This window comes from Nocardia sp. MH4, from assembly GCF_019266065.1.
Taxonomy (GTDB): domain Bacteria; phylum Actinomycetota; class Actinomycetes; order Mycobacteriales; family Mycobacteriaceae; genus Nocardia; species Nocardia canadensis.
This window is the reverse complement of sequence record NZ_LPNR01000077.1, coordinates 1-44,251: the sequence shown is the minus strand read 5'-3', so window position 1 is coordinate 44,251 and position 44,251 is coordinate 1. Positions and strand designations below refer to the sequence as shown.

The window sequence follows — 44,251 nt, the reverse complement described above, 5'->3', positions numbered from 1 at the left end:
GGATCCGCAGTACCCCGGCGCCGGTCGCGGCGCTCGCGCCACGCGGGCGGGGCAGGCGCACACTCGGGCCGGGCAAGCCCATCCCGTTCGGTGTCGCGCTCGGTCCCGCGCTGCTCGTCGGCGCGTGGGTGCTCGGGTCGGCCAGCGGCGCGCTGGACCCGGACACGCTGCCCGCGCCGTGGACGGTCGCGCAGACCGCCGGTGACCTGATCGCCGACGGGCGCCTGCAATCGAACCTGCTGACCTCGCTGCGACGCGCCGCGATCGGGCTCGGGCTCGGTGTGGTGATCGGCGTCGTCCTGGCGCTGGTGGCGGGTCTGAGCCGGATCGGCGAGGCGATCGTCGACGGGCCGGTCCAGATCAAACGCGCGATCCCGACGCTGGCGCTGATCCCGCTGTTCATCGTGTGGTTCGGCATCGGCGAGGAGATGAAGCTGATCGTCATCACGACCAGCGTGCTGATCCCGGTCTACATCAACACCCACGCGTATCTGCGCAGCGTGGACGCCCGGTACGTGGAGCTCGCCGAGACCGTCGGGCTGTCGCGGTGGGGTTTCCTGCGGCGGATCGCGCTACCGGGGTCGCTGCCGGGCTTCTTCCTCGGACTGCGGCTGGCGGTGACCATCTCCTGGCTGGCGCTGGTCGTGGTCGAACAGGTCAACGCGACCAGCGGCATCGGCTATCTGATGACGCAGGCACGCACCTACGGACAGATCGACGTCATCGTCGTCGGTCTGGTGATCTACGGACTCCTCGGGCTCTTCGGCGACCTCGCCGTGCGGGCGGCGGAACGGAAGGCGCTGGCATGGCGACAGACACTGGGCGACTGATCGACGAGGGCCGGAGCGTGGTGCGCACCCGCGCGCTCACCCGTGGCTTCGGCGAGCGGATCGTGCTGGACGGCATCGACGTCGAGATCCGGCGCGGTGAGTTCGTGGCGCTGCTCGGCCGCAGCGGCTCGGGCAAGAGCACGCTGCTGCGGGCGCTGGCCGAACTCGATGCCGACGTCCCCGGCTCCGGTGAGCTCACGGTGCCGACCCAGCGCGCCGTGGTGTTCCAGGACTCGCGGCTGCTGCCGTGGGCGCGGGTGCTCGACAACGTGGTGCTCGGGCTCACCGGGCGCGACGCCGCCGCGCGTGGCCGCGCCGCGCTGGCCGAGGTCGGCCTGGCCGGGCGCGAGAAGGCGTGGCCACGGGAGCTTTCCGGTGGCGAGCAGCAGCGGGTGGCGCTGGCCAGGTCGCTGGTGCGCGAGCCCGAACTGCTGCTGGCCGACGAACCGTTCGGCGCATTGGACGCGCTCACCCGGATCCGGATGCACGCGCTGCTGCAAGCACTGTGCGAGCGGCACCGGCCCGCCGTGCTGCTGGTGACCCACGACGTGGACGAGGCCGTGCTGCTCGCCGACCGTGTGCTGGTCCTGGACGAGGGCCGGATCGCGATCGACCAGCGCATCGATACGCCGCGCCCGCGCAGGCACGCGCACCCGGAGTTCATCCGGCTGCGTGAGGTCCTGCTGGCCGGGCTCGGCGTCGACACCGCCGAATTCGAGGAAGTGAAGCAAGCGTCATGAGTGCACCACGGCAACTGAGTCTCAACGCGTTCATCTACCCGTCGGGCCACCACGAGGCGGCCTGGCGGCATCCCGACAGCAGGCCCGACCGGATCTACGACGTCACCTACTACCAGGAGATCGGGCGTACCGCCGAGGCGGCGAAGCTGGACGCGGTGTTCTTCGCCGACGGGCCCGCGCTGCGCACCGACGTGCGCCACAATGCCGCGCCGGGCCTGGAGCCGATCACCCTGCTCACCGCGATCGCCGCGGCGACAACACATCTGGGCCTGATCGCGACCGCGTCGACCACCTACTACGAGCCCTACAACCTGGCACGGCTGTTCTCCTCGCTCGACCACATCTCCGGTGGCCGGGCGGGCTGGAACATCGTCACCACCGGCACCGATCTGGCCGCGGCGAACTTCGGCCTCGATCGGCATCCCGATCACGCCGAACGCTATGCCCGTGCCAGGGAATTCGTCGACGCGGTGGTCGCGCTGTGGGACAGCTGGGAGGACGACGCGATCCTGCTCGACCGTGCGGCCGGCCTCTACGCCGACCCGGACAAGATCCATCCGATCGACTTCGTCGGTGAACATCTTCGTGTGCGTGGGCCGTTCAACGCCGCGCGCACACCGCAGGGGCATCCGGTGCTGGTGCAGGCGGGCGCGTCGAACGAGGGCAGGGCCTTCGCGGGCAAGTACGCCGAGGCCATCTTCACCGCGCATCAACGGCTGTCGGACGCGCAGGCCTTCTACGCCGACATCAAGGCCAAGGCCGCGGAGTTCGGGCGCGACGCGAGCGAGGTGAAGATCCTGCCGGGGATCAGCCCGTTCATCGCCGATACCGAGGCCGCCGCGCTGCGGTTGGAGCGGGAGTTCAACGAGCTGACCGTGCCCGAATACGGGATCAAGCAGCTGGAGTCCATCACCGGGACCTCGCTGCGCTCCCTCGCGCTCGACGAGCCGGTGCCGGTCGAGACCTTCGCCGGGGCCGGTGATGTCACCGACAACGCGCGCAGCCGGTTGCAGGTGGTGGCGGGCATCGTCGAGCGGGAACGGCCGACCCTGCGCGGGCTGCTGCACCGGCTGGCGGGCGCCCGGGGACACCGGGTGTTCGCGGGGACGCCGGAGCAGGTCGCGGACACGATCGAGGAGTGGTTCACCCAGGGCGCGGCCGACGGTTTCAACGTGATGCCGCCCTACTACCCGGGTGGGCTGGAGGTGTTCACCGAGACGGTGGTGCCGATCCTGCAGGAGCGCGGGCTGTTCCGCACCGAATACACGGGCACCACGCTGCGCGATCACTTCGGGCTCGCCCGTCCGCGCGGCCGGGTCGCGGTGGAACCCGTCAGCGTCGGATGAACCAGCTGGACGACGAAAGCTGTTGTACCGCAGGTCTATCGCAGGGGCCACGGGCCAATGCCGGCGACCGCCGACCCGGCGGTGGTGGGAACGTGGTGCCCGTCCCGTCCGATCCGTCGGGCGCGACCGGGGTTCGGGTGGGTGCGCGCTGTCGCCCGCTGGATCGGTTCGGCAGCCGCGATGCCGGACGTGCGCAGGTGGCCTCGGGTCGTGATCGTCGGCCTCGGCCGGCCGGGTTCCGGTGAGCGCCGGGGTCGTCGGCGGCGTCGACTCGGTGCGGCTGCGGTCGCTGGTGTGGCCGGTGTTCGCGCCGATGGCGCTGTACGGCGTCGGAGCCGGGGCCGCCGCGCCGATGTACGCGTTGCGGGCGTTGGACCTCGGGGCGTCGGCGGGTGCGGCGGGACTGATCGTCGCGCTGAGCGGGCTCGGGATGGTACTGACGGATCTGCCCGCGGGGCGGATCGTCGCGCGGATCGGGGAGCGGGCGGCGATCGGCGTGGGCAGTGTGCTCGGCACGGTCGGGGTGCTGGCGGCGATCCTCGCGCCGAATCTCGGGGTGCTGGCGGTGGGTCTGCTGCTCAACGGGGCGGCGGGTGCGGTCTGGGGGCTGGCGCGGCAGACCTATCTGGTCACGGTGGTGTCGCCCGATCAGCGCGGGCGGGCCATGTCGACGCTGGCGGGCGCGCATCGGCTCGGGTTCTTCTGCGGGCCGTTCCTCGGCGCGGCGCTGGTGCACGGGTTCGGTCCGGTGGGCGCGCTGTGGCTGCAGCTGGTCACCACGCTACTGGCCAGTGCGGCGATGGTGACCATCCGCTCCGCCGATCTCGACGACGTGGCCGCGCTGCGGCCGCTGCACACGGTGGTCTCCGAAAACCGCAGGGCGCTGAGCACTCTCGGGCTCGCCTCGGTGGCGGTCGGCGCGGCTCGGGCGTCCCGCACGGCATTGCTGCCGCTGTGGGCCGCGCATCTCGGTATCGATGCCGCGACCACCAGTCTGCTGTTCGGGCTGGCGGGTGCGGTCGACGTGCTCATGTCCTATCCGGCCGGGGTCTGGCTGGATCGGGCGGGCAGCCGGGTCACCGGCATCGCCTGCGGCGTCTGTTTCGCGGCGGGCTACGCGGCACTGCCGTTCACCCACTCGGCGCTCACCATGGGCGCCGCGACCATGCTGCTCGGCCTGGCCAACGGCCTGAGCAACGGCCTGATCATGACCGTCGGCGCCTTCGCCGCGCCGGAGGACCGCCGCGCGGAATTCCTCGGTGCGTGGCGATTGACCCACGATGTGGGGATGTTCGCGGGTCCGGTCTCGGTCGGCCTGGTCGGCGCGGCCGCGGGTCTGGCGTCGGCCGGTGCGCTGCTCGCGATCGGCGTCGGGTTGGGCACCGTCGCGATCTACCGCTGGTTCCCTGGGCGCGTGCGGCCACGGCTGGTCAGCGACGAGTGATACTGCGGCTCAGGGTGGTTCGGGCCGTGGGTGCGGGTGATCGCGGAGGAGTGCGACGGCTCCCTGTTGTTTTCGGTCCACTGTGGATGCGGGGTCCGTGGGGAGCGGCCTACTGCCCGGCAGATGCGGCGAGGCACCTGCCGGGCGGAGGTGCCCGGGTGTAGCGGTCTACTTCCCGGCGGGATCGCGGCCGGTGAGGCCGAGGATGCGGTCGAGGAGGGGAGCGTCGGCGGCGACGGGGATCTCGGGGCCGTAGATGCCCATCGCGCGCCCCTGGTCGGCGGTCGCGGCGGTCTCGTCGAGGACGTAGTCGAGCAGGTCGTCGTCCCACTCGACGGTCGTACCGAGGGCGCGGGCGAGATCCCAGCCGTGGACGATCAGTTCGCCGACGACGATGCCGCCGACCAGCGACGCGGGCAGTTCCGTCGGCCCGCCCAGGCGGGTGGTGCCCTGCCACGCCGCAGGGTCGCGCCAGGCGGCGGCCAGCTCGCCGAGCTGGGTCTCGAGGGCGGTGGACCAGTCGTCGGCGGTCAGATCGACCTCGGTTTCGGCGGCCGCGGGCGGAGCGACCGCCGCCTTGCTCGCCGCGCCGACCAGGGACGGACCCCAGAACAGCAGATGGTTCAGCAGGGCGCGGACATCGAATTCGGCGCAGGGCGTGGGGGCGGTGAGCTGGTCCGGCGTGAGGGTGCGCAGGAGCTTCGACAGTGGTTCGGCGGCGCGGGCGACGCGTTCGGTTTCGGACATGCACCGAGGTAACCATCGTCGACAGCGCGCTGTCTTGAACAAACGCGACATACACTCGCCGCGTGGAGCGCGATCCGCGGGAACTCGGGGGCGCCTGGCGTGCGGCGCAACAGCACACGTTCGCCGACCCGTCGGGGGAGCCCGCGCGCTATGTCGCCCGGTATTGGTCGGTGACCTGGGAGTACGAGCGGCCGTATCGGCAGTTGGTGGTGCCGCTGCCGAACGTCCACCTGAGCTTGCGGGACGGGCGGGCCGAGGTGCACGGGCCGTCGTCGTCGCACGTGTACCGCGAGTTGTCGGGGGCCGGTTCGGTATTCGGTGTCGCGTTCCGGCCCGGCATGTTCCGCCCGTTCCTCGGCGGCCCGGTGGCCGAGCTACGAGATCGGACAGTCGATGCCGCAACGGTTTTCGGCCGTGAGTTGCCGGTCGCGGCCGATGTCGACTCGGTGGAACGCTTTCTCGTCGAGCGCCTGCCCGCCCCCGATCCGCAGGCCGAGCTCGCCGCGCGGGTGGTCGATGCGATCGCCGGGGACATCGAGGTGACCAGGGTGGAGGCGATCGCGGACCGGTTCGGGCTGAGCGTGCGCGGGCTCCAGCGGATGTTCGCCGAGTACGTCGGACTCGGCCCGAAATGGGTGGTGCGCCGCTATCGCTTGCACGAGATCACCGAGCGCCTCGCCGGCGGGGTCGTGATCGACTGGGCCGCGACCGCCGCGGACCTGGGCTACGCCGACCAGGCGCACCTCAGTAGGGACTTCCGCCGGATCTTCGGCGAACCGCCGACCCGCTACGCGCAACGGTACGAACCGCGCCGAGACGGTCCCTAGCGGACGCGCGTGCCCAGGATGGTGCGCACGCCCGCGATGAACAACTGCAGGCCGAAGTCGAAGCGCGCGGTCGGGTCGGGGGTGTCGTGCAGCGGTGAGGCGTCGTCGGCGAGCGCGCCGACGGAATCCATCTGCATCCGCGACTGCTCGTCCACGGTCTGGCCGAGCACGTAGTAGAGCAGGGTGTAGGCCGTGAGTTCGGCTTCCTCCCTGGTCATTCCGCCCCGGATGACGATGCCGGCCAGACGTTCGCGGGCCTTGCTGGTGGTCAGGCGCGAGGCGTAGGTGGCCGAGACCAGTTCGGCGCCGTCGCGGTAGGCGAGCAGACAGTCGCGCAGACGGTGGGCGAGTTCGGTGAGTTGCTCGGGCCATTCGACGGCGGTGATCGGCTCGTCCATCGGCGCCAGGATCCGGTCGGCGACCGCGCCGAGCAGCGACTGCTTGTCCTTCACGTGCCAGTACAGCGCGCCCGGCTGGACCTGCAGCGATCCGGCCAGCCGGCGCATCGTCAGGTCGCCGAGACCGTACTGGTCCAGAATCGCGACGGCGGCATCGACCACATCCGTCTTCCGCAGTTGCACGCGTGTCCTTCCCCAGAGATTCACCGACCCGAGTGTCGTGTCTCACTCGCACCCGCTACCCTAGCCTGAACACCGTTCAAGTTGCACGGCCACGCCGGGTGGATCACACCCGCGCTCGTGCACGCACCCGTCGAAGGGACATCACGTCGTGACACAGGCACCCGTCCAGACCGACATTCTGGCCATCGCCCGTGAGCAGGTGCTCGAGCGCGGCGAAGGCCTCACCGAGGCGCAGACCGTCGAGGTGCTGCGCCTGGGCGACGACCGCCTGGAAGCGCTGCTCGAGCTCGCCCACGAGGTGCGGATGAAGTGGTGCGGGCCCGAGGTCGAGGTCGAGGGCATCATCAGCCTCAAGACCGGCGGCTGCCCGGAGGACTGCCATTTCTGCTCGCAGTCGGGCCTGTTCCAGTCGCCGGTGCGCGCGGCCTGGCTCGACATCCCCAGCCTGGTCGAGGCGGCCAAGCAGACCGCCAAGACCGGCGCTACCGAGTTCTGCATCGTCGCCGCCGTCCGCGGCCCGGACGAGCGCCTGATGGCCCAGGTCGCCGCGGGCGTCGAGGCCATCCGCAACGAGGTCGACATCCAGGTCGCCTGCTCGCTGGGCATGCTGAACCAGGAGCAGGTCGACCAGCTCGCCGCGATGGGCGTGCACCGCTACAACCACAACCTCGAGACCGCCAAGTCGCACTTCCCGAAGGTGGTCACCACGCACACCTACGAGGAGCGCTGGGACACCCTGCGCATGGTGCGCGAGGCAGGCATGGAGGTCTGCTGCGGTGGCATCCTCGGCATGGGTGAGACCATCGAGCAGCGCGCCGAGTTCGCCGCGCAGCTGGCCTCGCTCGAGCCCGACGAGGTGCCGCTGAACTTCCTCAACCCGCGCCCCGGCACCCCCTTCGGTGACCTGGAGGTGCTGCCCGCGGCCGACGCGCTGCGCGCCATCGCCGCGTTCCGCCTGGCGCTGCCGCGCACGATCCTGCGTTTCGCCGGTGGCCGCGAGATCACCCTCGGTGACCTGGGCGCCAAGCAGGGCATGCTCGGCGGCATCAACGCCGTCATCGTCGGCAACTACCTCACCACCCTCGGCCGTCCCGCCGAGTCGGATCTCGATCTGCTGGGTGAGCTCAAGATGCCGATCAAGGCGCTCAACGAAACCCTCTGAGACGCGGGCGCAGTAGGGTGACAGACATGGACGAGCGCTACAACCCGTTCACCGGCAAGCGGATCGTGCCGGGGCTCGACGACGCGATGCCCGCGGCCGCCGCGCTCGGGCTCGAGCCGCCGCGGTTCTGCGAGCACTGCGGTCGGCGGATGATCGTGCAGGTGAGCCCGGACGGCTGGTGGGCCAAGTGCTCCCGGCACGGGGTCATCGAATCGGCGCAGCTGGAACGCCGGTAGTGGTCGCCGAGGTCGGCGCCGCGCCGCGTCCGGAGGTCCTGCGCCGTGAGGTGATCGGCGTCGGTGTCGTCGCGGTCGTCGTGCTCGTGGCGAGCGCGGCGGCCGGGGTGGCGTGGGGTCTGCTCGCGCCGACCGAACGGCTGCGGGTGACCCAGCCCGGCCGCGCCGCCGTCCTCACCGGCGAGAGCCTGCACCTGTTCGACGCGGTCGGGATGTTCCTGTGCCTGGGCGCGGTGGTCGCGATGCTGACCACGATCGCCGCGTGGCGGGTGCGCAGCGTGCGCGGTCCCGCGCTGGTCGTCGGGATTCTGCTCGCCTCGGGACTCGGTGCGGCGGTGATGATGTGGCTCGGCGAGGCGGTCGCCGAAGGCAGGCATCCGCGTCCGCACGATCCCGCGGTCGGGCAGATCGTCGCGTTGCCCGCGGAAGTCGGCACCGACCTCGCGCTGCTGGTGCAGCCCTTCCTGGCCGCGCTCGTGCTGCTGTTCCTCGCCGCGCTGCACCCGCGCACCGATCTCGGTTCGGGCTCGGCGGGCCTGCTCGGTGACCTGCGACCGGTCGAATTCGACGACTATCCGGTGGCAGGCCAGGCCGAGGAATATCGCCCCAGCGGCGATTTCGATTCGAGTCCGCAACCGCGCGTCTGAGCGCTTCCCCCGACCCCGCGCGGCGCTACCATCGCCGATATCGGCAGGTGGACGGCTCGGGAGGAGTGGGTCGTGGGTTTCATCGGAGGCGGCCCGGTCGTCGAAGAGCTGGACGCGAAATTCTGGCGGCTCATCGAACCGCTCACATATCAGGGTGCGACGCAGACCTTCACGGTCCCGGCCGGATTCCGCACCGACTTCGCCTCCGTGCCACGGTCGCTGGTCTGGCTGATCCCGCGCTACGGCGCCTACACCCGGGCCGCGATCCTGCACGACTATCTGTGCCGCACCGAGACGGTCAGCCGCGCCGACGCCGACGGCATCTTCCGGCGCTGCCTGCACGAGTTCGCGGTCTCGACGCCGCGGCGCTGGATGATGTGGGCCGCAGTGCGTCTGGGCAGCCGCCTGCGCGGCGCGACACCCGGTGACTTCGCGCGCTGGCTCGTGGTCGCGCTGCCGTCGGTGGTGTTCCTGACGGTGCCGGTACTCGTGGTGACGCTGGCGCTGTGGCTGTTCTGGGTGGTCGAGCTGGCCTTCTGGGCGGTCGGCCGACTCGGCAGGCGGACATCCGCGCCGCCGCCGACCCCGCAGATGAAGACGGCCTGACCGAACTTCACCCAGAACGGGCGATGTGCGCGGCCCGCGACCTCCCTAGCGTCGGTCCCTGGAGGACTGGGCGACACCGCGCGAAGTCTTCTCCGGCTGTGTTCACCAGACCGAGGGAGTGTCGATGTCCGAGCCGAGTACGAGCGCCGCGGCGCCGCCGTCCTGGATGATCCCCCGCGGGCTGATCGTGCTGTTGTCGCTGGCCGCGGGCGTGGTCGTGGTCGGGGGCCTGAAAGTCTTCTCCGGCATCGTCGGCCCGGTCTTCCTGGCACTCATGCTCACCATCGCGGTGCAGCCGTTGCAGGGGTGGGCGCAGCGCCGTGGCTGGTCCACCTGGGTGGGGATGGTTCTCGCCCTGGTCGCGGTGGTGGGAATTCTGCTCGGGATCGGTCTGGCGCTGGCGGTCTCGGCCTGGCAGCTGGCCTCGCTGCTCCCGGAATACGGCGACAAGCTGAACTCGCTGCTCGACAACGTCCGCGGGCTGCTCACGGACCTGGGCATCAGCTCCGACCAGATCCACAAGGTGCTCGACGGCGTCGATGTCGGCAAGGTCGCCGAGCTGGTCGAGTCGCTGCTCGGCGGTGTGCTCGGCGTGTTCTCGAATCTGTTCTTCGTCCTGGCCCTGCTGCTGTTCATGGCCGTCGACGGGATGACCATGGACAAGCGGATGCTCGTGGTGCGCGAGCAGCGGCCCGCGATCGCGAGCGCCCTGCTGTCCTTCGCCGAGGGCACCCGCAAGTATCTCGTCGTATCCACCGTGTTCGGCGCGATCGTGGCGGTGATCGACGGTGGCGCACTGTGGTTGATGGGCGTGCCGCTGCCGATCCTGTGGGCGCTGCTGTCGTTCATCACCAACTACATCCCGAACATCGGCTTCGTCATCGGTGTCATCCCGCCCGCGCTGCTGGCGCTGCTCGACAGTGGGCCGGTGCTGATGATCTGGGTGATCGTGGTCTACTCGGTGATCAACTTCGTCATCCAGTCGATCATCCAGCCCAAGTTCGTCGGCGACGCCGTCGGTTTGGGCGTGACCATCACCTTCCTGTCGCTGGTGTTCTGGGCGTGGGTGATCGGCGCGCTCGGTGCGCTGCTCGCCATTCCACTGACGCTGCTGGTCAAGGCGCTGCTGCTCGATATCGATCCGTCGACCCGGTGGGCCGATGTCCTGATCGGCGCGCCGTTGCCGAAACCGGTCCCGGAAGAAGCCGAGTCGGAGCAGGAACAGGAGCCGGAAGCGAAGCGGCCGTGACGACGACGATGGTGGCGGCTCCGCCGCGTCCGGTGACACAGGGCGTCGCCGCCGGGATCACCATGCTGGCCGTCGCGCTGCTGCTCGTCGCGAGCATCCTGGAGATCCTGCGCGGCATCGCGTGTCTGGCCGGCGGCGAGATTTTCGACACCACAAGGCCGTACACGTTCGAACTGGACCTCAGCACCTGGGGGTGGCTGCATCTGCTGGTCGGGGTGTGCGGGGTCGCGATCGCCCTCGGCATGATCCTGGGCGCGCGGTGGGCGCTGGTGGTGGCGGCCGTGCTGGCCGGGGTGTCGATCATCGCGAATTTCGCGTCGCTGCTGTACTACCCGTGGTGGTCGGTGGTGGTGATCCTGCTCGATCTGGCCGTCGTCTGGGCGGTGTCCACCTGGGAACCCGAGCGCTACTGAGCCGATCGGGATTCCGCAGCCTCGACAGACCGGAGCCGCCATGTCCGCGCCAGCCAGCACGACCGCCGGTCCGGCGATCGGGACGGCGGGTAGGCGGCGCGCGGGGGTGGGCTCGGCGTCCGTCGTCGTCGGTCGGCTGGCGGGGTGGGCGGTGGTCGTCTTCGCGACCGCGCTTGCCTTCCGGCGGAGCTGGCGCGAGCTCGGTGTGCCCGTCGACAGCGGTTACGTGGGGTTCAGCGCGGCGCTGCTCGGTGTGATCGGCCTGGCCGCGCTCGGTCTCGCGCTGCGGCCCGCACCGCAGGCGCCCCGGGATCGAGTCTCCGACCTGGTGCTCGGGTCGGCGGGTCTGATCACCGCCGCGGGCCTGCTGGGTCTGTTCACGGTGCGGCTGGACGAGCAGTACGGTCCGCTGCGCCTGGATCTGCTGGCAGCCTGGGTGTTCGGGATCAGCGCGATCGTGGTGGTGCTCGGGGTGCGGCTCGTCGTCCGGTTCTGGCCGGTGTGGGCGATGTCGCTGGCGTTGCTGCCACCGGTGTACGGGACCGGGTCGGCGCTGCTCGGTGGAGACCGAATCGCCGTGGGCGGGGTGCTGGTGATGCTCGCCTCGTGCGCGGTGGGGATCGTGGTCCGCGATGTCGTCGCGGTGGCCGCCACCGTGCTGATCGGCGTGGTGGCGGTGGTCGCGGTCGATCGGTGGCTTCCACTGTTCAGCTGCCAGGTCGTGCCGCTCGTCGTGGGCGTGACGGTTGTGCTCGCGGCCCGCGGGTCGTCGTTCGGGCGGTCGAGCTCGTTCGCCACGGCCATCTCGGGGGCGGGTGCGTGGCCAGGTCGATCGGCGTCGGCGGTCGTCCGTGGCGGCGGAGCGTGCGTCGCACGATCCGCCGACGGCCTGGAAGGTGATGCGCGGTGCTGTGGTGCGCGGTCGGTACCGGGTGTCGATCTCGGACGCCACCTCCGTGGCGAGCGTCGGCTCGGGCGGCACGGTCACCGGCAGCCGGTGCGACTCGGGATGTGCGGCGCCGGTGTGGTGGTGGCCGTCGCCGTGGCTCTGGCGTGGATCCCGCTACCCGGTGCCAAGACCGCCGAGTTCACCACGGTCGCGGGTGTCGTCGCGGGCGAGCGGGTCACCGCGCCCGGCTGGAACGTGGTCGATCATCACGAATACCCGTGGATACCGGACTATTTCGGTCCGGCAAGCTCCGGCACCCGGCAATTGCTCGAGGCCGACGAGGTCGATCTCGGCTGGGACTCCGCCGGAGACAAGCGCCGGGTGGCGGTCGACGTGATCAGCGCCGCGAGCGGCGAGAGCATCGGCAGATACCCGGAATTCGCGCTCTATCGGCTGGCCGAGCCCCGGTTCGGTCCGGCGTCCTACTTCGATCTCGGCAACGGCATCGTCGGACGCATGCGCACCGTCGTCGACGATCGCCCGGCCCTGCGCTGGACCTGGTTGAGCTGGGACTGGCAGGGCGCGGGTGGCGCGGAACGGGTGACCTTGATCGCCTCGACCGACCACCTGCCCACCGCGGTGTTCCCGGAACCGGACGGCTCGCTCGGCACCTCCGCGAGCACGATCCTGCGGCAGATGGCGCGCGGACGGCCGGTCGACGGCGGACCCGCCGTGCTCACGGACACCGACCTGCTGCTCACGCTGGCGCACCTCGTCGTCGCGGTCCGCACGGGCGCACTGTGACCGTGCGGAAAACCGGTGGCGTCCACGGTGCCGCGTCACCTACCGTCGACCGGTCGATATCTGCTCCGGGGGAGGACCTGGCCGTGCGCGCCACCGAGAACACCAGCACCGAACAACCCGCCGAGCGGCCCGATCTGGCCGCCTGGCGACGTCGGCACGCGCTGCGCAGCTCGTCGGCCGCCACCGCCGTGCCCAGCGGCCGCACCTACCGGCGCTCCGCGAAGCACCGAGATCGCCGGTATGACAGCTGAACGGGCGCGGCCGACGACTGGGTCCGGCTCAACCGGGCGCACTGGGACGAGCGCGCCCCGCTCCACACCCGCTCGGACCTCTACGACGTCGAGGGCTTCGTCGCGGGCCGGGAACACCTGCGCGACTTCTCGGTACCCGCGGTCGAGGCCGCACGGGCGCTGGCCGGGCGAATCGGCGTCGCCGACGCCGAATTCGTGGTGGCGGAATCCCACCCGTTCGGGGACCTGCTCAGCCCCGACGACGGCCGCACCGTGATCGACGACTACTGCGACCCGGAGCCGGTCGTGGAACTCGTCCCGGGCAACTATGCCGCGCCGGACGCGGTGACCACCGCCGATGTCACCGTCGGCTGGCGGCACGGGCTCGGCGAGGTCGTCTCGGCCGTGGCCGCGGCCGGACTGCGCGTGGAGTTGCTGCGCGAGCACGAGGTCACCGTCTCCCGGCGTTTCGCAGTCCTCGAACCAGAGCGTCGCGGGTTCCGGTTTCCGGCGGGAACGCCGCGCGTGCCGCTGCTGTATTCGCTGCGCGCGGCCGAAGTCTGACCCGGACCGGACCCGCGGTCCGGGGTTCGTGCCCCGGCCCGCGGGTCGCGGTGCTCAGCTGTCGGCCGAGTACCGGCGGATCGCGATCGGCACCGCGAGGGCGAACAAGACCGCGATCCACAGGGCCGCCGCGGCGACCGGGTGCTGCATCGGCCAGGCGCTTCCGGCGGCGACGGGCAGGTCGGCGCCGAGCAGGTCCCGCAGCGCGGCCACGATGGCGCTCACCGGATTCCACTCCGCGATCGTGGCGATCACCGACGGCATGGTCGAGGTCGGCACGAACACGTTCGAGAACATGATCGTGCCGAAGATCAGCGGTGCCGTCTGCTGGAGCATCTGTTCGTCGCGGACCGCCGAGCCGAGCGCGATCCCCAGCCACGACAGCGCGCAGCGGAACGCGAGCAGCAGCGCGATCGCCACCGCGATCTCGCCGGGCGTGGCCGCCACCCGCCAGCCGAGCAGCGCGCCCGCACCGGACATCAGCGTCAGCGCCAGCACCCCGACCACCGTTTCGGCCAGCGCGAAGCCGGCCGGCGCGGCCGCCGAGGACACCGGCAGCGCGCGCAGCCGATCGGTGAACCCGCTGTGCAGATCGGCGTTCGCGGTGGACGCCGTCGAGGTCAGCCCCATCGCCGCCACCAGGACCAGCACGCCCGGCACCAGGTAGGCGCGGTAGGCGGTGGCGTCACCGCCACCGGACAGCGCTCCGCCGAAGACGAAGCCGAACAGCACCATCATGCCCAGCGGGGCGGCCAGGGTGATCGCGAACAGGCCGGGGGAGTTGCGGTAGTTCGTCAGGACGCGTTCGAACAGCACCGCCGCCGCGGTGACCGCGGAGACCGAACGAGTCTCGGTGGCGCTCATGCCCGCACCTGCGCCGAGCCGGCGGTCGCGACCCGATCGCGGCCGGTGAGCGCGAGGAACGCGTCGTCGAGCGTCGTCGCGCGGGCGCCGATATCGCGCACGGCGATGTCGGCGGCGTCGAGCGCGCGCAGAACCGGGAGCAGGCCGGGGGCCTCGCCGGGGAAGGTGAACGAGACCTCCAGCGGCGAATTACGTTGTGTAGGTGGCGGATCCGAGGGTGTGCCGCCGAATCTCGACAGCACCGCGGCGACCTCGTCGTAGCGGTCCGGATCGTCGACGATCAGGTCCACTCCGGCGGGTACGGCGGTGAGGATCTCCGCCGGCGTGCCCGCCGCGACGACCCGGCCCGCCTTCAGGATGGTGATCGCGTCGGCCAGGCGTTGTGCCTCGTCGAGATACTGGGTGGTCAGCAGGACAGTGGTGCCCTCGGCGACGAAATCGCGCACATACCGGTAGATCTCGTTGCGGCTGTGTGGGTCCAGCGCGGTGGTCGGCTCGTCCAGGAACAGCACGGCGGGACGCACGATCATGCCCGCGACGATGTCGAGCCTGCGTCGCATCCCGCCGGAGTAGGTGCGGACCACCCGGTCGGCCGCCACGGCAAGGTCGAAGCGGTCCAGCAGCTCCTTCGCGTGCCTGCGGGCAGCCGCCGCGCGAAAGCCGTTGAGCCGGGCCAGCATCACCAGATTCTGCCGCCCGGTCAGCCGCGGGTCGACGGCGTGGAACTGGCCGACCAGACCCAGTTGCCGCCTGGCGTCGTCGGCCTGGCGCACGGTGTCGAACCCGCCGATCGCGGCCCGGCCCGAGGTGGGGCGCAGCAGCGTCGCCAGCATGCGCACGGTGGTGGTCTTACCCGAGCCGTTCGGGCCGAGCAGGGCGTGCACCTGGCCGGCCCGCACCCGCAGGTCCACCCCGTCCACCACGGTGTTGTCGCCATAGGTCCTGGTCAGTGCAGTGGCTTCGATGGCATGCACGGCAATCTCCCTTCATTGGGAACAGTGTTCGCAATTGCAGGATACGCATCTGCTAACGCTGTTCGCAACTGGCGATCTGCGGCATGCTGGCAGGTATGACGCACACCGGAACCTCGTTGTGGTCGCGCGGCGCGGCGCCCCGGCCGGGACCGCGCCCGGCGTACACCCTCGATCAGCTCGCCGGCGCCTGCGTGCGGCGGGCCGACGCGGGTGGTCTGCGCGCGGTCTCGATGCGCGGCGTGGCCGACGAACTCGGTACGGCGGCCGCCTCGCTGTACCGGTATGTCGACGGCAAGGACGACCTGATCGCGTTGATGGTCGACCGGGTGGCGGGGGAGTATCGGTACCCGGACCCGACCGGCGATGTGCGCGCCGACGTCCTCGCGCTGGCCGAGCAGTCGCGCGCCCTGCACCGACGGCATCCGTGGCTGGTGGAGGCGAATCCGTCGAGCATGGGCCCGAATTCGGTGCGCTATCTGGACCGCATGGCGGGCACGCTGGCCCAGGCCGGACTCGACGCGGGCGCGGTCATGATGGGTGTCGCGATGCTGTCGGGCTGGGGCGCGAACTTCGCCGCGCGGGAGCGCGCGGGCCTGTCGACCGGCGATCCGGCCGGCGCGCTGACGGCCTCGACCGGCGACCCGGCGCGCGACTACCCCCATCTGACGGCGCTGTTCGGTGGCGCACCCGCCGGGGCGAGCGCGCCGGTCGACAACGACGCGCTGTTCGCCGCGGGCATCGACGCCCTGTTGTTCGGCATCCTGCCGCGCGGCTGAGCCGTCGCGCGACGAGCGAAGTCGTGCCCGAGCGCGGCCGCGCTCGGGCGTCAGCCGGCGGGTATCACTGCGCGCGGCGCAGGATCACCAGTGGCAATGGCTTGTCGACCTTGGCCTGGTACTCGGCCAGCAGTGGATTCTCGGCCAGGGCCCAGGCCGCGAACTCGTCGTAGCGCTCGCCGGTGAGCACGTCGGCCGTCGCCGCGAAGCGTTCGCCGCCGAGCTCGATCGTTACCCGCGCATCGGCTTTGGCGTTGTGATACCACGCCGGGTACCGGTCTTCGATGAACGAACTGACGTACAGCACGTCTCCCCGGTAGAGGGCTCCGAGCGGGACGACGTGCGGCTTGCCGCTCTTGGCGCCGGTCGTCGTCAACAGCAGCAGGGTCGCGCCCTGGTAGTCGCCGCCGACCCGCCCGTCGTTCTCCCGGAACTCGCGGATGACGTCGTCGTTCCAGCCGGCCATCTCATCCGGGTCGAATTCCCGGTTCCACGGCGCGTCCGGATCGTCGTAGGAGGTGATCTGTGGCTTCGCGGTGTCTTCGCCCATGCTCGGTAGTGTGACAGCGGCCACCGACAGGTTCGGCGGGGTGAGCGCTCAGCTCGGGGGACGCAGGGCGGCGAATTCGTCGGTGACGCGCAGGCCGGAGTCGGTGAAGCGGTAGAGCGCGGCGGGGCGACCGCCCGCGCGGCCGGAGGGCGCGGTGTCGCCGGTGGGGGTGATCACTCTGCGGCGGGAGAGGACGCGCTGGAGGTTGGTCGTGTCGACATCGTAACCCAGTGCCGCGCAATAGATTTCGCGCAGGGTCGACATGGTGAAGGTGTCGGGGGCGAGCGCGTAGGCGATATTGGTGTAGGAGAGCTTGGCGGCCAGGCGGGTGCGCGCGTGGTCGACGACGGTGCGGTGGTCGAACGACATATCCGGCAGCGCCGAGACCGGGTGCCAGGTGGTGTCGGCCGGGAGGGCGGGCTCGGTGGTCAGCGGCACCAGGCCGAGGTAGGCCGAGGCGATGCGGCGCGGGGCCGGGACGCGATCGGGCGCGCTGAACACCGAGAGCTGCTCCAGATGGGCCAGCTCGCGTACGTCGACCTTCTCGGCCAGCTGGCGCCGGGCCGAGGCGTCGAGGTCCTCGTCGTCGCGCAGTCGGCCGCCGGGCAGCGACCAGGTGCCCTTCTGTGGGTCGAGCGCTCGCTCCCACAGCAGAACCGCCAATTCCGGGTGCCTCGATCGACCACCGGCACTCCTACCTGCGGAAACGTCGGCGGGGAAGCGGCGAACCTGGAACACCGCGGTGAGCGATTCGTGGATGGTGTTACTATGGGGCACGTTTTCGATTCTAAGTCGAAAACCTGGTTAGGTGCGAATCGAGGCGATGGCGCCGTTCGCACGAGGAAGGGAGCCACCATGGCGACGACGACCGCACAGCCGACGCTGATGGGTTCGGTCTTCGACGGACCCACGGGGTACACGGGTGTCGAAGCGACGCCGGAGTGGGCGCGGGAGGTGCGGCGGCTGGCGCGTGAGCGCAACGCCACGATCCTCGCGCACAACTACCAGCTGCCCGAGATCCAGGACGTGGCCGACCACGTCGGCGACTCGCTGGCCCTGTCGCGGATCGCGGCCGAGGCCGAAGAGGACACCATCGTTTTCTGCGGCGTGCATTTCATGGCCGAGACCGCGAAGATCCTCAGCCCCGCCAAGACGGTCCTGATCCCGGACCAGCGCGCGGGCTGCTCGCTGGCCGACTCCATCTCCGCCGAGGAGCTGCGGGCCTGGAAGGCCGAGCACCCGGACGCGAAGGTGGTGTCCTACGTCAACACCACCGCCGAGGTGAAGGCGCTCACCGACATCTGCTGCACCTCGTCCAACGCCGTCGACGTGGTCGCCTCGATCGACCCCGATGTCGAGGTGCTGTTCCTGCCCGACCAGTTCCTGGGCGCACACGTCAAGCGCGAGACCGGCCGCGCCAACATGCACATCTGGGCGGGCGAGTGCCACGTGCACGCCGGCATCAACGGTGACGAGCTCACCGAGCAGGCGCGCACCCACCCCGACGCCGAGCTGTTCGTGCACCCGGAGTGCGGCTGCGCCACCTCGGCGCTGTACCTGGCGGGCGAGGGCGCGTTCCCGGCCGAGCGGGTGCACATCCTGTCCACCGGCGGCATGATCGACGCGGCCAAGGCCTCGACGTCGAACCAGGTGCTGGTGGCGACCGAGGTCGGCATGCTGCACCAGCTGCGCAAGGCGGCGCCCGGGATCGACTTCCAGGCCGTCAACGATCGCGCTTCCTGCAAGTACATGAAGATGATCACCCCGGCCGCGCTGCTGCGCTGCCTGGTCGAGGGCGCCGACGAGGTGCACGTCGACCTGGCGATGGCCGAGGCCGGTCGCGCCTCGGTGCAGCGGATGATCGCGATCGGCAACCCCGGCGGTGGGGAGTGACCGCGCCGTTCGCCGCGCGGTCGAACCGGTAGCGACCATGACGGCGACGGTTCCGGTCTCCTGGGAGGCCGAGGTCGACCTGGTGGTCATCGGTGGTGGCGTCGCGGGACTCACCGCGGCCCGCACGGCATCGCTGCGCGGGCTGCGGGTGCTCATCCTCAGCAAGGGCGGTCCCACCGACACCTCGACGCAGTACGCGCAGGGCGGCATCGCGGTCGTCGCGCCGCAGGGCGATTCGGTCGACTCGCACGTGCGCGACACGGTCGAGGCCGGTGCCGGGCTGTGCGAGGTCGAGGCCGTGCGCTCGATCGTCGCGGGCGGGCAGGCGGCCGTGGCCGCGCTGACCGACCTCGGCGCGGTGTTCGATCTCGGCCGCGACGGCCAGATCTCGCGCACCCGCGAGGGCGGGCACAGCACCCGAAGGATCATCCACGCCGGTGGTGACGCCACCGGCGCCGAGGTACAGCGCGCGCTCAACGCGGCCGGACTGCCGGTGCTCTTCGGCGCCGCCGCGCTGCGGGTGCTGACCGGTCCCGAGGGTGTGCGCGGCGTTGTCGCGATGTCGGACAACGGTTTCGGTGTCGTCCGTACTCCCGCGGTGCTGCTGGCGACCGGCGGGCTCGGCCAGCTCTACGCCTCGAGCACCAACCCGCCCGGCGCGACCGGCGACGGTGTGGCGCTGGCTCTGTGGGCCGGGGCCGCGGTGGCCGATCTCGAGTTCGTGCAGTTCCATCCGACGGTGCTCTACACCCCGGGCGGGGTGGGCCGTCGGCCGTTGATCAGCGAGGCCGTGCGCGGGGAAGGCGCGATTCTCGTCGACGCGGAGGGCGAATCGGTGACGGCGGGGGTACATCCGCGCGGTGATCTGGCCCCACGCGATGTGGTGTCGCGGGCCATCGCGGAGCGGATGCGGGCGACGGGTACCGATCACGTGTTCCTCGACGCGCGCCACATCGCCGGCTTCGCCGCGCGGTTCCCGACGATCACCGCGTCCTGCCTGGCCGCCGGGATCGATCCCGCGGCGCAACTGATCCCGGTCGCGCCCGGCGCGCACTACCAGTGCGGCGGGGTGCTGACCGATACCGAGGGGCGCACCGAGGTGCCCGGACTCTACGCCGCGGGCGAGGTCGCCAGGACCGGGCTGCACGGGGCGAATCGGCTGGCCTCCAACAGCCTGCTCGAAGGGCTGGTCGTGGGCGAGCGCGCCGGTGCGGCGGCGGTCGAACGGCGCGGTGCGCGCACCGATGTCGAGGAGATCCCGGCGTGGACGGTGGACTTCGCGGAGCGGGCGGTCGTGCAGCAGGCGATGACCGAGCACGCGTCCGTCGTGCGGGACGGTGCCGGGCTCGGCATCGCGCTCGCGCGGATCGACGCCGCCCGGTCGGTGGTGTCCCCGCTCGATGCCGCCGCGCCGCGGGCGGTCCAGCCGCTGGATGGGACCGGCTCCGGCGAGGGAGTTTTCGACGCCGCGCGCACGTTGCGCCGCATCGAGGACGCCGCGCTGACGCTGACCGCCCGTGCGCTGCTGATCGCGGCCGCCGACCGGGCCGAGAGCCGGGGCTGCCACACCCGCTCGGAGTATCCGGGTCCGGTCGAGGATCAGCGGCACAGCACCGCGGTTCGCCTCGGCGCGGACGGGGCGCTCGGACTGTCCACCGTCGCGGTCGATGCCGTCGCGGTGTCGATCGGTGCGCGGTGAACGACCACCCGCAGGCGTGCGCATCGGTGCGCGGCGAACGCCGGGCCCCGTCACCGACCGGTGCACGCCGCGCGGCGGTGATCATCGACGGCGTGGTCTCGATCGAGACGGCCCGGTGCTCGGCGGACCGGTCCGCACCGCGCCGAGGTGCGCCCGGCTGACAGTACGCGGCATCAGGTGCCGCACAAGCAATTCCGGCGGGCCGGTGAGGATCTCCGCTGGATCGAACGGGCGCATGCCGCGCCCGAGAACAGGAGTGCAGTGATGGCTCTGGATGCCGCCCTGGATCGTGCGGAACTGCTGACGCTGATCCGTACCGCCCTCGACGAGGACCTGCGCTACGGACCCGACGTCACCACCGTCGCGACCGTGCCCGCCGACGCGGTGAGCAAGGCGTCGGTGGTCTCGCGCCAGCACGGCACCGTCGCGGGCCTCGACGTCGGGCTGCTGGTGCTCGACGAGGTGATCGGCGCGGGCGACTACACCGTCACCGACCGCGTCGCCGACGGCACCAGGGTGGAGCCGGGTACCTCGGTGCTGAGCATCGAGGCGCCGACGCGGGGCTTGCTCACCGCCGAGCGGACCATGCTGAACCTGGTGTGTCACCTGTCCGGCATCGCGACCGCCACCGCGGCGTGGGTCGACGAGGTCGAGGGCACCGACTGCAAGATCCGCGACAGCCGCAAGACGCTGCCCGGGCTGCGGGCGCTGCAGAAGTACGCGGTGCGCGTCGGCGGCGGCGTCAACCACCGGATGGGGCTGGGCGACGCGGCGCTGATCAAGGACAACCACGTCGTCGCCGCGGGCTCGGTCGTCAACGCTTTGCGTGCCGTGCGCGAGCTGGCCCCCGAGATCGCCTGCGAGGTGGAGGTCGACAGCCTCGAGCAGCTCGACGCGGTGCTGGCCGAGAACGTCGAGCTGGTCCTGCTCGACAACTTCCCGCTCTGGCAGACCCAGGCCGCCGTGCAGCGTCGCAACACCGCCGCGCCGAACACCAAGCTCGAGTCCTCGGGTGGTCTGTCGCTCGAGCAGGCCGCCGACTACGCCCGCACCGGGGTCGACTACCTGGCCATCGGCGCCCTGACCCACTCGGTTCGCGTCCTGGACCTCGGGCTGGACATGTGAGGCGATCGCGGGCCTGACGTCCGCAGCGCGGGACCAACGGCAGGCAGTTCTGTTCCCGGTGGGGGCGTACGGTCGTCGACGGCGATCAAGGGGCGCGATAGCCCAGCGGTGCTCTAGCGTGGGGGCGTGGAGTTCTCGCAGGGGTGGGACAGCCTCGCCGTCCTGGTCGACGGCCGCTGGGTCGAACGCCGCCCGCGCCGACCGGAGGTCGCCGACCAGCTCCGGCGCGAGACCCGGTTGCTGCCGTGGCTGGCACCGCGACTGCCGTTACCGGTGCCGGTCCCCGCTGTCGTGACGGAGTCGCCGCTGGTCGTGCGTCATGCGCTCGTCCCCGGCCGGGCGGTCGAATCGCTTACTGCCGAACACGGTCTCGCGATCGGCGCATTTCTTCGCGCCCTGCACGACAGCCCCGGCCCCGAGGCGGTGCGGCACGGGTTGCCCTCGGCGACCGAGACCGGCGACGACCGGGAGGCGACGCTACGGCGGTTCCGGGCCGAGGTCGTGCCGATGCTGCCTGCCGCTCGCCGGGCTCGGGCACAGACGATTCTCGATGCCGCGCGGGATCTTCCCGCGGACACGATCGTCCACGGTGATCTGGGACCCGAACACATCCTCGTCGAGGGTGACCACGTCAGCGGTGTGATCGACTTCGGCGACACCCACCTCGGCGACGCCGCGAACGACCTGGCATGGCCCCTGTACGGCGCACCGGCCGCCTTCGCCGCCGCCGTCGCCACGGCCTACGGCCGCACCGACTCCCTGCGCCGCCGCGCTCTGCTCTGGCACCAGCTCGGACCGTGGCACGAAGTGACCTACGGCGCCGATATCGACGACGCCGAGACGGTCCGCAGCGGCCTGGCCGGAGTCCTCGACCGCCTGGATCTCACCGCCGACTGACTTCGGCGCAGGCTGCCGGTCTTCAGCTGATCCTCGTGCTGCGCTCGGTGGCCGCGTGCCACCACCGGGGCGGATGTGTGCGCGTCCCCCAACGTGGTGTGGTCCCCGGATCGGGCAGCCGCGAGCCGCGCCGGTGGCTAAGCCGTCAGTTCGCGCTGGAGCGGGGTGCGGAAGCGGGGGATGGCGCGGATGTCGCCGAACCAGGCGGTGGTGCGGTCGGTTTCGGCGTCGATGAGTTTCCTGGTGTCGCTGCCGACGTCCTCGAGCAGGTGGGTGACCACCTCGCCGTCGGGGCGCTGGGCCCAGCCGCCGACGATGCGGCCGTCGGCCCAGATGGTGGGGCCGATATTGCCGTTGCGGTCGAAGAGGGCGGGGGCGTGGGGGCCGAGGAACCAGTCGCGGGACTGCCAGCCCATGGGGGTGGGGTCCAGGGCGGGGAGCAGGGCGGCCCATGGTTCGGGGGTCGGGACCGGAGCCAGGTCGTCGGCCAGGACGATGCCGGTGGTGCCGTCGTCGAGGTCGACGTGGGCGATGTCGAGCTCGGCGAGGGTTGTGCGGACCTCGCCGAGGGTCCAGCCGGTCCACCACTTCAGGTCGGTCACCGGGGCGGGGCCGAACACGCGCAACCACCGGCGCACCAGCTCGACCCGCGCCTCGGCGGCGGGGATCGGGGAAAGGTCTGGGGGGAGCCAGGTTTCGGCGGGAGCCCAGGTGTACTGACTGCTGGTCCAGCTGCCGTTGGGGCGGCCGCGCACGATCCGGCCCTCGGCGCCGAGCACCACCAGCACCCAGGTGGTGATGCTGGTCGGCTTCGAATACGACTTGCCCGGCGCGGTATCGATCTGGGTGCGCAGCCGGGGGACGTCCTTGCTCAGCTGGGCGCCGGTGGCCGCGCCGCGGGCGAGCAGGGCGGCGTGCGTCTCGGCCTCGACATCGGAGAGCCATTCCTGCACATCGCCGTCCACGACACCCGCCTGCTCGAGGTAGCGGCCGTAGGCCTTGCGCTGCTTGATCGCCAGCGCGTCGCAACACGAGGACTGCAGCACCGGGACCAACTCGGTCGGGGCGACGAACATGGTGCGGCGCATGGCGAGCAGGCGCACCAGGGTGCGCTCGTCGTAGAGCGCGCGCTCCACGTGGGCCGGGGTGAGGTCGACGCCGCGCGCGCCGACCGACAGATAGACCGTAGCCGGATCGGTGGCGTGCAGGACCACCATCGAACGCGCGATCTCGGTCGGCTCGGTCGAGCGGGTCGACGGCGCGAGCCGATGCCTGGTCGCCAGGCGGGCCCGGCGTTGCGCGGTATCGATCGAAGGCATGCGCGGATCCTAGGCGGACCCACCGACATCCCCGCGTCACCGCCTGCCGAGTGTGCCGTCCCGGTCGCTGCTCGTCGGTGGATCGTGCTGTGACACAACGCCGAAGGCAACGGGGTTCTGTCACTTTTGTACAGAATTCCCGGTCGCCGTTTTCGCCGCCGGGCGCCTGCCGGTGTTGTTATCGTCGCGCTCATGAGCGCAGCGCCACCGGTCGTGACCTCGGCCGAACTCGGCGTCGACGACCAGGAACGACCGGCCCGCACCCTCACCGGTTTCCCGGCCCGGCTGGTCGGCGTGGTGGCGTTCGCGCTGGCGGCGCTGGCGTTGTGGCAGGTGTTCCGGCCGCTGCCGCAGGGCAGCCAGTACTACCTGGTCGTGTTCCTGGCGATCGCGCTGCCGCTGGTCTTCCTGAGCTACCGCTCCGGCTGGGGCAGGCTCGACAGGGCCGACGCGCCCGCGCCGCTGGACTGGGTGCTGGCCGCGGTCACCCTGGTCGTGTGCCTGTATCCGGTGCTGCCGTTCACCCTCGGCGCGGGCGGCGGCGGATACGACGCCTTCCTGGACCGGCAGGGCATGCTGGCCCCGGTCGACGTCGTGTTCGGCGCGGTGCTGCTCGTGCTGATCCTGGAAGCCTGCCGCCGCACCACGGGGTGGATCCTGCCGCTGGTCTGCCTGGTGTTCCTCGCCTACGGCTACTACGGCGGCCTGCTGCCGCAGAGCTGGGCGATCGCGCACGCGGGGCTCGACGTCGACCAGATCGTCGACGCGCTGTACAACTCCGGCAGCGGCTTCTACGGCACCCCGCTGGACGTGGCCGCCAGCTACATCGTGTTGTTCACCCTCTACGGCGCCGTCCTCGAATTCTCCGGTGCCGCGAGGTTCTTCGTCGATCTGTCGGTCTCGCTGTTCCGGCGCTCGCACAGTGCGGCGGGGCGCACGGCGGTGGTGTCGGGGTTCCTGCTCGGCACCGTCTCCGGGTCGGGCACCGCGACCGCGGTGAGTACCGGCGCGGTCACCTGGCCGATCCTGCGCCGGGCCGGCTACCGGCCCGAACAGGCGGGCGGCATGTTGGCCGCGGCGGGCGTCGGCGCGATCCTGTCCCCGCCGACACTGGGCGTGGCGGCCTTCATCGTCGCCGAATACCTCGACGTGTCGTATGTGACGGTGCTCGGCTGGGCGCTGATCCCGACACTGCTCTACTACCTCGGCATCCTGCTGTCGGTCGAGATCGACGCCCGCCGCATCCACGCCGAGGGGCGCGCGCCCGCCGACCTGGCCGACGGCCCGCTGCCGAGGCCGTGGTGGAAGCTGCTGGGGCGCTTCGGGTATCACTTCTCCTCGCTGATCGTGATCGTGGTGCTGTTGCTGGCCGGGATGAGCGCGACCCGCGCGGTCGTCTACGCCACGGTGCTGGCGCTGATCCTGGCCGTGCCCGACCGGATTCTGCGCGCGCGGTCGGTCGCCGCCGCGGAATCCCCGGCCGACGCGCCGGGGCGGGAGTGGTCGGCGCGCGATGCCGGGCAGTTCACGCTCGCGGCCCTGCGCACCCTGTCGCTGGGCATGTGCTCGGCGCTGCCCGTGGTCGCGGTATGCGCGGCGGCGGGCGTGATCACGGCAATGACCACCAAGACCGGTCTCGGCGCGCAACTGGCGTCGCTGCTGGTCCGCGCCGGATCGGTGCTCTCCGACGATCCCGCCGTCGTACTGGCGACCACCGCGGTGCTGGCGGCGATCGCGTTGTCGCTGCTGGGGCTGGCGGTGCCGGTGACGGCCTCGTTCGTCATCGGCTGGGTGATCATCGGACCCGCGCTGCTCGACCTGGACGTCGCCGCGCCCGCGGCCGCGATGTTCGTCTTCTACTTCTCGGTGCTCTCGGAGGTGACGCCGCCGACCGCGCTGGCCGCCGTCGGCGCGGCCGCGGTCACCGGCGCGAAGACGATGCCGACCATGTGGGCGGCCCTGCGCTACGCGCTGCCGGCTTTTCTGGTGCCGCTGATGTTCGTGCTCACCGACGCCGGCCAGCACCTGCTCGGGCGCGGCGCCCTGCTCGACGTGCTGTGGGTGAGCGCGGCCGCCTGCGTCGGCGTCGCGGCGCTGGCGGCGGCCACCGGCGGCTGGTTGTTCGGCATCGGCGCGATCGGACCGGTGCCGCGCGGACTGGCCGCGGCGGCGGGCCTGATCCTGCTCTACCCGAATCCGACCGCGACCGTGCTCGGTCTCGCGGTCCTGCTCGTCGCCGTGCTCGCCGGCGTCGTCGACCGGCGGCGACGCCGAACAGCCACGGCCACACCGTGATCCGTGGACATCAGCAGGCGGCGACGTGGCCGTCGACGAGAGGGGACCTCATGCTCAGAACAATGGTCGCCGTGGCGGCGGTGTCCGCCGCGGCCGCGCTGCTCACCGGATGCGGTGGACGCCAGGACACCCCGACCACCGACGCCGGCGGCGCGGTGACCTGTGACGTGCGGCAGGACACCAGGATCGGCATCGCGACCGGCAATGCCACCGGCGTGTACTTCGCGCTGGGCAACGCCTACGCCGAGCAGATCTCGGCCGCCACCGACGGCAAGGTCAAGGCCACCGCCGCCGAGACGGGCGCCTCGGTGCAGAACATCCAGCAGGTCGTCGGCGGCACCTACCAGGTCGGGTTCTCGCTGGCCGACTCCGCGGCCGACGCGGTGGCGGGCAAGGGCAGCTTCGCCAGCGCGCAGCCGGTGCGCGCGCTGGCACGGCTCTACGACAACTACACCCAGGTCATCGTGCGCTCCGAGGCCGGGATCAACTCCCTGGCCGACCTGCGCGGCAAGCGCGTCTCCACCGGGTCGCCGAAATCCGGCACCGAGGTCATCGCGCAGCGCGTCCTGCAGGCGGCGGGCCTCGACCCCGACAGCGACATCGCCGCCCAACGACTGGACCTCACCAAGACCGTCGACGGGCTCAAAGACGGCTCGATCGACGCGATGTTCTGGTCCGGCGGCCTGCCGACGCCCGGCATCACCGACCTGTTCACCACCGCCAAGGACAAGGTCCGGTTCCTCGACATCACCGGGGTGCTGCCGAAGCTGAAGGAGATCAACCCGGTCTACGAGACCGCGCCGATCCCCGCGGCCACCTACGGCCTGGCCGCCGATGTGCCGACCATCGTGGTGCCCAACCTGCTCGTCGTCCGCGACGACCTCGACGCGAACCTGGCCTGTGTGCTCACCGAGACGCTGCTGGAACGCAAACCGCAACTGGAACAGGCGAATCCGGCCGCCAAGGGCATCAACGCCGAGACCGCGAGCAAGACCGCGCCGGTGCAGCTGCACCGCGGAGCGGAGGAAGCGCTGCGCTGAGTCGCGATGCTGTGCTGAGCTGCCGCGCGCTGAGCTGGCTGTGGTGCTCAGCTGTCGCGGTGCGCTAGCCGCCCCCTATGGTCGCGTGTCGCGACGTGTGCGGTGGGTCCGGCGCACTGCGACAGCGGACAATCACGGCATGAGGCAGTGGGGCCGGGTCGTCGCGGCGGTGGTGGTGCTGGTGGGTGGTGTGCTCGTCGGTGGGCCGGGCGCGGTCGCGCAGCCGGTGTGCGCGCCGGGGGTGAGCGTGGTCCCGGTGCGTATCACCGTCGACGGCGAGCGGGCCACCGGGCGGGTGTACGAGCCGTATCGCTGTGCGCCGGGCGATATCTCGGACGATCAGCTGGTGGTGGCGGTGCACGGGCACGGCGGCTCCTCGGCCGACTTCGCGCCGTACCTGACCTCGCTGGCGCTCGTCGGCGGCTCGCCGATCCTGCTGATGGACCTGCGCAGCGCCGAGGGACCGTGGCGGGCCGGGGAGTGGAATCTGTGGGCGGGCTGGCACGACGTGGTCGAAGCGACCCGGTGGTACCGCGATGCGCACCCGGCCGTGGCGACCACGGTGCTGTGGGGCTGGAGCCAGGGCGGCATCACCAGCGGCCTGGCTGTCGCACACGGTCCCGCCGGACTGTTCGACTACTGGGTCGACAACTACGGTCCCGCCGACGATTTCACGATGTGGGCCGACGGCGCGGCGGTGGATCCCGCGCTGCCTCGTCAGATCGAACGCGACGCCGGCGGCTGCACCCCGATCGGCTGCCCGCTCGCCTACGCCGAGCGCTCACCCGCGCTGCTCGCCGACCGGATGAGCATGCGCCGGGCCTTCCTGATCCACGGCACCGCCGATGCCATCGTGCCGTTCCGCACCAGTGTGGAGCTGCGGGACGCGCTGGCGGCGGCGGGCAAGCCGTACTCGTTCTACACCGTCGTCAGCGGGCGCGACCTGTCCGGCGCCGTCGTGCCGGGCAACCACGACATCGGACCCGCGTTCTTCGAGGGCGGGTGCGTGGTGCTGCGCCTGCTCGCGGGCACCGAACCGCTCGCGCCCGCCGTCGGCGACTACGTCGTGGATGTGGGGGCGGGCGTGGTCACCGCGCCCGCGCCGCCCGTCGGCGCGAAATGCGCCGCCTGACCCGCGTCGACGGGCGCGGCGGAACACCGATCCGGCACGGTGCGTTGTCCGGGGGGAGTTGTCGAGGCGAAAGAGGAGCACGGTGACCGAACCGACGCAGCGGGCCGACCGCTGGCAGGGCGAAGAGCTGGATCTGGACGCTTACCTGGCGCGCATCGGCTACGACGGGCCACGGACCCCGACCGTGCGGACCCTGCACGCGCTGGTCGCCGCGCACACCACGGCCGTGCCGTTCGAGAACCTCGAGATCATCCTCGGGCGCGGCATCCCGCTGGACCTGGCCACCCTCCAGGACAAGCTCGTGACCCGGCGCCGCGGCGGCTACTGCTACGAGAACGTCACCCTCTTCGCCGCCGCGCTGGAGCGGCTCGGCTTCGGCGTCACCGGGCTCAGCGGCCGGGTGACCATGGGTTCGCTCGACTCCGGCGCGATCCGGCCCGCCACCCACGCCCTGATCCGGGTCACCACCGCCGACGACGCGCGAGTGTGGATCTGCGACGTCGGCTTCGGCGCCGGGCCGCTCGCGCCGTTCGAACTGACCGACGAGCACGGCGAATTCACGCTGGGCCGGTGGCGCTTCCGGCTCGAACGCCGCACCGGCGAACTGGGCGCCGACCTGTGGGTGCTGCACCAGTTCGCCCGGGACGGCTGGCAGGACCGCTACGCGTTCACCCTGGACCCGCAGTACCGGATCGACTACGCCGTCGGCAACCATTTCGTGTCGACCTCGCCACGCTCGCCGTTCACCACCCGGCCGTTCGTGCAGCGCTTCCGGCCCGACGTGCACCACGTCCTCGACGACCTGACGCTGACCACCGAATACCCCGACGGCACCTGGTCCGCGCGCGACCTCGACCCCACCGACCTGCCGAAAGTCCTCACCGAGGTGTTCGACATCGACCTCGACGACACCGACGCCGCGGTCCTGGTGACCGCGCCCTGGCGCGTCGACTGACCCCTCACATCGACGGCCCCGCGCACGGCTCGGCGGTTTGCTTCCACGGTGTCGCTACGGCAAATTGATGGTTACTTGCCGGGAAACACACCCCCGCGCTGTGGGGTAGGGAAACGAATCTGTGGGGTCGTTGGTGCCGAAGGTGCAATCCGCGTTGCCGGTTCAGCCGGAGGCGACAATCCAGTCCGGACCGCTCGCCGGTCCGGCGGTCCGGCGTCGGGATCTGGACGGGTTGCGCGGTCTGGCGATCGCGCTGGTCGTGGCGTTCCACGTGTGGGCGGGCCGGGTGTCCGGCGGCGTCGACGTGTTCCTGGTGTTGTCGGGATTCTTCTTCACCGGCGCGGTCGTCCGCGGCGTCGAACGGCGCGGTGGGGTGGCCGCGGGCGCGACCGCGCGCCGGACCGCGCGCAGGCTGATGCCCTCGCTGGTCGTCGTCCTGGCGGCGATCGCGGTCGCCACCGTGGCGCTGCGGCCCTACACCCAGCTGGGCGAGACCGCGGCGCAGACGCTGGCCTCGATGTTCTACGTGCAGAACTGGTATCTGGCCACGGCCGAACTCGACTATCTCGCGCCCGACCCCTCGGTCAGCCCGCTGCAGCATCTGTGGTCGATGTCGGTGCAGGGCCAGTTCTATCTGGCGATCCTCGCCGTCCTCGCGGGGTGGGCGTGGCTGCGCCGTCGCGGCGCGGCCGGTCGCCCGACGCTGCTGGTCGCGCTGGCCGGGCTGGGCCTGCTCTCGTTCTGGTACGCCGCATTCGGCACCGCGCAGCACCAGGCGTGGACCTACTACGACAGCATCGCGCGGGTCTGGGAGCTGCTGGCGGGCGCCGCGCTCGCCGTCGCCGCGCCCGCCCTGCGGGTGCCGCGCGCGCTGCGTGGTCTCGCGGCCGCGGCGGGCCTGCTGATGGTGCTGTCGTGCGGCCCGATGTTCGACGGCGCCAACCAGTTTCCCGGCGTCGCGGCGCTGTGGCCGGTGGCCGCGGCCTGCCTGGTGATCGCCTCCGGCTTCGGCGCCGCGACGGTGACCGCGTGGCCGAACCGGCTGCTGGCCGGGCGCGTGTGCACCGAACTCGGGGCGCTGGCCTATCCGCTGTACCTGTGGCACTGGCCGATCCTGATCTTCTATCTGGCCGAGACCGGCCGCGCGCACGCCGGGCTCGTCGACGGGCTGGTGGTGATCGGCATCTCGCTGGTGCTGGCCGCCCTCACGACCCGGCTGATCGAGACGCCGCTGCGGCTGCCGCCCACCGGGCAGACGAGCGCGGCGGGCGGGCACCGCCTGACCGGCCCGCTGGTCACCGCGCTCGCCGTCACCGTGCTGGTCTCGGCGGTGGGCTGGCAGGTCGTGCTGCGGGCCAACCCGGCGGTGCCCCCGCAAGCGCTGGACTCCACGCGGTACCCGGGGGCGGCCGCGCTGCTCTCCGGTATCGAGTACTCGCCGGAACCGATGCGCCCCACGGTGTTCGAAGGCCAGGCCGACACCCCGCCGCCGACGACCGACGGCTGCATCACCCCCAACCGTGAGGTCCGCACCTGCGTCTACGGCGACCCCGACGCGGCCCGGTCGATCGCGGTCGTCGGCGGATCGCACTCCGAGCACTGGATTCCCGCGCTGGAACTGCTCGGCGCCGAACACGGCATCCGGGTGATCTCCTATCTCAAGGAGGGCTGTCCGGTCACCCTGGCCGACCAGCCGTCCTATGCCGAATGGCCGTTTCCCGAGTGCCACGAGTGGTCGCAGGAGGTGCTCGACCGGCTGACCGCGGAGCCGCCGGACTGGGTACTGACGCTGTCCACGCGCTACCGCAAGGACGGCCTCGGCGACGAAGTGCCCGGCGAATACCTCGAGGTGTGGTCGGCCCTGCAGGATCGCGGCCTGAATGTGCTTGCGCTGCGCGACACTCCGCGCCTGCGCCGCGACGGCGTGCTCTACCGCGCCACCGACTGCCTGGCCCACCGCGGCGATCCGGACAGCTGCGGGCTCGATCGCGCCGCCGCTCTCGATGCCCGCGACCCGGCCGAGGAACCGGCCGCCGGCTACCCGAACGTCTACCTGCTCGACCTCTCCGATGCCGTCTGCCGACCGCAACGCTGTCGTGTGGTCGAGGGCAATGTGCTCATCTATCGCGACGAACACCACCTCACGGCCAGTTACGCGCGCTCGCTGGCACCCGAACTCGGCCGCCAGATCGGCGCGATCACCGGTTGGTGGTAGCGCGAGGTTCCTACGCGCACCGCGAATCCGGCTACCCTCGGTCGCGTGCGCCTCTCCCGCAAGACACCGGTCCTGCTCCTCGCGCTCGCCCTGATGCCCGTCGCGTGCTCGTCCGGACCGGACCAGCCGCAGACCGTCGCCGAGTCCTTCGCCGCCGCGCTGAGCAGCGGTGACGCGGCCGCCGCGGCGGCGCTCACCGATGCGCCCGAGCAGGCCCGCGCGACGCTGACCACCCTGTTCGACAACCTCGGCAAGACCGATTCGGTCCGCGTCTCGGCCACCGACGACACCACCTTCACCCTCGAATCGACGTGGAAATTCGGCCCCGAGGGCCGCGACGAGTGGACTTACACCAGCACGGGCGCCGCCACCGACGCCGACGGCTGGAAGATCACCTGGAACCCCACCACGGTCGCGCCCGGCCTGGAGCTCGGCCCGCTCAGCTACAGCCCCGTCTACCCGAAACCCGCGCGGGTGCTCGACGCCTCGGGCGGTGAGCTGATGACCGAGCAGGTGGTGACGCTGGTGAACGTCGCCCCGGACGCCGACCTGCCCGCGGTCGCCGCGCTGCTCGCGCCGCAGGGCGTCACCGAGGCCACGCTGCGGGCGGATCTGGCCGCGGCGCAAGGCAAACCGGTGGTCGCGGTCGCGCTGCGCGCGGCCGACATCGCCCCGGTGCAGCAGGCGCTGACCGGGGTACGCGGGGTGACGCTCGCGCCGCAGACCCGGCTGCTCACCGTCGACAAGAGCCTGGCCGGACCCACCACCGCCGGGCTGGCCGAACTGTGGCAGCAGCAGGCCGACAGCTCGGCGGGCTGGGCCGTGCGCGCGCAGACCGCCGAGGGCACCCAGCGCATCGCCGGCCCCGACGCCACCCCGACCGCCGACATCGCCACCACCGTCGACATCGACCTGCAGAACGCCGCCGAAGCCGCGCTGACCCCGATCGAGCAGCCCGCCGCGATCGTCGCGCTGCGCCCGTCGACGGGGGAGGTGCTCGCCGTCGCGCAGAACGCGCCCGCCGACGCCCAGGGCCCGATCGCGCTCACCGGCCTCTACCCGCCGGGGTCGACCTTCAAGACCGTCACCGTCTCGGCCGCGCTGCAGGCGGGCGGGGTCACCGTCGACACGGTGCTGCCCTGCCCCGGCCGCGCGACCATCGAGGGCCGCACGATTCCCAACGACAACGGCTTCGATCTCGGACAGGTGCCGCTGCACACCGCCTTCGCCCGCTCCTGCAACACCACGATGGCCGAGTTGGGCGTGCGACTACCCGCCGACGGGCTCACCGCGGCGGCCGCGCAGCTGGGGTTGGGCGTGGATTATGTGACACCCGGGTTGACGACTGTCACCGGGAAGGTTCCGCCCGCGCAGAATCCGGCCCAGCAGGTCGAGTCGAGCATCGGCCAGGGCAGCGTCACCGCCTCGCCGTTCGGGATGGCGCTCGTCGCCGCCTCGCTCGCGCACGGTTCCGCGCCCGCGCCCGCCATCGTGCGGGGGCGTCCCGGCACCGCCGACCGCGCCTCCGCGCCGGTGCCCGCGAACGTGACGTCGCAGATAGAGACCATGATGAGCGAGACGGTGACCGCGGGCACCGCCACCGCGCTGCGCGATATCCCGGGGCTGCTCGGCAAGACCGGCACCGCGGAATATCTCGACGACAAGCACGCGCACGGCTGGTTCGTCGGCATCGACGGCGATCTCGCGTTCGCTGTCTTCGTGGCCGACGCGGGCAGCTCGGGCCCCGCCGTCGAAGCGGCCGGACGGATGCTGAGAGCCAAACGATGATCTATGTCACGCTCTGTGGGCGAGCAATACCCACGCTGCCGCACGCGGTCCACACCGGGCCAGCTACACTCGTCGACGGACCATATCCATGGTCAATACGCGGGATGTCACAATTTCGAGAAGGTTCGGAGTAGGCGCCATCGATACCGGTCAGAAGATCGCGGAGCATTACCGCCTGGTCGAGCGTATTGGTAGCGGCGGCACAGGCGTTGTATGGCGCGCTGTCGACGAACGCCTCCAACGCTCCGTGGCTGTGAAGCAGATCCACATCAAGCCCAGCCTGCCCGAGGGTGAGCGGGATGTCCTGCGTCAGCGTGCGATTCGGGAAGCCCGCAACGCGGCACGCTTCCAGCATCCCAATGCCATCGTGGTCTTCGACATCACCGAGCACAACGGTGATCCGTGCCTGGTGATGGAGTACCTCAAGTCCGTCAGCCTGGCTGCCGAATTAGGGCAGAAGGGTCCGCTGCCGCTGACCGAGGTCGCCCGCATCGGCGAACAGGTGGCGTCCTCGCTGATCGCCGCCCACCAGGCGGGCCTGGTGCACCGGGACGTGAAACCGGGCAATATCCTGCTCGGCGACCACGGTGAGGTGAAGATCACCGACTTCGGCATCTCCCGCGCCGCCGGTGACGTCACCCTCACCGAGACCGGTCTCATCTGCGGTACCGCCGCCTACCTGGCGCCCGAGGTCGCGCGCGGCTCCGATCCGACGCCGGCCGCCGACGTGTTCGCGCTCGGCGCCACCCTGTTCCACGCGCTCGAGGGCGAGCCGCCCTACGGTGCCAACGCCAACCCGCTCGCGGTGCTCTACGCCGCGGCCAACGGCCAGGTGCGCGAGCCGCGCAACGCGGGCCCGGCGACCGACTTCCTGCTCGACCTGCTCAGCCCGGACCCGCTGGACCGGCCGACGATGACCGAGGCCCGCGACGCGCTGGCCGCGTTCGCCGACGCCGACGCGGTGCCCGCCGGGTTCGTTCCCGCCAGCGAGGCCTACGGCCGCCGCAATTCCGCGGCCGCGACCCAGGTCATCCGGCAGTCCGGCAACCGGACCTCGCACGCCGGGGCGTCCACCGCGACCACCCGGCAGATCCGGTCGAATCCGCGTCCGCCCGCGCGCCACGACACGGCCGCGCACCCGCCGACCGCGGCGCAGCCCGCGCCGCTGCCGCGCAAGCAGGCGGGCAAGGGCCGTGCGGTGCTGATCGGTTCCGGTGTCGGCGCGGTGGTCGCCGCGATCGCCGTCGCGGTCAGCGCCATGAACAGCTCGGACTCGAATTCCCCGCAGGTGCAGGCGAATCCGTCGACCTCGGTGCAGGCCTCGGCCGGTCCGGCGTCGAGCAGCGCGGCTCCGGTCGCGCTCGGACAGACCGCCAACGTCGGCACTGTCGACATCGGCTCGGCCGGCCTGCTGGTGGAGAACTTCTTCAGCAATCCGGCCGGTTCCTGGTCGCTGCTGACCCCGGCCGCGCAGAAGGTCTACGGCAGTGAGACCGCGTTCCGGGAGTACTGGAACGACCGCACCGTCGACACCTTCGCCAGCATCACCGCGGTCAAGGGCAACAACGCCGACGGCTCGACCGACATGCGCCTGGCCAGCATCACCATCAACGGCCAGACCAAGGCGATGGTCATGCGCGTGGTCAACTCCGGCGGCAGTCTGCGCATCGACGGCGACACCCGCTGACATCGGCGCGGTTCGCCCCGCGAACGACGAAGTGAGCACGGACCCGGCGGGGGTGACCCCGCCGGGTCCGTCGTCTTCGGCGGGATCTGCCGGAAATGCGGTGGCGGGCGACCGATAGGCTGGTACCTGACCTGAGCCCAGCACAGACAGGACTGCACCCCGATATGACTCCCCGCATCGAGCTCGCCCGCGTCGATCTGCGCGGTCGTACTCCTTCCGCTGCCGAGCTGCGCACCGCGCTGCCGCGCGGAGGAGTCGACGTGGACTCGGTGCTGCATCATGTGCGGCCGGTCGTCGAGGACATCCGCGACCGGGGCGCCGAGGCCGCGCTGGACTACAGCGAGAAGTTCGACGGTGTGCGCCCGGACGTGGTGCGCGTGCCCGTCGCGAAACTGGCCGAGGCGCTCGCGGAGCTGGATCCGGCCGTGCGGGCCGCGCTCGAGGTCGCGATCGAGCGGACCAGGAAGGTGCACGCCGATCAGCGCCGCACCGACACCGTCACCGAGGTGGTGCCCGGCGGCACCGTCACCGAGAAGTGGGTGCCGGTCGAGCGGGTCGGGCTGTACGTGCCCGGCGGCAATGCCGTCTACCCCTCCTCGGTCGTGATGAACGTCGTCCCGGCGCAGGCCGCGGGCGTGGAGTCGCTGGTGGTGGCCTCGCCGCCGCAGGCCCAGTTCGGCGGTCTGCCGCACCCGACGATCCTGGCGGCCGCCGCGCTACTCGGCGTCGACGAGGTGTGGGCGGTCGGCGGCGCGCAGGCCGTGGCGCTGCTGTCCTACGGCGGCACCGACACCGACGGCGCCGCACTGGCGCCGGTCGACCTGATCACCGGGCCCGGCAACATCTACGTCACCGCCGCCAAGCGGCTGTGCCGCGGCCTGGTCGGCATCGATGCCGAGGCGGGCCCCACCGAGATCGCGGTCCTGGCCGACGCCACCGCCGACCCGGTGCACGTGGCCGCCGACCTGATCAGCCAGGCCGAGCACGATGTGCTGGCCGCCAGCGTGCTGGTCACCGACTCGGTGGCACTGGCCGACGCGGTCGACGCCGCCCTCAACGCCCAGCTCACCGTCGTCAAGCACGACGCCCGCGTGCGGGAAGCACTGAGCGGCAAGCAGTCCGGGATCGTCCTCGTCGACGACATCACCCAGGGCCTGCGCGTCGTCGACGCCTACGCGGCCGAGCACCTCGAGATCCAGACCGCCGACGCCGCCGCCGTCGCCGCGCGGGTGCGCAGCGCCGGCGCGATCTTCGTCGGGCCGTGGGCGCCGGTCAGCCTGGGCGACTACTGCGCGGGCTCCAATCACGTGCTGCCCACCGCGGGCTGCGCGCGGCACTCCTCGGGACTGAGCGTGCAGACCTTCCTGCGTGGCATCCACATCGTGGAGTACACCGAGGCGGCGCTGAAGGACGTCGCCGGGCACGTCGTCGCCCTGGCCAACGCCGAGGATCTGCCCGCGCACGGGCAGGCCGTGCAGGCGCGTTTCGAGGCCCTGTCGTGAGCACTCCGACCGTGCCCGGCGCCTCGGCGACCCTGGATCAGCTGCCGCTGCGCGACAACCTGCGCGGCAAATCGCCTTACGGCGCACCGCAATTGACCGTGCCGGTGCAGCTCAACACCAACGAGAACCCGCATCCGCCGAGCACGGCGCTGATCGACGACGTCGCCGAATCGGTGCGCGCCGCCGCCGCCGACCTGCACCGGTACCCGGACCGCGACGCCGTCGCCCTGCGCGCCGACCTCGCCGCCTACCTGACCCGCCAGACCGGCGTCCCCGTCGACGCCGCGAACGTGTGGGCGGCGAACGGCTCCAACGAGATCCTGCAGCAGCTGCTGCAAGCCTTCGGCGGACCCGGCCGCAGCGCACTGGGTTTCGTGCCCTCCTATTCGATGCACCCGATCATTTCCGAGGGCATCGACACCGAGTGGATCGAGGCCAAGCGCAGCGGCGACTTCTCCCTCGACATCGACTACGCCGTCGCCCAGATCGCCGAACGCCGACCCGACGTGGTGTTCGTGACCAGCCCGAACAACCCGACCGGGCACAGCATCCCGATCGACGAGCTCGAGCGGATCCTCGACGCGGCGCCCGGCATCGTCGTCGTGGACGAGGCGTACGGCGAATTCTCGGCGGCGCCGAGCGCGATCACGCTGATCGACCGGTTCCCGACCAAGCTGGTGGTCACCCGCACCATGAGCAAGGCCTTCGCCTTCGCGGGTGGTCGCCTGGGCTACCTGGCCGCCTCGCCCGCCGTGATCGACGCGATCCTGCTGGTCCGGCTGCCGTACCACCTGTCGGTGGTCACCCAGGCCGCCGCCCGCGCGGCCCTGCGCCACGCCGACGAAACCCTCGGCAGCGTGGCGGAATTGGCCGCCCAGCGCGACCGGGTCGCCGCCGCGCTGACCGCGCAGGGTTTCGCGGTGATCCCCAGCGACGCCAACTTCATCCTGTTCGGCCGGTTCACCGACGCCGCGCGCGCCTGGCAGCACTACCTCGACGCCGGGGTGCTCATCCGCGACGTCGGCATCCCCGGCTACCTGCGCGCGACCGTCGGTCTCGCCGCGGAGAACGACGAGTTCCTGCGGGTGAGCGCCGACATCGCGGCCACCGACCTGACCCACTGAACGCTGGAGGCAACGAGATGAGCAGAACAGCGCGGGTGGAGCGCGTCACCAAGGAATCGTCGATCCTGGTGGAACTGAACCTCGACGGCACCGGGCAGACCGAGATCTCCACCGGTGTCCCTTTCTACGACCACATGCTGACCGCGCTGGGCCAGCACGGCGGGTTCGACCTCGTGGTGCGGGCCGAGGGCGACATCGAGATCGAGGCGCACCACACGGTCGAGGACACCGCGATCGTGTTCGGCCAGGCGCTGGGCAAGGCCCTGGGCGACAAGAAGGGCATCCGCCGCTTCGGCGACGCATTCATCCCGATGGACGAGACCCTCGCGCATGCCGCCGTCGACGTGTCGGGGCGGCCGTACTGTGTGTTCACCGGCGAGCCGGAACACCTGGTGCACACCATCATTCCCAGCGCGGGGCCCGGCGCGTCGTATTCGACGGTGCTCAACAAGCACGTCTTCGAGTCGATCGCGCAGAACGCGCGGATCGCGCTGCACGTGCGGGTGCTCTACGGCCGCGACCAGCACCACATCACCGAGGCCGAGTTCAAGGCTGTCGCCAGGGCACTGCGGGCCGCCGTCGAGATCGACCCGCGGGTGAGCGGCGTCCCGTCCACGAAAGGCGTGCTGTGAGTGCGAAGGTCGTCCTGCTCGATTACGGCTCCGGCAATCTGCACTCCGCCGAGCGCGCGCTGGTGCGCGCGGGCGCGCAGGTGGAAGTAACGGCCGATCCGCAGGCCGCGCTGGCCGCCGACGGGCTGGTCGTCCCCGGGGTCGGCGCGTACGCGGCGTGCATGGCCGGGCTGCGCGGGGTGCGCGGTGAGCGCATCATCGGCCAGCGGCTGGCCGGTGGCCGTCCGGTACTCGGGATCTGTGTGGGGATGCAGATCCTGTTCGATCGCGGCGTGGAGTTCGGCGTGGAGACCGAGGGTTGTGGCGAATGGCCGGGCACGGTCGCTCGCCTCGACGCGCCGGTCCTGCCGCACATGGGCTGGAACACGGTGAAGGCCCCCGCCGACAGCACCCTGTTCGCTGGGCTCGACGCCGACACCCGCTTCTACTTCGTCCATTCCTACGCGGCCCAGCAGTGGGAACTGCCGGAGAACGAGCACATCGCGCCCCCGAAGCTGACCTGGGCCGAACACGGCGTTCCGTTCCTGGCCGCCGTCGAGAACGGCGCCCTCTCGGCCACCCAGTTCCATCCGGAGAAGTCCGGCGACGCGGGCGCCCAGCTGCTGCGCAACTGGCTCGGGTCGCTGTAGTCGGAGGTCGACGCCCCTTGGAACCATACACACTGGGGTCGGTGTGTATGGTCGTTGGATGACCGCAGTACCGCCGCGCCCGAAACACCTCGACTCCCCGCGTCTGCCCACGATCTTCAAGATCATGGGCAAGACCCAGGTGTGGGTCTACCGACGCACCGGTGGTCGGATCGGCGGGAAATGGCGGGTCGGCGCGGGGTTCCGCAAGCCGGTCCCGACATTGCTGCTCGACCACCGCGGCCGCAAGTCCGGCGTCGAGTACACCACGCCGCTGCTCTACCTCCTCGACGGCGCCGACGTCATCGTCGTCGCCTCCCAGGGCGGACTGCCCAAACACCCGCAGTGGTACCACAATCTGCGCGCCACCCCCGACACCCACGTCCAGATCGGCCGGGACCGTCGCCCGGTCCGCGCCAGAACCGCCGACCCGCGGGAACGCGCCCGGCTGTGGCCCCTGCTCGTCGACGCCTACGCCGACTTCGAGCACTACCAGGCCTGGACCGACCGCGAAATCCCCGTCGTCGTCCTCGAGCCGCGCGAGCCCACCCGCTGAACGGGCGGGTGGGCCGCCGGTCCGCCGCCGATCAGGCGGTGGCGGCGTGGACCGCGGCGAGATGGCCGAAGACGATCGCGGGACCGATGGTCGCCCCGGGGCCTGCGTAGGTGTGTCCCATGACCGGCGCACTGGTGTTGCCCGCGGCGTAGAGGCCGTCGATGGTGGTGCCGTCGGTGCGCAGGACGCGGCCGTGCGTGTCGGTGCGCAGGCCGCCCTTGGTGCCGAGATCGCCGGGGACGAGCCGGGCGGCGTAGTAGGGGCCGGTGTCGAGGGCGCCGAGGTTGGGGTTCGGGCGTTGGCGGGGGTCGCCGTAGTAGCGGTCGTAGGCGCTGGTGCCGCGGCCGAATTCCGCGTCGACGCCGGTGCGAGCGAAGTGGTTGAACCGGGTGATCGTGGCGGACAGGCTCGCGGCCGGTACCCCGATCTTGTCCGCGAGTGCGCCGACGGTGTCTGCGCGCGTGAGGATGCCGGCATCGAACCAGCGCCGGGGCAGCGGCGCGCGCGGGGGAAGGCCGGCGAAGAGATAGCGGTTGCGGTAGCGCTGGTCGAAGATCAGCCACGCGGGCAGATTCTCGGCCGCGCCCTCGCCGCGGCCGTGCCGGCCGCCGTACATGCGATGGGTGGCTTCGACATAGGGCAGGGATTCGTTCATGAACCGCTCCGCGCGGTCGTTGACGATGAGACTGCCGGGAAGATTGCGTTCGGAGACGCAGAAGAACGGCGTGCGCGGTAGCGGGATCGACGGGCCCCACCAGGCGTCGTCCATGAAGGCGGTGGCCGCGCCGATCGTCTGACCGGCGCGGATGCCGTCCCCGGTGTTGGCGGCCGCGCCCACGGTCCAGTCGGTGCCGATGGGCTCGCGCTGGTATCGCGCGCGCATCGTGGCGTTGTGCTCGAAACCGCCGCAGGCCAGAATCACCCCGCGCCGCGCGCTGATCACCCGCTCGGCGCCGTCGCGGCGGACGACGGCCCCGACGACGCGGTCATCGGCCACGGCCAGTTCGACCAGGGCGGTATCCAGCAACAGCGGCACTCCGGCGTCACGCATCCCCAGGCGCAGCATCGCGCTCAGTGCCTGGCCACGGGCGAGAAGATGCCGCCCGCGCAGCGCGCCGCCGAGCCAGCGAGCCCCGATCCTGGCCGCCCGCAACGGGCTGCGCGGATTGCGCAGCCCCAGATGGATCTGCCGGAAGTCGGCCTGGGTCAGCACGACATTGCGGGGGGCCCGCAGATAGTCGGGCTCCATGGTGGCCAGCTCGTCACCGAGACCGCGTGCGTCGAAAGGCTTCGGTTCGACCGATCGGCCACGGGCTCGACCGCCGGGTGCTTCGGGGTAGTAGTCGCTGTAGCCGGGAACCCAGCGCATCGCCAAGGGCGCGTGGCGGGCCAGGAATTCGAAGGCCGCGGGCCCGCGATCGAGGTAGGTGTCGATCATCTCCGGTGCGACGTCCGTCCCGATGATGTCGGCGAGGTAGGCGCGGGCGTCGTCGATGTCGTCGGGCGAGGACCGTCGGCCCAGCGCCGCGTTGCCCGGAATCCATACCCCGCCGCCGGAGCGGGCTGTCGAACCGCCCCAGCGGCTCGCCTTCTCGACCATCACGACCGTCAGGCCGTGGTGGGCCGCGGTGATCGCGGCGGCCATGCCCGCCGCGCCCGATCCGACGACCACGACATCCACCGTCTCGGGAATCACGCTGTCCTGCTGCATTGTTGCCTCTTCTGTCCGATACGGCGGGGGTCAGCGCGGGGTTCGCCAGCGGTCGTCGAGCACCGCGGCCACCGCCGCTTCGACACAGACCGGTAGCGAGGCCGAGGGGTTGTGCGCGCTACGCAACCACTGGAGATAGCCGAACTCGGCGGCCGCGAGCATCAGGTGCACCAGCAGCCCGGGGCGGCTGTCGGTGACCGGGTCGGTGTCCATCCGCTGCGCGGCCAGCTCGACCAGTCGCGCCCGATGATCCGGCGGGATCAGCGCGACACGGTCGAGCAGATGCGGCGCGGTGGCGAAGGCGGCGCGCCACTGCTCCAGCTCCTCGGTGCCCAACGCGGTCGAGCGGTCCAGGATCGCTCGGGCCAGTGCGGTATCCGCCGGTTCCGCCTCGGGGCGGCCCTCGAGCAGGGCGGCGATCCCGGCGCCTCCCTCCCGCACCGGGTCGAGCAGCAGATCCTCTTTGCTGCGCACGTGCCGGAAATAGGTACTCGGCGAGATCCCCGCCGCCGCCGCGATCTGCTCGGTGGTCACCTCGTCGAATCCGGACCGCGCGAACAACGCGAACGCCGCGTGCTGGATCTCGGCCCGCACCTGCCGCCGCTGCCTCTCCCGCAAGGACACCCCACACCTCCGTGCTCGCCTGACTGTTCCGTCTGCCGAAAGTATCTAGCTAATTGACAGAGACTGTCAAGTAGATTGTTGGTGTCGATCGAGCGCGTGGGCTAGAAATCGCCTTCGCCGCCGGAGTCCGGGCGGCCCGGGGTCTCGGCGACCGCGTCATCCGGTGAACGGCACCAGGCCGGCCGTGCAGGTGGTGCCCGGTTCCGGGAGTCGCAGCTCGATGAGATAGCGCCGGGTGAGGTCGGTGACGCAGTCGCCGGCCGGTTCGTGGCCGTAGCCGTCGGTCACCACGACCAACCGCGCCTCGCCCATGGCTTCGGCGGCGTGCTGGGCGGCGGTGAGCGGGGTGGCCGGGTCGAAACGGTTGTTGAACAGCAGCGGGGGAACGGCGGCTCGTTGGGTCCACGGGCCGGTGTAGCGCTGGGGGTAGCCGTCGGCGGGGGCGGGCCAGGTGGCGCACGGCTGCCGGAGGTAGAGCCAGAACGGGCCGTAGACCGGCGCGCTGTCGGCGGATTCGGCGGCGAATTCGGGCCAGCGCTGCGGTTGCCGGGGAAAAGAATTGTCGGCGCAGGAGATGGCGACGAAGGAATCCAGGAAGTCGCCCGTCGATCCGATCGCGCTCAGGACCTGGTGCACCACAGCGGGATTCCCGGCGGGGCCGCGCTCGAACTCGGCCAGCAGCGCTGCCAGCGCGGGCCAGCCCTGGGCCGCGTCGTACAGCAGCATGGCGTGGGCTGCGACGACCTCGCTGTAGGACACCGACACGGTCGTCGGTCCCTGACCGACCTGCAGGCCCGTCGTCTTCGCCCGGTCGAGCAGGGCGGTATCGCGGGCGCGCAGCTCGGCCGCCGACGACGCGCCCGCGGCGAAGGCGCAGCGTTGCGGCCCGCCCGCCGCGCACAGGCGCAGGAATTCGCCGAGCACCTCCTCGGTGCCGAGCGCGGTCGCCTCGATGCCGGCGCGGGTGTCGGTGGTGTAGGAGACGGGGTCGAGGATCGAGGAGAGTTGCAGGGCGCGAACACGGTCGGCGAACAGGGCGCCGTAGACAGTGCCCAGGTAGCTGGCGTAGGAACCGCCCTGGTAGGTCAGGCGCTGGTCGCCGACCGCGCGGCGGAGAAGATCGAGGTCGCGGGCGGCGTCCACGGTGGTCAGGTGAGCGATCAGCGCGCCGTCGTGGCGCAGGCACCCTTGCGCGAGTCGCCGGCTCGCGTCCTCGGTGGCGCTCTGCTGCAAGGCGTCGACCGGCGGCAGGGCCAGGGTGCGCCAGAACTCTCGCTGCGCACCGGAATCCGGGAAGCAGCGCACCGCGGAACTGCGTCCCACCCCGCGCTGGTCGAAGGTGACGACATCGAATCGACTGCTCAGCTCGCCGGGGAACAGCTGACCTTTCGCCGCCCACTCCAGGCCCGAGCCGCCGGGTCCGCCCGCCGCGGTGAACAGGGTGCCGATGCGGTGCGCCGGGTCGCGCGCGGGCTGGCGCACCACCGCGAGTTCCAGGTGCTGTCCCGTGCGATCGGCGTAGTCCAGCGGCACCGCCACCCGGGCGCACTCGCTGCCCCGCAGCGGTTCCTCCGCGCACGGCGACCAGTCGATCCTGGGTGTCGGCACGGCATCGGCCTGCGCCACCAGCTCGGCGACCGTGGCGGCCGAGTGGTTCGGCCGCTCGGCGGCGACGCAGCCGCCGAGGACAGGCGCCAGCGCGATCAGGACACCGCAGACGATCGATTTCGGAGTGACCATACCGATCATCTTCACGAGATGGCGGGCGCGCTGTCGTCACCCGTTCGACGGAGGCGAAACCCTGATACCGCCCCGGTCGATCAGGGTCGGTGGTCGCCCAGCCGGGCGCGGTCGGCGGCCTCGGTGCCCGCGTCCCAGCCCTCGGCGCTGCGGATGGTGATGCCGCGGGCGCGGGTGGTGGGGAAATAGGTGGTGAAGGCTTGTTCGACGCGCAGGTCGTGGGAGGCCAGCAGCGGAAGCAAGGTGGTGGGGTCGGGAGACGCGGCGACGGTGGTGGCCGCGGCGGTGGTGAGGCGGTCGCCGATGCGGGTGGCGTAGGCGGTGAGGAAGGCCTTGCGATAGGCGCGCGAACGGGAGTCGGCCGCGGCCGACGGGGTGTCGATCATGGCCCGGGTGGCCTGCACGAGCAGGGAGGTCGACAGCAGTTCCACGGCGTCGAGGTCGGGGTCCTCGCCGACGACGGTGACGAAGTCCCAGTCGGCGACGAAGATCGCCCGGCACCGGTTGGCCCGGGCCACCAGGTCGATGAGCAGGGCCTTGGCCTCGGTGTAAGGGGTGTCGAGCCAGAGGCGGCGCGCGCCGGGGAGGTCGCTGTCGACGGTGGGAGTCTCCAGCAGCACACGGTCGATCGCGTACTTGGTCATCAGTTCCTGGGCCTTGGCCGAGAGGGTTTCGGCCTCCTCGGGGAAGGCGGTGGACTCGGCCTTGGCGAGCAGGCCGCGAACCCGGCCGAGCGCCTTGGCGTCCACGTCGTGCTGCGCGGCCCGGTGCCGGCGCGCGGTGCCGGGCAGCGGCCGGATCGGCTCGAGTTTCGGCAGGCGCAGCAGGAGCCCGAGCGCTGCGACGACGGTGGTCACCGCTTCGGCGCCGGTGAGCAGCGCGCGGTCGGCCCAGGCGGTCAGGTGCGGTGGGGTCCACCAGACGGTGGCTCCGAGTTCGTCGAGTTGGGCCTGCCAGATCTCGTCCACGGTGTCGTCGGCGAACCGGGCGCGGTGATCGGCCATCAGATCGGTCAGATAGCCGACCGCGAATTCGTCGAGGCGACGGCGCGCGGCCTGGTGCACGTCCCCCGGCAGCCAGCCGAAGTCGAAGGCGTGGGCGATGATGCGGCGACCCGCCGACTCGACACCCGCCGCCACCTCCGGGCGCACCGGACCCGTGCCGGCCAGCTGCGCGACGAACCGCCGCACCCCGGCGGCGTCGCCCTGGGCC

The 44,251-nt window shown here is 71.5% G+C and carries 42 protein-coding genes; 31 read left to right on the top strand and 11 right to left on the bottom strand.

Annotated elements, in window-relative coordinates; all coding sequences use genetic code 11:
• Window positions 1-2: 2 nt before the first annotated feature.
• From ATM97_RS08010 to ATM97_RS07995, 4 genes are all read left to right on the top strand, one after another.
• Entirely contained in the window at window positions 3-830 is an 828-nt protein-coding gene (locus tag ATM97_RS08010) for an ABC transporter permease (protein WP_218717309.1), read from the top strand.
• Window positions 806-1,570, top strand: a complete 765-nt coding sequence (locus ATM97_RS08005; protein ID WP_218717308.1) for an ABC transporter ATP-binding protein — start codon at window positions 806-808, stop codon at window positions 1,568-1,570. Before ATM97_RS08010 ends, ATM97_RS08005 begins: the two co-directional genes overlap by 25 nt.
• Window positions 1,567-2,916: an LLM class flavin-dependent oxidoreductase gene (locus tag ATM97_RS08000; RefSeq protein WP_218717307.1), complete on the top strand. Its 1,350-nt coding sequence runs from the start codon at window positions 1,567-1,569 to the stop codon at window positions 2,914-2,916. The genes ATM97_RS08005 and ATM97_RS08000 overlap by 4 nt, the downstream gene beginning before the upstream one ends.
• A 241-nt stretch (window positions 2,917-3,157) precedes the next feature.
• The gene (locus ATM97_RS07995; protein WP_218717306.1) at window positions 3,158-4,360 is read left to right on the top strand and encodes an MFS transporter; all 1,203 of its coding nucleotides are present in this window, start codon (window positions 3,158-3,160) and stop codon (window positions 4,358-4,360) included.
• A 168-nt stretch (window positions 4,361-4,528) separates the two neighbouring features.
• Here ATM97_RS07995 and ATM97_RS07990 read toward each other — a convergent pair whose 3' ends face one another.
• Window positions 4,529-5,107 carry a TIGR03086 family metal-binding protein gene (locus ATM97_RS07990; RefSeq protein WP_218717305.1) on the bottom strand — a complete coding sequence of 193 codons (579 nt, stop codon included), beginning with the start codon at window positions 5,105-5,107 and terminating at the stop codon, window positions 4,529-4,531.
• Window positions 5,108-5,169: 62 nt separating this feature from the next.
• On the opposite strand from ATM97_RS07990, the gene ATM97_RS34845 reads away from it, so the two are divergent.
• Window positions 5,170-5,934, top strand: coding sequence for an AraC family transcriptional regulator (locus ATM97_RS34845; protein WP_218717304.1), 765 nt, complete (start codon window positions 5,170-5,172; stop codon window positions 5,932-5,934).
• On the opposite strand, the gene ATM97_RS07980 is transcribed toward ATM97_RS34845, so the two are convergent.
• Window positions 5,931-6,515, bottom strand: a complete 585-nt coding sequence (locus ATM97_RS07980; protein ID WP_218717303.1) for a TetR/AcrR family transcriptional regulator C-terminal domain-containing protein — start codon at window positions 6,513-6,515, stop codon at window positions 5,931-5,933. The two genes, ATM97_RS34845 and ATM97_RS07980, sit on opposite strands and share 4 nt — an antisense overlap.
• A gap of 148 nt (window positions 6,516-6,663) precedes the next feature.
• Here ATM97_RS07980 and bioB point away from each other — a divergent pair, with 148 nt between their 5' ends.
• From bioB to ATM97_RS07935, 9 genes are all read left to right on the top strand, one after another.
• The gene (gene bioB / locus ATM97_RS07975; protein ID WP_019046302.1) at window positions 6,664-7,677 is read left to right on the top strand and encodes a biotin synthase BioB; all 1,014 of its coding nucleotides are present in this window, start codon (window positions 6,664-6,666) and stop codon (window positions 7,675-7,677) included.
• 26 nt (window positions 7,678-7,703) lie between these two features.
• Window positions 7,704-7,913 (top strand): hypothetical protein, encoded by a 210-nt coding sequence (locus ATM97_RS07970; protein ID WP_218717302.1) that lies wholly within the window; start codon window positions 7,704-7,706, stop codon window positions 7,911-7,913.
• Window positions 7,913-8,560 carry a DUF2567 domain-containing protein gene (locus ATM97_RS07965; RefSeq protein ID WP_218717301.1) on the top strand — a complete coding sequence of 216 codons (648 nt, stop codon included), beginning with the start codon at window positions 7,913-7,915 and terminating at the stop codon, window positions 8,558-8,560. Before ATM97_RS07970 ends, ATM97_RS07965 begins: the two co-directional genes overlap by 1 nt.
• Before the next feature lie 72 nt (window positions 8,561-8,632).
• Window positions 8,633-9,166 (top strand): DUF1353 domain-containing protein, encoded by a 534-nt coding sequence (locus ATM97_RS07960; RefSeq protein WP_218717300.1) that lies wholly within the window; start codon window positions 8,633-8,635, stop codon window positions 9,164-9,166.
• A gap of 124 nt (window positions 9,167-9,290) precedes the next feature.
• On the top strand, window positions 9,291-10,415 hold the full coding sequence (locus ATM97_RS07955) for an AI-2E family transporter (protein ID WP_218717299.1): 1,125 nt from the start codon (window positions 9,291-9,293) through the stop codon (window positions 10,413-10,415).
• Entirely contained in the window at window positions 10,412-10,828 is a 417-nt protein-coding gene (locus tag ATM97_RS07950; RefSeq protein WP_308248409.1) for a hypothetical protein, read from the top strand. The genes ATM97_RS07955 and ATM97_RS07950 overlap by 4 nt, the downstream gene beginning before the upstream one ends.
• A gap of 40 nt (window positions 10,829-10,868) precedes the next feature.
• Window positions 10,869-12,521 (top strand): hypothetical protein, encoded by a 1,653-nt coding sequence (locus ATM97_RS07945; protein WP_218717298.1) that lies wholly within the window; start codon window positions 10,869-10,871, stop codon window positions 12,519-12,521.
• Window positions 12,518-12,772 (top strand): hypothetical protein, encoded by a 255-nt coding sequence (locus ATM97_RS07940; protein WP_218717317.1) that lies wholly within the window; start codon window positions 12,518-12,520, stop codon window positions 12,770-12,772. Before ATM97_RS07945 ends, ATM97_RS07940 begins: the two co-directional genes overlap by 4 nt.
• Before the next feature lie 195 nt (window positions 12,773-12,967).
• Complete coding sequence (locus tag ATM97_RS07935) at window positions 12,968-13,315, top strand: hypothetical protein (protein ID WP_218717297.1); 348 nt, start codon at window positions 12,968-12,970, stop codon at window positions 13,313-13,315.
• Between the two features lie 54 nt (window positions 13,316-13,369).
• Here the strand turns inward: ATM97_RS07935 and ATM97_RS07930 are convergent, their stop codons facing one another.
• Window positions 13,370-14,179, bottom strand: coding sequence for an ABC transporter permease (locus ATM97_RS07930; protein ID WP_218717296.1), 810 nt, complete (start codon window positions 14,177-14,179; stop codon window positions 13,370-13,372).
• Complete coding sequence (locus ATM97_RS07925) at window positions 14,176-15,153, bottom strand: ATP-binding cassette domain-containing protein (RefSeq protein WP_308248408.1); 978 nt, start codon at window positions 15,151-15,153, stop codon at window positions 14,176-14,178. The genes ATM97_RS07930 and ATM97_RS07925 overlap by 4 nt, the downstream gene beginning before the upstream one ends.
• A 95-nt stretch (window positions 15,154-15,248) precedes the next feature.
• Between ATM97_RS07925 and ATM97_RS07920 the strand changes: the two genes are divergently transcribed.
• Window positions 15,249-15,929, top strand: a complete 681-nt coding sequence (locus ATM97_RS07920) for a TetR/AcrR family transcriptional regulator (protein WP_255587372.1) — start codon at window positions 15,249-15,251, stop codon at window positions 15,927-15,929.
• Window positions 15,930-15,993: 64 nt separating this feature from the next.
• Here ATM97_RS07920 and ATM97_RS07915 read toward each other — a convergent pair whose 3' ends face one another.
• Both ATM97_RS07915 and ATM97_RS07910 read right to left on the bottom strand, forming a co-directional pair.
• On the bottom strand, window positions 15,994-16,479 hold the full coding sequence (locus ATM97_RS07915; RefSeq protein WP_218717294.1) for a nitroreductase/quinone reductase family protein: 486 nt from the start codon (window positions 16,477-16,479) through the stop codon (window positions 15,994-15,996).
• Between the two features lie 48 nt (window positions 16,480-16,527).
• Window positions 16,528-17,256 carry an NUDIX domain-containing protein gene (locus ATM97_RS07910; protein ID WP_218717293.1) on the bottom strand — a complete coding sequence of 243 codons (729 nt, stop codon included), beginning with the start codon at window positions 17,254-17,256 and terminating at the stop codon, window positions 16,528-16,530.
• Between the two features lie 78 nt (window positions 17,257-17,334).
• Here ATM97_RS07910 and nadA point away from each other — a divergent pair, with 78 nt between their 5' ends.
• From nadA to ATM97_RS07890, 4 genes are all read left to right on the top strand, one after another.
• Entirely contained in the window at window positions 17,335-18,372 is a 1,038-nt protein-coding gene (gene nadA, locus ATM97_RS07905; RefSeq protein ID WP_218717292.1) for a quinolinate synthase NadA, read from the top strand.
• A 37-nt stretch (window positions 18,373-18,409) separates the two neighbouring features.
• Window positions 18,410-20,071, top strand: coding sequence for an L-aspartate oxidase (locus ATM97_RS07900; RefSeq protein WP_218717291.1), 1,662 nt, complete (start codon window positions 18,410-18,412; stop codon window positions 20,069-20,071).
• Window positions 20,072-20,335: 264 nt separating this feature from the next.
• Window positions 20,336-21,196, top strand: a complete 861-nt coding sequence (gene nadC, locus ATM97_RS07895) for a carboxylating nicotinate-nucleotide diphosphorylase (RefSeq protein WP_218717290.1) — start codon at window positions 20,336-20,338, stop codon at window positions 21,194-21,196.
• Between the two features lie 126 nt (window positions 21,197-21,322).
• Window positions 21,323-22,093 (top strand): aminoglycoside phosphotransferase family protein, encoded by a 771-nt coding sequence (locus tag ATM97_RS07890; RefSeq protein ID WP_218717289.1) that lies wholly within the window; start codon window positions 21,323-21,325, stop codon window positions 22,091-22,093.
• A 137-nt stretch (window positions 22,094-22,230) separates the two neighbouring features.
• On the opposite strand, the gene ATM97_RS07885 is transcribed toward ATM97_RS07890, so the two are convergent.
• A complete protein-coding gene (locus ATM97_RS07885; protein ID WP_218717288.1) occupies window positions 22,231-23,412 on the bottom strand; it encodes a winged helix DNA-binding domain-containing protein in 1,182 nt (393 codons plus the stop codon).
• Window positions 23,413-23,604: 192 nt separating this feature from the next.
• On the opposite strand from ATM97_RS07885, the gene ATM97_RS07880 reads away from it, so the two are divergent.
• The 12 genes from ATM97_RS07880 to ATM97_RS07825 all read left to right on the top strand — a co-directional run bounded on the left by ATM97_RS07880 (window position 23,605) and on the right by ATM97_RS07825 (window position 38,964).
• On the top strand, window positions 23,605-25,707 hold the full coding sequence (locus tag ATM97_RS07880; protein ID WP_218717287.1) for a TRAP transporter fused permease subunit: 2,103 nt from the start codon (window positions 23,605-23,607) through the stop codon (window positions 25,705-25,707).
• A 50-nt stretch (window positions 25,708-25,757) separates the two neighbouring features.
• Window positions 25,758-26,747, top strand: a complete 990-nt coding sequence (locus tag ATM97_RS07875) for a TAXI family TRAP transporter solute-binding subunit (RefSeq protein WP_255587371.1) — start codon at window positions 25,758-25,760, stop codon at window positions 26,745-26,747.
• A gap of 139 nt (window positions 26,748-26,886) precedes the next feature.
• Window positions 26,887-27,879: a S9 family peptidase gene (locus ATM97_RS07870; protein ID WP_255587370.1), complete on the top strand. Its 993-nt coding sequence runs from the start codon at window positions 26,887-26,889 to the stop codon at window positions 27,877-27,879.
• An 82-nt stretch (window positions 27,880-27,961) separates the two neighbouring features.
• Window positions 27,962-28,834 (top strand): arylamine N-acetyltransferase, encoded by an 873-nt coding sequence (locus ATM97_RS07865; protein ID WP_218717286.1) that lies wholly within the window; start codon window positions 27,962-27,964, stop codon window positions 28,832-28,834.
• A gap of 154 nt (window positions 28,835-28,988) precedes the next feature.
• The gene (locus tag ATM97_RS07860) at window positions 28,989-31,049 is read left to right on the top strand and encodes an acyltransferase family protein (RefSeq protein ID WP_255587369.1); all 2,061 of its coding nucleotides are present in this window, start codon (window positions 28,989-28,991) and stop codon (window positions 31,047-31,049) included.
• 93 nt (window positions 31,050-31,142) lie between these two features.
• Window positions 31,143-32,837 carry a penicillin-binding transpeptidase domain-containing protein gene (locus ATM97_RS07855; RefSeq protein WP_255587377.1) on the top strand — a complete coding sequence of 565 codons (1,695 nt, stop codon included), beginning with the start codon at window positions 31,143-31,145 and terminating at the stop codon, window positions 32,835-32,837.
• An 88-nt stretch (window positions 32,838-32,925) separates the two neighbouring features.
• Entirely contained in the window at window positions 32,926-34,524 is a 1,599-nt protein-coding gene (locus ATM97_RS07850; RefSeq protein ID WP_255587368.1) for a serine/threonine-protein kinase, read from the top strand.
• A gap of 164 nt (window positions 34,525-34,688) precedes the next feature.
• Window positions 34,689-36,026, top strand: coding sequence for a histidinol dehydrogenase (gene hisD / locus ATM97_RS07845; protein WP_218717284.1), 1,338 nt, complete (start codon window positions 34,689-34,691; stop codon window positions 36,024-36,026).
• The gene (locus ATM97_RS07840; protein ID WP_218717283.1) at window positions 36,023-37,150 is read left to right on the top strand and encodes a histidinol-phosphate transaminase; all 1,128 of its coding nucleotides are present in this window, start codon (window positions 36,023-36,025) and stop codon (window positions 37,148-37,150) included. Before hisD ends, ATM97_RS07840 begins: the two co-directional genes overlap by 4 nt.
• A 17-nt stretch (window positions 37,151-37,167) precedes the next feature.
• Complete coding sequence (hisB, locus tag ATM97_RS07835; protein ID WP_030203827.1) at window positions 37,168-37,782, top strand: imidazoleglycerol-phosphate dehydratase HisB; 615 nt, start codon at window positions 37,168-37,170, stop codon at window positions 37,780-37,782.
• Entirely contained in the window at window positions 37,779-38,411 is a 633-nt protein-coding gene (gene hisH, locus ATM97_RS07830) for an imidazole glycerol phosphate synthase subunit HisH (protein ID WP_218717282.1), read from the top strand. Before hisB ends, hisH begins: the two co-directional genes overlap by 4 nt.
• Window positions 38,412-38,469: 58 nt before the next feature.
• A complete protein-coding gene (locus ATM97_RS07825; RefSeq protein WP_218717281.1) occupies window positions 38,470-38,964 on the top strand; it encodes a nitroreductase family deazaflavin-dependent oxidoreductase in 495 nt (164 codons plus the stop codon).
• Between the two features lie 31 nt (window positions 38,965-38,995).
• Here the strand turns inward: ATM97_RS07825 and kstD are convergent, their stop codons facing one another.
• From kstD to ATM97_RS34770, 4 genes are all read right to left on the bottom strand, one after another.
• Window positions 38,996-40,675, bottom strand: coding sequence for a 3-oxosteroid 1-dehydrogenase (gene kstD, locus ATM97_RS07820; RefSeq protein WP_218717280.1), 1,680 nt, complete (start codon window positions 40,673-40,675; stop codon window positions 38,996-38,998).
• Between the two features lie 30 nt (window positions 40,676-40,705).
• Entirely contained in the window at window positions 40,706-41,299 is a 594-nt protein-coding gene (locus ATM97_RS07815; RefSeq protein ID WP_308248407.1) for a helix-turn-helix domain-containing protein, read from the bottom strand.
• Window positions 41,300-41,455: 156 nt separating this feature from the next.
• Window positions 41,456-43,039 carry an alpha/beta hydrolase gene (locus ATM97_RS07810; RefSeq protein ID WP_218717279.1) on the bottom strand — a complete coding sequence of 528 codons (1,584 nt, stop codon included), beginning with the start codon at window positions 43,037-43,039 and terminating at the stop codon, window positions 41,456-41,458.
• 80 nt (window positions 43,040-43,119) lie between these two features.
• Window positions 43,120-44,251: DUF2786 domain-containing protein (locus tag ATM97_RS34770; protein WP_218717278.1), on the bottom strand; the 1,132-nt coding region annotated here is incomplete at its 5' end.

Bases quoted from the DNA above. Each gene is read 5' to 3' on its own strand.
- hisD (WP_218717284.1), top strand. From the start codon at position 34,689: ATGACTCCCCGCATCGAGCTCGCCCGCGTCGATCTGCGCGGTCGTACT.
- ATM97_RS07855 (WP_255587377.1), top strand. From the start codon at position 31,143: ATGCCCGTCGCGTGCTCGTCCGGACCGGACCAGCCGCAGACCGTCGCC.
- hisB (WP_030203827.1), top strand. From the start codon at position 37,168: ATGAGCAGAACAGCGCGGGTGGAGCGCGTCACCAAGGAATCGTCGATC.
- ATM97_RS07850 (WP_255587368.1), top strand. From the start codon at position 32,926: ATGGTCAATACGCGGGATGTCACAATTTCGAGAAGGTTCGGAGTAGGC.
- ATM97_RS07930 (WP_218717296.1), bottom strand. From the start codon at position 14,179: ATGAGCGCCACCGAGACTCGTTCGGTCTCCGCGGTCACCGCGGCGGCG.
- ATM97_RS07920 (WP_255587372.1), top strand. From the start codon at position 15,249: ATGACGCACACCGGAACCTCGTTGTGGTCGCGCGGCGCGGCGCCCCGG.
- ATM97_RS08000 (WP_218717307.1), top strand. From the start codon at position 1,567: ATGAGTGCACCACGGCAACTGAGTCTCAACGCGTTCATCTACCCGTCG.
- ATM97_RS07810 (WP_218717279.1), bottom strand. From the start codon at position 43,039: ATGGTCACTCCGAAATCGATCGTCTGCGGTGTCCTGATCGCGCTGGCG.
- ATM97_RS07885 (WP_218717288.1), bottom strand. From the start codon at position 23,412: ATGCCTTCGATCGATACCGCGCAACGCCGGGCCCGCCTGGCGACCAGG.
- ATM97_RS07990 (WP_218717305.1), bottom strand. From the start codon at position 5,107: ATGTCCGAAACCGAACGCGTCGCCCGCGCCGCCGAACCACTGTCGAAG.
- nadA (WP_218717292.1), top strand. From the start codon at position 17,335: ATGGCGACGACGACCGCACAGCCGACGCTGATGGGTTCGGTCTTCGAC.
- nadC (WP_218717290.1), top strand. From the start codon at position 20,336: ATGGCTCTGGATGCCGCCCTGGATCGTGCGGAACTGCTGACGCTGATC.
- ATM97_RS07880 (WP_218717287.1), top strand. From the start codon at position 23,605: ATGAGCGCAGCGCCACCGGTCGTGACCTCGGCCGAACTCGGCGTCGAC.
- ATM97_RS07875 (WP_255587371.1), top strand. From the start codon at position 25,758: ATGCTCAGAACAATGGTCGCCGTGGCGGCGGTGTCCGCCGCGGCCGCG.
- ATM97_RS07825 (WP_218717281.1), top strand. From the start codon at position 38,470: ATGACCGCAGTACCGCCGCGCCCGAAACACCTCGACTCCCCGCGTCTG.
- ATM97_RS08005 (WP_218717308.1), top strand. From the start codon at position 806: ATGGCGACAGACACTGGGCGACTGATCGACGAGGGCCGGAGCGTGGTG.
- ATM97_RS07970 (WP_218717302.1), top strand. From the start codon at position 7,704: ATGGACGAGCGCTACAACCCGTTCACCGGCAAGCGGATCGTGCCGGGG.
- ATM97_RS07915 (WP_218717294.1), bottom strand. From the start codon at position 16,479: ATGGGCGAAGACACCGCGAAGCCACAGATCACCTCCTACGACGATCCG.
- kstD (WP_218717280.1), bottom strand. From the start codon at position 40,675: ATGCAGCAGGACAGCGTGATTCCCGAGACGGTGGATGTCGTGGTCGTC.
- ATM97_RS07955 (WP_218717299.1), top strand. From the start codon at position 9,291: ATGTCCGAGCCGAGTACGAGCGCCGCGGCGCCGCCGTCCTGGATGATC.
- ATM97_RS07945 (WP_218717298.1), top strand. From the start codon at position 10,869: ATGTCCGCGCCAGCCAGCACGACCGCCGGTCCGGCGATCGGGACGGCG.
- ATM97_RS07900 (WP_218717291.1), top strand. From the start codon at position 18,410: ATGACGGCGACGGTTCCGGTCTCCTGGGAGGCCGAGGTCGACCTGGTG.
- ATM97_RS07870 (WP_255587370.1), top strand. From the start codon at position 26,887: ATGAGGCAGTGGGGCCGGGTCGTCGCGGCGGTGGTGGTGCTGGTGGGT.